Here is a 57671-nt window from a genome sequence, read left to right on the forward strand (position 1 = left end):
ATTCTTTTTTCCTGTCTGTCATAAGTTGCAATATTAAATGTTTTAAACTTATAGACAGAGTTTATTTTACAGTCTCCTATAATTTGAAAAAACTCCTAAAATTTGAGCAAAAACAAAGAAAATCGATGGCAATGGTTGCCATTTTGTTTTTACCATCGAATAACCACAAAACAGACCTCAAAAGAAGCCTTTTCCCGGCACCAATTTTCCTGAACTAAAATGGATCGCCTATAAAAATGATGGCCTTAAAATGCTTTTTTGCACCTCGTTAATCAATAAAATTCTCTAAAAAAGGAGTTGTGCATCAGCTACCTGTGTTACCAAACGTTTTTTCATTTTATCCAAAAATCTTCCAGTGGAAATTCAAAAATTTTGTACTTACCATCATATTTCTCAATTATTGAGATATTATAACTCCAAGCACTATCAAAAGCATTCTCAGATTGTAAACTGAAAATCTCAGATGTATCTTTTTTCTCTATTAATTTAATTAATGGGTCAAAGTCTTGGAGTATAGAAAACTCAGTATTGGAAAGATATTTTGGAGTGACTTTTAATACTGATAATGTATCATTTTTAACTTTAAAATTTTTCAGTTCAAACTTTCTTTCATATCTGAACTCGTTTCCATTTTTATCCCAAATTCTACCATTTGAAAATCCAGTCTCTAAGTCATATCCACTTATTATGAATAAACTGTCAATTACCGTAAAGTCAGTTTTATATTTCTTTTTTATTATTGAAAGAACTTTCTCCAACTCCGAGATTCCAGAATTAATTGTCTCTTTTGCCTCGGAGTCAAGGGATTTTGGATTTTCTTTTTTTATTCTTTCAACCCGATATTTTCGGATGGTATCAAAGATTTCCTGTCCATTAGTACATTGAGCACCAATTGTCAAAATAATGGTAAGTAATATTAAAATCTTCGTTTTCATTCTTCTTTCAAAATGTTTGGTAACGTTAATAATATGAGCAGTAGTGGACTTTTAAGCGGTTTCGTGTCAAGTTGCTAAGTAGCCAAAGCTGCACCTTAGCTAAATAGTCAAATCGACAGATTTGGCGGGGCTGATTAGAACTACTACCGCCCAAATAATCACAGAAACCGCTATTGCTTATATTTATTGTTAGCATTTCGTATTTTTTATTCCTCCAGCTTCATATGTAAAGTTGGATAAGGTTTTCCTGATGAATCTAATTCTGAACGTTCAAATGTTCTAAATCCAAATCTCTCATAAAATCCAACTGCCTGTTTATTGTCTTCATTCACGTCAACTTTTGTAACTTTTTGTTCTTTGATTGAATATTCTAAAAGTACTTTCCCGATACCATTTCCTCTTACAGCAGGATGTATGAATAACATTTCAAGATTACCATCAGCAACTCCACTAAAACCTATTATTTCTTCTTTTTCGTTTCTGACGCATCTTAAGTCAACTGCATCAAGGTATGTGTTTAAAATCAAAGGTTTGAAATATAAAATATCCTCTTCTTTCAAAAAATCATGAGTTGCTCTAACGGAAGCTTCCCAAACATCTACAACTTCCTGATATTCTTCTTTCTTTATTTTGTCAATTTTTATTTTCGTCATTATTTCTTCTCTTTATTTTCAACTTATTATTGGTACAATATGCTTTCTCAAACACATGTCGTTTCCGTCTGTAATTATTTATCTATGCTTACTTAATTCTACTTAATATGAATGCTAACGGTTGGTGCAAGTGGAGTGCGGAGCTTTGAAACGGCAACTTGTCATGTTTGCACGGAGCCAAGCCGGCGTAGCACTAAATTTTGTTTTTTATTACCAATCCGTCAACGACGGATTGGCGGTGGTTGAACAGGGCGAAAACGCAGGAATACCCAGCCAGTCCGCATTACATTTGCACTTTGTTACCGCCTGGTTTTTATTCTTTTCCAATATCTGTGTATTAAATATTTGATTTTTATATTTCGTGACTTTTCAAATCTTTTCTTGACTAAATTCTTCGCTGTATTTTCGATAGTAAATTTTGCAACTCACCCAAATTTGTTCTACTCAGATTTTAAAATTTGTTTTTTCTATTAATTCTTTTTTTATGGACTCCAAATAATTATCCATTTCTAAGGTTTTGAAAATTCCGCCTCGAATTTCAATTACGTTTTATCCCATTTAATTTTTGTTTCAATTAGATTTAGCAAGATTTTTTGTCCAACAATTTGTATGCTATTTTCTCTATAATCTATAATTAATTTTCCTCCATGCAGATTAGTAACTTTTTTTAGTTTTGATTTCTTTTCAAATGTTGAAGAATTATTATCTCTATTAATTTCTTGGTAGCCTTTCTCAACCAGAATACTTTCAACTTTTTCTGATAAATTTTCAAAATTGGTACTGTTTTTAATCGTCATTATTCCTTTTCTGTCAACAAGAGGTTGAATTAAACCTTGAGTTAATGGAACAAAAACAAGTATTATCCAATTTCTACTAAATACTTCTTCAAAAGGAGTTTTTAATAAAATGGTAAATATTAAATATGCTAATCCATTTAACAGAGCGAAAGAAATCAATGTAATTTTAAACATTACAGGAATTGATGCTTTATAATATTTTATTTCAATTGTCATCTTTCATTTTTTTTCATTCAAACTTGGCGGTAACGGTTACCTGTATGTTTTTGTGGCGTCGAGCACCCATCCTCGGTGCCACGAAGAACTGTCGTTTCCGGTTTTATTTTTTAGGGAGGATTTTAATCATCTTTTAGGAAATTGCTTAATATGCATTAATCGATAGTTCTAATATAAAGAAAATATTGAACAATAAGAATAGCTTGAATATGTATTATTCAGGCTATTGTTCATATTACAAGACTTAGAAATTCCTAAAGTATATTGCAAAAAAAATGCTCTGCATTTTGCAGAGCATTTATATCTACCAAAGATAAACTTTGATTTTAAATCTTTAATTCTTAGTCGTGTACAATTTTCATAGCATCTCTTTTTTTCATTACTTCTTCTACAAAATAGAACTATTTAAGTGATAAATGCAAATGTTTTATATATTTTTTGCAAATATTTAATCTTTAAGACCAATAATAGCACTTAATCCAAAACCTGGTTCAACCCAACCGGCACAAATAACATCTACTTTATTATTAGGAGTTTCGTTAATCTTGATAGAAGCATTTGCCGAGAATGAATCTATTTTCTTTACGATTATGCCTTGGTCACATCTAATTCTCATTGTTAACGTATTTATTGGAGATAAGTTTTTGTAAATTAAATTATGCCAATGGTCATTTCCATATTCTATTGCAGACCTTTCGATAATAAAGCTATCCAATTTATTAAATTCTTCAGGAACTTCACATATCCCCATTTTATTTACAGAACTATCTTCACTTATATTTTTATTACAACGGGGGTCATCCTTATTAAGTATTTTGTATTCTCCTTCAATAACTTCTCCATCTGCAGAGTAAAACTTAACTTGTTCAAAAGAATCATCTTCATTTTCAAGACCAGTTTGGAATGGCTCATGCTTACCATGAAATTTATAGGTTCTATATCTAACTTTAGATCGACAAGTGACTACTTTCTTTTCTTCATCAAAAAAACAGAAAATATCTATGTTTAAATCGCTTCGAAAAGGGCGTTTGAACATTTTCAAACCTTTTTCAATAAAGTTCTCAAAATATTTTTCAGTTGGTTTATAAATATTTGCCATTTCAATAGAAGGTCTGAATACTTCTTTTGCTAATTTCTTCTTTTCACTTTCAGCTAATCTTTCTACATATTCAGACGATGACATTTTGTTAATTATTTTTTCATTTATGAACTCAAGAAAATTTTGAGTACCAATCACAATTGAAAAAACACCTGAAATAATTATTGCAGTACCCGATGTAATAAATAACTGGACAAGTAAATTAAAGAAGGTTGTACATTTTATAAAGTTTAGAACAAGAGTATCTTCTTCTATTGGTTGAATATCAATTATTAGCCCAATAATAACTAATAAGATTCCAATAATGAACATGAATACAACTGAAAATTGTTGAACAAGTGAAAGATTTTTTTTCTTTTTTTTATTTTCTATTTTTTCCTCTTTAACTTCTTCTTTTTTATTTCCTTTTTTAAGTCCAAACATGATTAGTTTATTTTGTTGATAAGGTAAAAATAATAAAATTTATTGTTTGTTTATTTCGCCAAAATTTCAATCGGTTTTGCAAAAACCGAAGCGCGTCGGCAAAAAAATAGAACCTACCACTACCTTGTCATTGAAATACCCAATAGCCATAAAATATACAGTTTGTTGGCAACTGGTTTTTATTCTTTAAAGCGCAATAGTGAAAGTTTCTTATTAATTTATATTTCACGATTTGCGCTTTTTAAACTTGTTGCCAACGGTCTCGGCTATGCGTAGTGCGGGATTTTAAGGCACTTTCCTTTCCGTTTAGCAATTAGTTTATTTAATGTAAATACTTTCATATCAGCACTATTGCCCACATTACGTATAGCCATTGTTAGCGGCTGGCTTTCTTTATTTCTTTAGTTATTTTATCCATCTTTTCATTCCAATACTCTTTCATTTCGGCTCTCTGATTGAAATCGGTAAGTTTTTCTTGGTGAAAACTGATTAGCGTTCTGTTTTTACCCTTTCCGATTACCCGAACTTGTACGGTGGACATATTTTCCCATTCTTTCTTTTTCCAATTCATTCGAATGTGCGAATTTGGCTTAAAGACACGTACAAGTCCGTTAATTCCATCTTTGGTTCGGTATTCTTTTTTTAATTCAAGAGATTTTACAAGTTCGCCAAGCCAAATTTTCAGACCAGCATCCGAAAACATAAAGTCCCAAGCTTTTGGTTCTGAAATGGGAAATGTTTTTTGAAGACCAAATTGAAATCCCACATCTTTTGTTTTGCCTACTGGTTTTGCCATTCTGTATCATTTACTGTTCGGGTAAGAAAGCAATTGCATCTATTTCTATTAAAAAATCAGGATTTACAAGTCCTGCGACAAAAAGTACAGTGACTATCGGTTGATTTGAGTTTTGTCCTAAATATTTTTGAGAAACTTTAAATCCCATTCGAGCATCTTGACCCTGCACGATATTAATGTTGAGTTTGACAAGATTGTCAAAAGTAGCTCCGCAAGCCTTTAATGCTATTTCCAAATTTTTCATTACTTGTTCAGTCTGTGTAGCGATATCGTTTTTACCAACAATTTCGTGATTTTGGTCAACTGAGTTTTGTCCACCAATATAAATTGTCTTTCCGTTTCCCTGGGTCATAACGATTTGAGAAAAGGCTGGGCTTTTAAAAAGTCCATCTGGATTTATATGTTGATTTCTACTTTCCATAATTTTATCGCAGTTGTTTTTTTCAGCTTGCTGCTAACGGTTAATTGAATGTATAGTTAGACAATGGATTATTAAAATAAAAGTTAAACCAAATCGAATTTTAGCAGACCGTTCATTTGTTTAAGGTCTAATTATATATTCAAGTTGTTATCATTCGGTTTTTATTCTTCACCATTATGAGAAAATTTATAAAGAATATTAAGTACCTTTTTAAAAATGACTTGGAGAGTAAATTTGACTCATGTGATAACAATTCTATTTCGTTGTCAAGTTTGAATTCTTCCAAAGCGAGATTTCGTCTATACGGTGCCCCTTTGATAGGTCGCGAACAATGATTTTTCTTTGACGTTGTATTTCGTCGTTAAACAACTCTATATCTTCTTTGTCTATGCTGAAATTTATCAATGCATTTATTCTTGCTTCAATAGATAAAAGCATTTCAAGTATTAGGCTTAGATTCTCGGTTTCTTTTTCGTTCATAATTTTAAATTTTAGTCTATGGAATCTAATCGTAAAGAATCAGATAGATTTGATGGTGATTTTGGTGTGTTTTTATTTATAAGGGTTTTGTTTTTGATATCATTGTGTTCTACATTGTTTTTTTTGCTAACATAGTACGAAATACAAAATCCAAGTATTGGTAATATAATAGCAGTTATAATACATTTAAATTTTAGTTTATGGAATCTAATCGTAAAGAATCAATATCAGATAAAGAATCATTTACTGGCACAGAGCTTTTTATAATGTGGTTAATTGCATTTTCTTCTGGTGCATTATCTATGTGGCTTGTTGTTGGATGACTATTGAACAATTATTGCTAATAAAGGGATTACTACTATGCTGATAATTTGGATTATAGGATTTTTTGCAAGCTTATATATGATATTGCTTGGAGCAGGTGTTTTTGACATTGACGAATAATAAATAAATTTAATTATGCTTTCAGAAAAAAAAATAAAAGACATAGTTGAGACAATTATATGCTCAATTGTTGGAATTTTTATAGTGTTTTTGTTCTTATGGCTTACAAAATAGGCTGTTTACACAAGCGCCTATTCCTGCTATAATTACTGCATATATTAATTTTAATATCCAAGACGGAATATTCATCTTATATATTATCTTTTCCATAAAATTACAATCACCAAGTTCATCCCAACCCAATAGTTCAAAATCACAATAATACTTGGGGCTTGGATGGGATGATATAAAATCTTCTTTTTCATCTTTTCTTATTATTTGATATTGCTTTTGATTTTCCATTAAGTTACCTCGCCACACAGGAATAAAATAAGCTCTTATTAGTTTATTATATTTCATTTTGTCTTTATTATTATTTTAACTGAATGATAATTGTGTTTTTTACAACTCTATTCCAATCCTTATTTCTCATTGCCATCCTTTTTAGTTTTGAACTGAATGATAACTACTGTGTATCATCATTGTTGTTATATCGCTTATAGCGTTATTTCTTATTGTTGTTATACACCCAAATAGGTGTGGAAAGAACACATATTATGTTATTAATGCTTTTTCGCTTTATTTTAGGGCCGGTATACAATGCTTGTTTGTTTTTGGTGCCTTAAATGTAAACATCTTATGTTTAAAAAGCAAGGCAAAACAAAAAGGCTGCCCTCCGGATACAGCCTTTTGTTTTTATTGTTTTAAGCAGCAGAATCAATCTTCTTCCACCACTTCGTTGTCGGGTTCTTCGCCCGGCCGCGATACAAGGAACTGAAAGCTATTAGGTGGGGTAAATAAAATACATTTTGGCTACTAGGGAAAAAACAAAAATACCAAAAAACCGTGTAGGCACACGGAGAATCAGGCTTTTAGTTAAAATTGCGGTGTAAGTGGTTGCATATCAGTTAACATTGGCTTAACTCAGCAGCGAATCACAAGTCATTTTTATTCATTTTAAATAAGCCCTGTAATTGGCTGAAAACAGGCACTTTTCGTTATTGGCAAGCCAACTTTTAACCTGTTTTTTGCTAAAAAAGGCATTCCCGTTAACGTTAACGGAGAACTTTTTAAATGTATATTTGCCCACGCAAAAAAAATAAAACGCAATACAACGTAAACGTATTGAAGAAAATAGAAAAGGAAGAAAAGATGAAGAAATTAAATCGAACGAATGCAACTGAAACCGTAAAATATCCAACAAGGATACTTCAGTTTGGAGAAGGAAACTTTTTACGCGCCTTTACCGATTGGATCGTAAATAAAATGAACAAAGAAACCGGGTTTAACTCGGGAATAGATGTGGTACAGCCGCTGGCAAATGGGATGATTGAACTGCTGAACGACCAGGACGGACTTTTTCATGTGTACCTGAAAGGAATTAAAAACGGGAAGCCTGTAACGGAGTTTACGCTGGTTGACTGTATTAACAAAGGCATAAACCCTTACAGCGATTTCGAATCGTATAAAGCGAGTATTTTAAACCCCGATTTGCGTTTTGTGTTTTCGAATACTACTGAAGCCGGTATTAGTTGGGAAGAAAACGATACCCTGGATATGGCTCCGCAGAACTCGTTTCCGGCAAAAGTAGCAGCAATGTTGCACATGCGTTACAAGGCATTTAACGGCGATACCTCAAAAGGATTAATCTTTTTTGCCTGCGAGCTGATTGACCGTAACGGAGAAATGCTGAAAAAACTTGTGCTTCAGCATGCCGAAAAATGGCAGTTGGGCAACGATTTTATCACCTGGGTTAACACAGCCTGCTGTTTCTGCAGTACTTTGGTTGACCGTATTGTGCCGGGCTTCCCGCGCGACGAGATAAAAGAAATTCAAGAGGAACTGGGCTACGAAGATAACCTGGTTGTTGTGGGCGAATATTTCCACCTGTGGGTAATTGAGGCTCCCGAATGGGTACAGGATGAATTTCCTGCAGCACAAGCGGGCCTCGACGTGAAATTTGTAAAAGACATGACCCGTTTTCGTGAACAAAAGGTGCAGGTGCTTAACGGGTGCCACACCGGAAGTTATGCCGTTTCGTACCTGAGCGGTATTGAAACCGTGCGCGACGCCTACGAAAACCTCGAGGTGGGTAATTTTATGAAAGAACTGGTTTACGACGAAGTTTTGCCCGTTTTAGATGGTACCGAAAAAGAACTCAAGAAATTTGCCAATAAAATTCTGGAACGTTTTGCCAACCCCTTTATTCGTCACCAGTGGCAAAGTATTGCGCTCAACGCCATGTCGAAATGGGAAACACGTAACTTACCATCGTTAATCAACTTTAACGAAAAGCATGGTATGTTGCCACAAAAACTGGTATTCTCGCTGGCTGCAATGATTGCGTATTTTAAAGGAGAAGCAAACGGCGAAATATATAATGTGCAAGACGACCAGTGGATTGTTGATTTCTACAAACAAGCTTGGGCCGAATGCGATGGCCGCCCAATTTCAATTTATAACTTGTGTGAAAAAGTACTGGGCCTCGATAAGGTGTGGAAACAAAACCTGAATGAAATTCCGAACCTTACCATTACCGTTAGTCATTACCTGTTTTTAATTACCCAGGTTGGTATGAAAAGAGCAGTAAAAGCTGTACTTAGCGAAGATAACCCGCTGATGCAGATTACCATTGATAAGATGAGCAATTAAACGAATACTTTCTCGCAGATTACGCGGATTTCGCCAGGATTAATTGTTTAAAATCTGTGTAATCTGCGCCATATGCGAGAAATTTATAAAGAACAGAAATGGCAGACTACATAAAAATAAATCCGAACGACAATGTGATAATCGCGCTGAAAGATTTTCGGGCCGGTGAGACGCTGACCGTCGACGGAACGCAGTTAACAATTGCCGGCGATGTGCCAAAAGGACATAAAATAGCACTATCCGCTATTGCTCCCGATGCGGACATAATAAAGTATGGCGCACCCATAGGACATGCCACTACCGCGATTGAAGCCGGCGAACACATACATGTTCAAAACCTGAAAACCAATCTTTCAGGAACTATCAACTATTCGTTCAACCAAAAATTGAACGAGCTGAAAATTGCGCAACGCGAGCTCACGTTTCAGGGGTATAAGCGGGCGAATGGCAAAGTGGGTATTCGTAACGAGTTGTGGATTGTTCCAACAGTGGGATGTGTGAATGGCCAGGCACAACAAATAATTGATTTGTTTAAACAGGAAGTAAACCCCAACGATATTGATGGGGTAGAGGTGTTTAAACACAGCTACGGTTGTTCGCAATTGGGCGACGACCATACCAATACCCAGAAGGCGCTGGCCGACGTAATTAATCATCCGAATTCCGGAGGTGTTTTTGTGCTGGGCTTAGGTTGCGAAAACAACCAGATTGACCAACTTAAAACCTTTATTGGCGATTTCGATGAAAGCCGTGTGCGCTTTTTAGCTGCCCAGGATGTGGAGGATGAAGTGGAAACCGGTCTTGAGATTGTAAAAGAAATTTACGAGGTAATGCACACCGATAAGCGCGAGCCAGTTCCACTCTCGGAACTAAATATAGGCTTAAAATGTGGTGGCTCCGATGGGTTTTCCGGAATAACTGCAAATCCCCTGGTGGGGGCCTTTTCCGATTTTCTGGTGGCGCAGGGCGGAACAACCATACTTACCGAAGTGCCTGAAATGTTTGGTGCCGAAACCCTGTTGATGGAGCGCGCGCAAAATAAAGCGGTATTTGATAAAACGGTAAGCTTAATTAACGATTTTAAAGATTATTACCTGCAACACAAGCTTCCGGTATACGAAAATCCTTCGCCTGGCAATAAAAAAGGAGGTATCTCAACACTCGAGGATAAGTCGCTGGGATGCACTCAAAAAGGAGGCATGGCCACCGTAGTTGATGTGTTAAAATATGCTGAACCCATAAAAACAAAGGGCTTAAACCTGCTTTCGGCTCCCGGCAACGATTTGGTGGCTGCATCGGCCCTGGGATTTAGTGGCTGTCAGATGGTACTGTTTACCACTGGCCGCGGAACACCTTTTGGCAGTTTTGTTCCTACCATGAAAATTTCTACCAATTCGGATTTGTACCACAAAAAGAAAAACTGGATTGACTTTAATGCCGGTACCCTGTTGGAAGGAAAAAGCATGGAGCAACTTCTTGAAGATTTCGTACAGTTTGTAATTGAAATAGCAAGCGGCAAACAACTTAATCACGAAAAAACTGGTTTTAAGGAAATCGCCATTTTTAAAACCGGCGTAACACTATAGTTTTCAAATAGAATGTATTTTTTTAGTAGTTCCCTGCAGCCTTTGGTTGCGGGGATTTTTTTTGGATAGCCCCAAAATCTGTGTTGTTTTGTCCCCTTGTTCTTCAATGCTTAATTGAACCGCCAAAAAACTTTTTTCGCTGAAATGAATGTTGCAAATGCGAAAAAAGTCAACGTTTCCGAAAAAGCAATCTAAAACTCTGAATATCTTAATCTGTAAGGCTTCGGACAGATGTTTCTTTCAGTGTTAAAAAATTTTCAACCTGTTATCAAATACCCATACTAAAATTTCTCATTTCGCATATAAATTTATCTTTGTCTACTGCAAAATATTTTTTTGTAAAACCAAGCTGGGAAACCAAAGAAGAAACAATTTCAATTTAATACTAAACCGTAGCCAGAAGCTACAATAAAATTTTCATCTTATGAGCAACATTTTTTTAATTGTGCCTATAGCCTCGCTGTTGGCTTTGGCATTTGCCTGGATTTTCTTCAAATCGCTGATGAAGAATTCAGAAGGTACTGACCGCATGAAAGAAATTGCACAATACGTTCGCGACGGTGCAATGGCTTATTTAAAGCGTCAGTATAAAGTAGTGGGAATTGTATTTATAGTACTTTTCATCCTGCTTACCATTATGGCGTATTTTGGTGTTCAAAATCCATTTGTTCCTATTGCATTCTTAACCGGTGGTTTCTTCTCCGGACTTTGCGGTTTCCTTGGAATGAAAACTGCAACTTTTGCATCAGCAAGAACTGCACACGGAGCTTCACAATCTTTAAATAAAGGTTTGCAAGTGGCTTTCCGTAGTGGCGCTGTTATGGGATTAATTGTTGTGGGTTTTGCATTGTTAGATATTGCAGCCTGGTATTTGTTTTTAAGCGAAGTAGTATTTACTCCTGCACACCTGGCCAATGGCCTTGAGTTTTTAGGTTTGCATTTTGTACACGGAAGTGCTGATTACGTCGCCAACGGTGTAATTACCGAAGCCGGACAAAAAGTTAAACTGGTAGAGATTACAGTAACGATGTTAACTTTCGGAATGGGTGCGTCAACACAAGCCTTGTTTGCACGTGTTGGTGGTGGTATTTACACCAAAGCAGCCGATGTTGGTGCCGACCTTGTTGGTAAAGTTGAAGCCGGTATTCCTGAAGACGATCCGCGTAACCCTGCTACAATTGCCGACAATGTTGGCGATAACGTAGGTGATGTTGCCGGTATGGGCGCCGACCTTTACGAATCGTATGCCGGTTCTATTTTGGCAACCGCTGCGCTTGGTGCAGCGCTTCCCGCAATTGTGCTGAAAGATACGGGTATCGACCCAATTAAAGCAGTAACTGCTCCAATGATTGTGGCGGCAATAGGTATTTTGCTTTCAATTATTGGTATTTATATGGTTCGTACAAAAGAATCGGCTACTCAGAAAAACTTATTAAATGCCTTGCTTATCGGAACGGGTGGTAGCTCGGTTCTTATTCTTTTGGCACTGGTAGGTTTAGCATTTTTAGGTTGGATTACCTGGGGTGTTTTCTGGGCTGTTGTTATTGGTTTGGCTGCTGGTGTAATTATTGGTCAGGCAACCGAATATTATACTTCTGACGAATACAAGCCAACAAAAGGTATTGCCGAGCAGGCACAACAAGGTCCTGCAACCACCATAATCGATGGTATTGCTGTTGGTATGAATTCAACATGGATTCCGGTTGTAACCATCGTGCTCGGAATTATGGGTTCGTTTTGGGCCGCGGGTGGTGCCGAACACTTTGCCATGGGGGTTTACGGAATTGGTTTTGCTGCTGTAGGTATGCTTTCAACTCTTGGAATTACCCTGGCAACTGATGCTTTTGGTCCGATTGCCGATAACGCAGGTGGTAACGCCGAAATGGCAGAATTAGATCCTGAGGTTCGTGAACGTACTGATGCATTGGATATGTTGGGTAATACAACTGCTGCAACCGGTAAAGGTTTTGCAATTGGTTCGGCCGCACTTACTGCCATGGCACTTATTTCGGCTTATATGGAAGAAGTTCGTTTGTGGTTTGGTAAAATTGCCAAAGCTGGCGAAGGTTTTGTTACCAAAGGAGAATATGTGTTCTATAACGATGTTGCACCTGCAGTGGAAGAAGGAGTAAAAGTAATTAAGATTTCTGCTGCTTCTGTAAAAGATTTCTCTGCAGCTTACGATATTACGCTTTTTAATCCATTGTTCCTGGGTGGTTTATTCCTGGGCTCGATGATGGCCTTCTTGTTTAGTGCAATGACAATGAAAGCTGTTGGCCGTGCTGCCGGTGCAATGGTTGAAGAAGTACGTCGTCAGTTCCGCGAAATAAAAGGAATTTTGGAAGGTACTGCTACTCCTGAATATGCTAAATGTGTGGAGATTTCAACACGTGGCGCGCAGAAAGAAATGTTGGTTCCGTCGTTGGTGGCTATAATTGTGCCAATTATTGTTGGAGCAAGCATGGGAGTTGCCGGTGTAATTGGTTTGTTGGCCGGTGGTTTAACAGCAGGTTTTACATTGGCAGTATTTATGAATAACGCAGGTGGTGCCTGGGATAACGCCAAAAAATTCATCGAAAAAGGAAACTTCGGTGGAAAAGGTAGCGAAGCACACCACGCTGGTGTTGTTGGCGATACTGTTGGCGATCCTTTTAAAGATACTTCAGGTCCTTCGTTAAATATTCTGATTAAATTAATGACAATGGTATCGGTTGTAATGGCCGGTTTAACAGTAACACTGAGTTTGCTGTAAATCCACCCCTCTGTCCCTTATGGGGGATGCAGATAAAATATTCTGAAAAGACCATCTGTCGGAAGGCAGGTGGTTTTTTTATGCCTTGCTTTAAGCTGCGCCCGCTAAATGGCAAAAGGGGTAAGCACTTACTATAATTCCTGTTAATTCTCTATGGCTGATAAACAAAATTTAACTTGCAGGATGAACAAATCGTTTGTAATTTGAGTTACTCTTTTTAAAACGTAGAATACTAATCAAAAAAAAATAACACCATGGCAAATCTTTCAACAACCTACATGGGTATCGAGTTAAAAAATCCACTCATCCTTGGAGCAAGCAACTTAGTAACAAAACCCGATGTAATAAAACAAATTGAGGAGGCAGGAATTGGCGCAATTGTTTATCGTTCGCTTTTTGAAGAGCAAATACAGCTCGAGAACCTGCAAATGGATGAAGAATTAAGTGAGTATGAAAACCGTAATGCGGAAATGACCAACTTGTTTCCCGGTTTGGAACACGCAGGACCTAAAGAACATTTGTACAATGTAGCGAAAATGGTTAAAAGTGTTGATGTACCGGTGTTTGCGAGCTTAAATGCCATTTACGAACCAACCTGGATAGAATATGCCCAGGAGCTGGAAAAAACCGGTGTGGCAGGACTGGAAATCAACCTTTACGCTGTACCCGGTTATTTCGAGGTTACCGGCGAGTCGATAGAACAGAAACAGGTTGAAATTGTAAAAGCAATAAAACAGGTCGTTAAGATTCCGGTAAGTGTAAAAATTAGTTTGTTTTACACCAATCCCTTAAACTTTATTAAAAAAGTTGATGAAGCCGGTGCCGATGGTTATGTGCTGTTTAACCGATTCTTTCAGCCCGAAATTGACATCGAAAAAGAAGAATACTTTTATCCGTGGGAATTAAGCAACCCGAAAGACCACATGGTTGGCCTGCGTTACGCCGGTTTGTTACACGGAAATGTTGACGGTAGCGTTTGTGTTAGCCGTGGTATTTACGATGCCAATGATGTTATAAAAATGATTTTGGCCGGAGCAGATGTGGTGCAAATGGTAAGTACTGTTTACCGTAATTCACCATCGGTAATTTCTGATATCTTGATGGATATTAACCGTTGGATGGATGATAAAGGCTACAAGTCGTTGGATGATTTCAGAGGAAAGCTTTCACGCAAAAACATGAAAGATCCTTTTGCTTATCAACGTGCACAATATGTTGATATTTTAATGAAATCAGAAGATATCTTTAAAAAGTACCCGATGGTATAAGGAGGAGAATTTCTTAAAACATATAAAAAACAGGAACCAGTCGGTTCCTGTTTTTTTATGGTCAAAATTGAAAGAGAATGGCAATCCTGCACCTTTTTATCTTATTATTTATGCATCACCGTGTCTGTTTTTGTGAAAATTTCATGTTCTCTTTTTTATTATTCTTTGCGCAATTAAATTTTTTCAGATAATTGTTAATGGGCTTGATGTCAGCTTGTTGTGTGGTGTTTTTAGTCTGGGGGTGAGTTTTTTGGCTGCCAAAAACAGGTTGTAATAAAAATTTAATTGAAATAAAATTGATTAAAAGACAATAATGTCTTAAATTGTATCGGATTGGATGCACGATCAAACATTTTACAGGTAAAAATTAATAGGTTATACCCTGATGTTTGGATTGTATTGTTTGTAATTAAAACGCTAACAAAATTAAAAATATGAATAGTATTAAGTCCCGAAGATTATTTTTACGTAATGCAGGATTAGTTTCCCTTGGTATTGCAGCGATACCAAATCCCCTGTCTGCTGCGAAAGCCATTGATACGAAAACAGATGAAAATGCAGAGCTACAGGATCTCGGTAATATTCGCCGGCAGCTTCTGGTAAAAGGCAGGGTTTATGATAAAAAAGCGAAACGACCTCTTTCGAATGCTGAAATTGAAGTGTGGCATGACGCAGATAAGTGGAGTGTCCGGCCATTTCACAAAAAAGTAATTACTGATGAGAATGGTTATTACCAATTTGTATCAAAGCGGCCCGATAAACTAAACGGCCAGTCGCCGAGAATCAATTTTAAACTTTCCAATTCGGTTGATAATTATAATACCGAGTTGCTTGTTAATGATTTTGGCGCTTTTATTACCGACAAACACTGGGTGATGAACCGTGCTATTGGCGATGAGTTGTTTCCACAGTTTAAAAACCTCCCAACACACACAGAACTTACTTTTAACTTATCGATATAATATTTATACACTAAAAGATTAAAGTTATGGAACCCTTTATTGGACAAATTATGATGTTTGGTGGCAATTTTGCGCCCCGTGGATGGGCTTTATGTGATGGACAGTTATTATCAATTGCGCAGAATACAGCCCTGTTCTCGATACTTGGAACTATGTATGGCGGCGATGGTCGTACCACTTTTGGCTTACCCGACCTTCGTGGAAGAGTTGCTATACATCCGGGAACAGGACCGGGATTATCTACTTATCGTCAGGGACAAAAAGGAGGAGTAGAGAATGTTACCCTCTCAGTTAATCAAATTCCTTCACACAGTCATGGTGGTACCGGTACCATTCAGGCAGCATCAGGGCAGCCCGATGAAACAAGCCCGATTGGAACAGTGCCGGCACCATTAACCAATGGAACAGAAGGTTATGCTGAAACGGCCAGCGGTGCGATGAAAGCCGACGGCGTTACATTGAATATACAAAATACAGGAGGTAGTCAGTCGCATACCAATGTGCAGCCTTATAACTGTGTGAATTTTATTATTGCATTGCAGGGGATATTTCCTTCACGAAGCTAAAACAAAAAATTATGGAACCATTTTTAGGACAAATTATAATGTTTGCCGGCAATTTTGCCCCAAGAGGGTGGGCAATGTGCGAAGGTCAGTTATTACCCATTAATAGTAATCAGGCTTTGTTTTCTATTTTAGGAACAACCTATGGCGGCGATGGGCGTACCACCTTTGCTTTACCCGATCTCAGAGGAAGAGTAGCAATGCATCCCGGTTCCGGACCGGGATTATCGACGTATCGCTTGGGGCAAAAAGGAGGTGTTGAAGATGTTACACTTAATATAAATCAAATTCCGTCGCACACCCACAGTGGCACCGGAACGGTTCAGGCAGCTTCAGGCCAGCCTGATGAAACAAGTCCGATTGGCACGGTTCCGGCTCCCTTAACAAACGGAACCGAAGGTTATGCAGAAACGGCAAGTGGTTCAATGAAAACTGATGGCGTTACATTGAATATTCAAAATACCGGAGGAAACCTGGCGCATAACAATATTCAGCCCTTTAATTGTGTAAACTTTATCATCGCATTACAGGGTATATTCCCTTCTCGTAGCTAATGATTTCTTTTACTTTTTCTTGAATGTCCACAATTTATAATTTAAAACGCTTTACATGAATATACGTTTACTTTTCATGGTGGTCGGGATGTTTGCGTTGTTGTCATCGTCGGCTCAAACTATTCTGTTAACCGAAGATTTTGAGACTGATGGAGAAGGCAGCAGATACACTTCTTCCACGTTCTCAAATTGCACAAATAACGACTACTTTTTACGCACAAATTTAAATCCATATGTTTGTTTAACTGCCGGATTCGGAAATGCACTTACAAATGTGCAAGGCAGTTATTTTTGGGTTTCAGAAGATATTGAATCTGTTGATAACCCCAATGGCTCCTTTGCCACTTTAACCTTAAATCCGGTTAACGTATCGGGGTACACCAATATAAGTGTTTCTGCATTTTTAGCCGAAGGAAGAGCAGATGGTATGCGTTGGGAAATCGATGATAAAGTTGAAATTCAGGTCAGCTGGGATGGCGGAAGCTACCAAACCATAGGTCGTTTTGTTGGCGACAATGCATTTGGTGGTTATTTAAGAGAGGATACTAATTTAGACGGTTTGGCTAATGGAGGTGCTTCTACGGTAGGGTTGGCCTTTACCAACTTTTCGTACAGTGTGCCCGGTGGTGGAACAAATCTTTCGGTTCGGATATACCTCAATGCTCACGATGGTACTGAGGAGTTGGCCTTCGATCAGATTGTTGTTCGTGGCGATGTTGGAACACCGGCAAATTATGCTCCGGTGCTTGCCAGTATCGAATCTTCTGCAATTGTCTTCACTGAAGGCGATTCTCCAGTTACGGTAAGCAGTGCCATAACGGTGTCAGACCTTGATGATACCAGTCTTGATAGTGCCTTTGTTGAAATATGTACTGGTTTTAACCCGGCAGAAGATGTTCTGACTTTCAGTGCTGTTGGTGGAATCGGTGGCTCATTCGATCCGCTTTCGGGTGTGTTAAAACTTAGCGGAAATTCTTCATTGGCAAATTACCAAACAGTATTACGTAGTGTTCAGTATCAAAATATCAATACTACCAACCCCTCAAATTCTTACCGCGAAATATGTTTTTCCGTTCATGATGGAACTGATGAAAGTAATGTTCAAAAACGCGGAATTACGATAATGGATGTAATTACAGAACTTGTTTGTCTGCCATTTGAAGAGAGTTTTGAACAGGATGGGGAAGGAATTACTTATGTATCAAATACCTTTGATGATTCTCCAAATCCAGATTTCTTCTTGAGAACGAATACTCAGCCAGGCGATCATGCCGAAAGCGTATCTGGTATTGATGGCAGCTATTTTTGGGCCAGCGAAGATGTAATCGGTACAGCTACGGGCAATAACCCGGGAGTTATTGAATTTGCGCCTTTAAATATTGCTGGAAATTCAAACTATACCTTTAATATTTTAATGGGTACCAGTAATCATAACGGATTGCGCTGGGAACAAACCGATAACATAATTTTGCAATATAATATTGATGGTGCCGGGTGGAATACTTTTGGATTATTTCAGGGCGATGATCCTTTTGGAGGTGACTTAAGGCTTGACCTCGACAACGATACCGATACAGTTGGTGGTGGCGGCCCTTATGGAGATATTGTTCCCAATGGTTCTGTTGATGATTTTGAATTTACCTTCTCGGGTACCGGAAGTGAAATGAAGATTCGAATTGTTGTTGAACAGGACGGAGGATCAGAAGAGTTGGTTTTAGATAACATTAGAATTAGTGGCGATGTTTCGTCAGCGTTAAGTTGCAGCGATACCACTGTTTTTCTTGATAATGCCGGTGATGTTTCAATTACTCCGGAATACCTGACTGATGTAAGCACTGCAAATTGTGGTGTTGATTCTGTTCTACTCGATATTTATGATTTTACATGTGGGGAATTAGGAGACAACACGGTTACAGTTACTGTATATCATTCCGATACAACAACCTCAACCTGTAGTTCAGTAGTTACCGTTGTCGATACTGTTGCCCCGCAGGCCATTTGCCAGGATGTCGCAGTTTTCCTCGATAGTTTTGGTCTGGCAACAATTGATTCGCTTACACTTAACGGAGGATCATCTGATAATTGTTCAATCGCTATGTTTAGTGTTGATAGCACTACTTTTGATTGCAGCGAAATAGGAACTAACACGGTTGTACTAACGGTTGAGGATGGAAGCGGAAATTTGGCACTTTGTTCTGCCACAGTTACTGTTTATGATACTATTGCTCCGGTTGCCATAACAGCGGATACCACTGTTTATCTTGATGTATCAGGATTGGCTTCTGTTGATTCCTCGTTCATAAATAATGGCTCATCAGATGTGTGCGGAGTAGCTACCATTGCGATTGATAAAAGTAGTTTCGATTGTAATGAGGTTGGACCGAATTCGATTACCATGACCGTTACTGATGTTAATGGAAATTCATCAGTGGCAATGGCTGTTGTTACCGTCAAAGACACAATCGCTCCGAATGTAATTGCACATGATACTACCCTTTATCTCGATTTGAATGGATTGGCAGTATTTGCCGCCGCAGAAGTTGATGCCGGCTCAACAGATAATTGTAGCATTGATTCGATGTATCTTTCACAAGACACTTTTGATTGTAGCGATATTGGGATGATTGCTCCACCGGTAGCTCTTATGGAAAAAAGTGCTACTCTGGCTCCGCCAATGGGAGTGACTGTGGAATTAACCGTGGTTGATAAAAACGGGAATAGCAATAGCGATTGGTTTAATGTGAGTGTTGTAGATACCGTTTCTCCAAAAGCAATGTGTCACGATACGCTAATTTATCTCGATGAATGGGGAGTGGCAAGTCTCTCGTCAGCAATGATTGATGATGGCTCGTACGATAACTGTAGTGCTGTGATGTTAGGCGTTGACAGTAGTAATTTTGATTGTAGCGAAATTGGTGCCAATGCCGTAACCTTAACAGTTCTCGACATATATGGAAATACAGCGATGTGTAGTGCGACAGTAACAGTAGTTGATACTTTTGCACCAGTTGCCTCGTGTGCTGATACAACTGTTTATCTTGATGGCGACGGTATGGTTTCAATTGAACCGGGTTTTATTGATGATGGCTCGAGCGATGCCTGTGGAATTGATTCCCTTGCACTCGATATTACTTCATTTACCTGCGATAATATAGGGGTGAATCTGGTGGAGCTGTCAGTTTTCGATCCAAGTGGAAACAGAAGTACCTGTTCGGCTAATGTTACCGTGGTAGATACCATACCGCCAACAGTAATTTGTAAAAATTTAGCAATTAACCTGGGAGAATCATCGAGTATTGAAATCCAACCGGAAGATTTGGATAATGGCTCAAGCGATGCCTGTGGCATAGCGTCATACGCGCTAAGTAAAACTGTTTTTACGGGTGTTGATGTTGGAGTAAACCTGGTAGAACTCACCGTAACCGATATTCATGGAAACTCAGCAGTTTGCACCTCAACAGTTACGGTTCAGGATACTATTGCCCCGGAGCTGTGGTGCCAGAATGTAGGGGTAACACTTGATGAACAAGGCGAAACCCGCATTTATGCTGCATTTGTTCTCGACAGTGTTTACGATGCCGGAGGTATTGCCTCGTATACTGTTGATATAGATAAAATGGATTGTAGCCATGTAGGCAAAAACATTGTTACCCTAAGCGTAAAAGACTATGGAGGCAATGTAACCACCTGTACAGCCCAGGTAACCATAAACGATTTATTTGCGCCATTTGTAGCTTGCCGCGATTTTGCAGTTGCCTTAAATGCCGAAGGTTTTGCCGAGGTACCGGCCGACAGTATTGATGCCGGATCAAGCGATGCCTGTGGTATTGCCGGCATGGAGTTGTCGCAAACAGTATTTACCGCTTCCGATTTAGGCGAAAACACCGTAACCCTTTATGTAAGCGATGTAAATGGCAATACCGATAGCTGCCAGGCGGTAGTAAGGGTAACAGATAACATCGCACCTGTTGTTAATTGTAACCCGCTGGAAGTGTGGGTAAGCGATGAAAACGACTACGAACTAAGCCCGGCAGACCTTGCCGAACTGGCTGCCGGCAGCCTCGATAATGCCACGGAATTCGATAGCCTGACTATCGGGGTAAGTCCATCGGTATTTAGCTGCAGCCAGGCCGGCGATTCAGTAACAGTTGAAGTAATGGTTACCGATGAATCGGGCAATGAAAGCAGCTGTGAAACCAAAGTATATGTGAGTTATTTACTTGCTGCGGAACTGGAAGATATTGAGGTAACTCTTGATTCGGGGCAGTGCGAAACAAGGGTTGATTACCCTGAGTTTTTCGCAAACGGCTGTGCCACATTTACACTTGTTGACGGCTTGGGGGCCGATGGCCTTTTCCCTGTAGGAAGTACCGTTGAAAGCTGGGAAGTAGTTGCTGGCACCCAGGTAGATACTGTAACATTTGCCGTAATTGTAGAAGCTCCGAACCAGGTTCCAACACTTGATGCCACAGCTGATACCACCGTTGCCGAAGACCAGGTACCGGAGCTATTGCTGACAGGAATAAGTGCGGGCAACGATTGCCAGGCACAGGCGCTGACAGTAACAGCAAGCAGCATTGCCGATGGCTTACTGGAAACCATAGCTGTAGACTATGAAGCCGGAAGTACAACTGCGGTACTTACCCTCTCGTTTATTGCCAACCAGAGTGGCGAGGCCGAGGTAGTGGTAACAGTGGAGGATGAAATGGGAGCAAGCATTACCGATACATTTGTGGTAACTGTAAGCCCTGAAAATGATGCCCCGGAGCTGGTGAAAATGATTGAAGACCAGCAGCTCCAGGCCGAAGATGAGCTAATAGTTACATTGAGCAAAGTATTAGGCGAAGTATTTGCCGATGCCGATGGCGATGAGCTTAGCTGGACATTTATGCTTGCGGGCGACAGTATTCCTGCGTGGATGACGACAGAAGAAACAGCCACCGAATATGTTCTTGATTTTACACCGATGCGTTCAGATACCGGTTGTTATACAATAGTAGTGCAGGTGAGCGACCCAGCCGGAGCAACAGCGCAGGATAGTTTTGAGCTTTGTGTAACAAGCATTCCGGTTGCAGTTGTTGATTTCGGCGAAAGTGTATTTGATGTAGTCATGTATCCGAACCCATCCAAAGGGATGATACGTGTTGAGCTGGAGACAAGCTCGGGATCAGCAACAGAGGTATCGGTTAGTAATGTTGCCGGAGCAGAAGTTTTCCGCAGGTCATACCTTTCGGGCGATGCAATTCAGCTTGATTTATCAGGCCATGTGAGCGGCATGTACCTGGTACGTGTAGCACAGGATGGAAATCAGGTTATCCGAAAACTGATACTCGACAAACAGTAAAGGTTCGAACTAACACCTATAAAAAAAACAGGAACCAGTCGGTTCCTGTTTTTTGTTTTATAAAGATTGTTAATTTTGAGAACTATTCTTCGAATAGAAACCTTGAGATTTCTAATCCGGTAAAATATGTTAAAGTCAAAACTCAATCTCCATTTATATAGTTTGTTGTTGGTAATTACTCCGTTTCTGTTGCTTCAAAACTACTTACAGGATGCAATAGGGGAATTGTCACGACTAACCATAAGTATTTTCAACTTTGAAATTAAAATAATGCTGGTACTGGTAGCAGTGGTTAGTATTGTGCTCATTTATTTGGTAATAAAAAATTTATCGCCAGGCAGAGTATTTGGTGTATTGTTTGTCGGACTTCTGTTATTTGTTGGCTACAATACAAGCGATTTCTACTTTAATCATCACTTTTACGATATTCAACACAACTGGCATTATTTTGCTTATGCCATTTTCTCGTTGTTGGCATGGAAATACTATTTTCAACAAACACATAGTGCCGAAAAAACTATTTTGCGAACTTTCTTGTTAGCCCTGATTTTGTCGCTATGCGATGAAGTTATACAGGTTTTTATCTCAAGCAGGGTATTTGATTTGTCTGATGTTGCTAAAGATTTATGGGGATGTATGATTGGTCAATTTGTCATTCATTTTATTCTTTTTGATATGAAATACCTTACATTTAAAAAATTCTGGCAAAGAGGGATTAAAAACTGGATCAGGAATGGTTTGTTTTTACTAACTCTTGAATTATTTTTTGCCTGGATTTTCTTAAATGTATCTTCCATATTATCAAATGCTATATATGTGTTACCTGTAATTCTGATTACTTTTGTTGTATTCTTTGCAGTTGCGTTTGTATTTCAATTAGTGGGTAATTTAAGGTATCGCAAACTTACTTTAGGCGTAATTGGTTGCGGGTTTTTAATCGTATTTTTTACTTTTTTGTTTTCAGAACCAGATTTAGCAAGTAAGCATAAAAACCTTGTTGTTTATAAAAATATTCCCATTTTATATTTTGATGTAATGATTTTTCCAGATGGAATGGTAAGACCTGTTGACAAAAAGGTAGCTTTTAATAGCCGAGACAAACAAAAGATTAATTCAATAGGAGCAGATATTGTTATTTTAGGTACCGGTTCAAAAGGTAAGGGCGGAAAAGGTTATCAAGACCAGGTTCCTGTTGAAATGTGTTATAACCACGAGAAAAACAAAGTTTATCAATTGATTAAGTTGCCAAATGAAGAAGCCTGTGTTTTATTTAATCGTTTAAAGCAGGAAAATAAAGAGGTATTAATGATAATGCATAACTCATGAAAGAGGATAGAGTAATATCAGCAATTATTATTGGCTTGTACATAATTTTAGCTCTTTTTGCTGTAGCCAGTACTTTTAATCCGGGATGGTTGCAAAAAATATCGGAACTCGGCAAAAATACTGAGGCATTGACCTTTATTGATAATGCAAACCGGGAAATGTACAGTGGCAACTGGAAGGGGGCCGCAATGCAATACCAGCAAGCCTTAGTAATTGATGTCGATAATCGGGAAGCCTACGGGAATTTGGGTATTGCATTAACTCGTTTGGGGCAGTTTTCGAAAGCAAAACAATGTTTTGAAAATGTAAAAAGGTTAAATCAGGGACTTGATTCGATGGCACATTTCAATTACTTTGAAAGTATTGGGAACCTCGAAAAATCGATAGGCGATTACAATTTGCGGCAAAACAAAGAATATCATAAAAATTACCGGAAAGCACTTTCAGCTTACAAAAAAGCAATTGTATTGATGCCGCATGAACCCATTTTGTATTACAAGTATGCATACCTGTTAATGAAAGAGCAAAATGATAGTTTGGCTATTAAGTATTTTAATGAAGGAATCTCAATAAATCTAAATAAAGATACTTATTACTACAGTGCTTTACTGACGGAATATTTACCTGCAATTGTTTCTGGAGACACTGAAATTATTGAAAATATTGAACAGCTCTACCAGGAAAGAATAGCATGGGAACGGTTTGATACGGAATCCTTAAAAACTTTTCAAAAGGCTGATATTCGCTTAGGGAACGCATACTTTAATCTGGGAGTACTCTACAAAAGAAATGGTTTGAAACAACTGGCAGCTAAACATTTCGAATATGCTGTTAAGATAAATCCACAATTGTCGAATAATATAAACCGGATGAAATAGGAATTTATCTGAAATTATAACTACCCTTTTAATGATTGGTTGGTGCTATTATTTGTTTTATTGTGGAGTAATGGTAACGGGCGTTTAGTCGAAATCATTTTACCAAATGATTATAAAAAATTATTGCTAATACTATTTTGTTAATTATTATGAAGTAGTTATTGTGCATCTGTTCATTATGGATTAGAGAATTATAAGCAATTTTAACCTCTCTTATCAGTATATCAAATGATTTTGGCCTTATTATATTTTGTATAATAGAGGCGAAATTCGGGGATGCTTCTATGTCCTTATCTTTCTATTATGTTAGTATATGTACAAACCACAAAATTCAAAAAATGAAAAAAAATTTACTTTTTTTTATGCTGCTAATTTGTAGCATAAGTGTGCTGAGGGCACAAGAAAACTTTACAAATCCTATTGATATTGGAGTGTTGACAGGAAATTATGATTGTGGACAGGTTCCTTTTTCAGATACACGCTACACTCCGTCTTATGCTGATGATATCAATAATCCTAATCCTGATGTATTTTATAAATTTCAAGTATCGAGCAGGGCTACTGTAGAAATGGATATGTGTGATGCCAACTTTGATACTTATATATATTTGTATAATTCTTCTCAAACAAGAATTGCAGCTAATGACGATAGTGGTATCTGCGGGTCAACGGCAAGCTATTTAAGTCAAACCGTTGATGCAGGTACCTATTATATTATTTGCGAAGGATATAGTTCAAGGTCTGGCACTTATACGCTTGACGTTTATATTTCAAACGCAGCGCCTGTGCCTGATGTTGATCCACTTCCTACAATAAGCGGAGAATGCTCGGCAACTGTTACAGGTCCACCACCCACTGCAACCGATGAATGTGATGGTACTATTACTGGTACAACCACAAGTCCGTTAACCTATAATTCACCCGGAACTTATACCGTAGTCTGGCAATATTCAGATGGTGTTGATGTAACCACCCAAAACCAAACAGTTATTGTAACTGATAATACTGACCCGGTTCCGGATTTGGAAACATTGCCTGATGTGTTGGGAGAGTGTTCTGCTACAGTGTCAACAGTGCCAACCGCCACCGATAATTGTTCCGGAACCCTTAATGGTACAACTTCAGATCCTCTTACCTATAATACCCAGGGAACACATGTTGTAACGTGGAACTTTAATGATGGGAATGGTAACGTAGTAAATCAAAACCAGAACGTGATTATTGATGATATAACTGACCCCCTGGCCGTGGCAAAAGATATAACTGTTTATCTTGATGCTACAGGAAGCGTATCCATTGATTCGTCAGATATCAATAATGGGTCTTCCGATAACTGCGCCATTGCTGCCATTTCTCTTGATAAAGAAAATTTTAGTTGTAGCGATGTGGGCGATAACACTGTTGCGGTTACCGTTACAGATATTGGAGGAAACTCTGCAGAAGACACGGCAACAGTAACAGTGGAAGATAATATTTTGCCTACCGTACTTGCCAATAATAAACTTGTATTTCTTGATACTAATGGGTTGGCAACTTTGAGTGCAGCCGCAGTTGATGCTGGCTCGTATGATAATTGTGGTATAGACACCATGTATCTTTCGCAAGATACATTTTATTGCGATGATGTTGGTGGAATGCCGCCGGTGGCTGTAGGCGAAAAAAGTGGGCAGATTGATGTGCCTCCCGCGGGAGTACCTGTACAATTAACAGTTGTTGATGAACATGGGAATAGTAACAGCGATTGGTTCTATGTTAGTGTGCTGGATACCGTATCGCCGACAGCGTTGTGCCATGATACAACAATTTATCTTGATGAAATGGGAGTGGCAAGCCTTACGCCTGAGATGATTGATGGTGGTTCTTTTGACAATTGCGATATTGCGCTACTTGGTATTGACAGTAGTAGCTTTGATTGTAGTGATATAGGAGCTAATCTGGTAACATTAACCGTTGAGGACGTGAATGGAAACAGGTCATCATGTGTTGCCAGTATAACTGTTGCAGATACTATTTCTCCCAACTTAGAATGTTCAGATATAGTTGTTGAATCAGATGCAGATGCTTGTGGCACAATTGTTTATTACAATAAAATTATTTTTTCGGCAGATTTTACGAATGGGCAGGTTGCTACAAGCTGTGAAGATTGGCAGGCTTTTAGGGCAAGTTTATTGGCCGATTATACCTACGAAAAATTAACAATCATGGGATCTTTTGATGCCGAAGGAGTTTCTGTAACGGATAGTGAAAAGGTACAGCAAATTGCTAATGCACTCCGCGCTGGAACTGATGTTACTGTTAACGACGCAGAACGAGTGTGGAGAGTTGGATCCTGTGGTTCAGGGATTGAACTCAGTGCTGCGGGAAGTATTTGCTCATGTCCTTCTGATGAATATATTGTTCGGCCATGCATTGGAAATAGTAACTGGGGAGGAGCAGGAACAGCAACTTGTAACGGCCCAACGCAGACTATTAGTGTAGAGTTTGAAATTACCCAAAGTATATCAGATGAAGATAACTGTGATGTTGAAAGTGTAGTTTATTTGCCGGAAGACGGTTCTTTTTTGCCGGTGGGAGAAACCACAGTAATAAAAACAATAACTGATCAATCGGGAAATTCCTCACAATGCGAATTTACCGTTACCGTAGAAGACCGCACAGCCCCAACTGTTTTGGCTAATGATACACTGTTGTTTCTCGATGCGGATGGATTGGTAGCTTTAAGTGCAGCCGGAGCTGATGACGGTTCGTTTGATAACTGCAATATCGATACGATGTACCTCTCTCGGGATACATTTGACTGTGATGATGTTGGTGAAATGCCACCGGCAGTGGTGGAAGAAAAGAGTGGGCAGATAGATGCACCTCTTATGGGAGTTCCCGTGGAATTAACCGTTGTTGATGAACATGGAAATAGCAGCAGCGACTGGTTTTATGTAAGTGTGTTGGATACTGTATCTCCAAACGCCCTTTGTCATGATACTACAATTTATCTTGACGATGAGGGTATGGCAAGTCTTACTCCGGTCATGATTGATAATGGTTCTAACGACAATTGTGGCATTGCCATGCTTAGTATCGACAGTAGTAGCTTTGATTGCAGTGAAATAGGAACAAACCTGGTCACGCTAACTGTGGAAGATGTTAACGGAAATTATTCTTCATGTATGGCAACCGTGACTGTTGCCGATAGTTTAAAACCAATTGCTGTAGTTAATAATCCAACAATTTATTTAGATGCAAATGGAGAGGCGACACTAACCGCATCTGAAGTTGATGCCGGATCTGCGGATAATTGTGGCATTGACACGATGTATTTATCACGTGATACTTTTTACTGTGATGATATCGGAAGTGGAGTTCAACAGGAGGTAAGTTTAAAAAGTGCAGAATTTTTTCCTCCTACTACAGGTAGCGTTCCGGTAACTTTTACTGTAGTTGATGTCAACGGCAACAGTTCTTCCAATATCTCATGGGTAAATGTTCAGGACACAATTACTCCTTTTGCTATTTGTAAAGACACTGTATTGTTTCTGGGAGAAGATGGAGTTGCTTCTTTAGACTCTTCAGATTTGGATAATGGCTCAAGCGATGCCTGTGGCATAGCGTCATACGCGCTAAGTAAAAGTGTTTTTACGGGTGTTGATGTTGGAGTAAACCTGGTAGAACTCACCGTAACCGATATTCATGGAAACTCAGCAGTTTGCACCTCAACAGTTACGGTTCAGGATACTATTGCCCCGGAGCTGTGGTGCCAGAATGTAGGGGTAACACTTGATGAACAAGGCGAAACCCGCATTTATGCTGCATTTGTTCTCGACAGTGTTTACGATGCCGGAGGTATTGCCTCGTATACTGTTGATATAGATAAAATGGATTGTAGCCATGTAGGCAAAAACATTGTTACCCTAAGCGTAAAAGACTATGGAGGCAATGTAACCACCTGTACAGCCCAGGTAACCATAAACGATTTATTTGCGCCATTTGTAGCTTGCCGCGATTTTGCAGTTGCCTTAAATGCCGAAGGTTTTGCCGAGGTACCGGCCGACAGTATTGATGCCGGATCAAGCGATGCCTGTGGTATTGCCGGCATGGAGTTGTCGCAAACAGTATTTACCGCTTCCGATTTAGGCGAAAACACCGTAACCCTTTATGTAAGCGATGTAAATGGCAATACCGATAGCTGCCAGGCGGTAGTAAGGGTAACAGATAACATCGCACCTGTTGTTAATTGTAACCCGCTGGAAGTGTGGGTAAGCGATGAAAACGACTACGAACTAAGCCCGGCAGACCTTGCCGAACTGGCTGCCGGCAGCCTCGATAATGCCACGGAATTCGATAGCCTGACTATCGGGGTAAGTCCATCGGTATTTAGCTGCAGCCAGGCCGGCGATTCAGTAACAGTTGAAGTAATGGTTACCGATGAATCGGGCAATGAAAGCAGCTGTGAAACCAAAGTATATGTGAGTTATTTACTTGCTGCGGAACTGGAAGATATTGAGGTAACTCTTGATTCGGGGCAGTGCGAAACAAGGGTTGATTACCCTGAGTTTTTCGCAAACGGCTGTGCCACATTTACACTTGTTGACGGCTTGGGGGCCGATGGCCTTTTCCCTGTAGGAAGTACCGTTGAAAGCTGGGAAGTAGTTGCTGGCACCCAGGTAGATACTGTAACATTTGCCGTAATTGTAGAAGCTCCGAACCAGGTTCCAACACTTGATGCCACAGCTGATACCACCGTTGCCGAAGACCAGGTACCGGAGCTATTGCTGACAGGAATAAGTGCGGGCAACGATTGCCAGGCACAGGCGCTGACAGTAACAGCAAGCAGCATTGCCGATGGCTTACTGGAAACCATAGCTGTAGACTATGAAGCCGGAAGTACAACTGCGGTACTTACCCTCTCGTTTATTGCCAACCAGAGTGGCGAGGCCGAGGTAGTGGTAACAGTGGAGGATGAAATGGGAGCAAGCATTACCGATACATTTGTGGTAACTGTAAGCCCTGAAAATGATGCCCCGGAGCTGGTGAAAATGATTGAAGACCAGCAGCTCCAGGCCGAAGATGAGCTAATAGTTACATTGAGCAAAGTATTAGGCGAAGTATTTGCCGATGCCGATGGCGATGAGCTTAGCTGGACATTTATGCTTGCGGGCGACAGTATTCCTGCGTGGATGACGACAGAAGAAACAGCCACCGAATATGTTCTTGATTTTACACCGATGCGTTCAGATACCGGTTGTTATACAATAGTAGTGCAGGTGAGCGACCCAGCCGGAGCAACAGCGCAGGATAGTTTTGAGCTTTGTGTAACAAGCATTCCGGTTGCAGTTGTTGATTTCGGCGAAAGTGTATTTGATGTAGTCATGTATCCGAACCCATCCAAAGGGATGATACGTGTTGAGCTGGAGACAAGCTCGGGATCAGCAACAGAGGTATCGGTTAGTAATGTTGCCGGAGCAGAAGTTTTCCGCAGGTCATACCTTTCGGGCGATGCAATTCAGCTTGATTTATCAGGCCATGTGAGCGGCATGTACCTGGTACGTGTAGCACAGGATGGAAATCAGGTTATCCGAAAACTGATACTCGACAAACAGTAAAGGTTCGAACTAACACCTATAAAAAAACAGGAACCAATCGGTTCCTGTTTTTTTTATAATCATTTTTTGTTACTCCCTTTTTAAGGTTTAGCTTCCGCTAAAATCAACGGCATCAAACAATATTGATGGGGTGCGAACTGAAGAGTCTGTTTTTACATCTGAACCCAATTCTTTTATATTCATTAGCAGCGTTTTCATATTACCAGTAATGTTCATTTCTGATACAGGCTTAACAACTTGGCCTTTTTCAATTAAAAATCCATCAATACCGTATGAGAAATCGCCGGTTGATCCATTGCAGTTTCCACCGTTAAAACCGGTCACAAATATTCCTTTGTCGATTGAGGCAATAAGGCCCTCAAGGTCTTTTGTGCCAGGTTCAAAAACAATATTCGTAGTACTTCCGCCTGTTGGTTCAGTTTCCAACTTTTTAGCGTAATAGGTGTCAATGTAATAGGTTTTCAGCACTCCTTTATCGAAAATGCTGCGTTTTTTTGTCGCCAGGCCCTCACCATCAAATAAACGCGAACCACGGCCTCCAACAATAAACGGGTCATCGGTTATGCTAAGCTTGTCCGAAGCAACTTTTTCATTTAACTTGTCGATTAAAAATGAATTTTTTTGCTGAATAGAAGCACCGTTAATTGCTTCTAATACCGGACCTAAAAGGCGGCCTACAACACGATTTTCCACCAGCATTGGCATGGTGCCCGATTTTATTTTTTCGGCTCCAATTTTTTCAATAGCTCTTTTTAGGGCAGTAGTTCCGGTTCCGTCCTTTTTCAAATCATTAAACTTAATGGCACTTTCGCCCCAGCTAAATTCGGGGCGGGCATCACCACCTTTTACCGAAACTTCTGTACGTATGGCGAAATACGAATTTGCAGTGTCGCCCTCAAAACCATTGCTGGTAACCATAACACGCTCGCTTAAACCATCGTAGTAGCTCGATGAGACAGAGATTAAGCGCTCATCTTTTCCTAAAACTTCTTGCTCTGCGGCAAAAGCCAAATCTATTTTCGTTTTCGGATCGATGTTGTTAAAGTTGGCATCCAATGCGCCCAAATCTTTACCGCCACCTTTGTAATACAATTCCGGTTCAGGCAAAGTACGGAAAGGGTCTTCTGATAAATAGCGCGTACCATCAATTGCTTCCTCGATAAAACGGGCTAAATCTTCTTTTTTCATTCGGCTGGTAGAGTGGGCCGAGTATTTTCCGTCTACAAATAAACGAATGGAGAGACCACTCTGGATGGCTTGTTCCAATTTATCGATTTTTTCTTCGCGAACCTCAACGCTGCTGCCCGTGCTGTTTGATATACTTACGCTTACTTGCTGAGCACCATTTTCTAATGCATGGTTCATAGCCCATTTGGCCAATGTATATTTTTCTTCTTTTGTCATTGTTTTAAAATTTAAACATTAAACTTTTGGGTTTTAGGCATTGGTTCCACCAACAGTCATTTTCTTAACTAAAACGGTTGGAAGCCCAAGAGTTACCGGAACAGATTGTCCGTCTTTTCCACAGGTCCAGGTACCGCTGTCGTTTTTGTAATCGTTGGCAGCCATGGTAATATCGGCCAGTGCCTGCGGTCCGTTTCCTACAATGTTAATGTCTTTTATCGGGGTGGTGAGTTTTCCGTTTTCGATAATGTAGCCCGATTTTACAAAGAAGGTAAAGTCTCCGGCTCCAATTTTCACTTCTCCATTGCTAAAATTGTCTACATAAACACCATAGTCAACGGCTGCAAAAATCTCTTCAGTGGTATGCGGACCGTTTTCCATGTAGGTTGAACGCATGCGTGGCAATGGCATGTGGCGGAACGATTCGCGACGTCCGTTACCGGTTGGCTCAACACCGTAATGTTTGGCGCTAATACGGTCGTGAATGTATGAATTTAGCATTCCGTCTTTTACGAGGTAAGTTTTTTGAACATCGTTTCCTTCGTCGTCGATATTTATGGCACCGCGGTCGTTTGGCAATGTTCCATCGTCGATGATATTAATAAATGGTTCGGCTACTTTTTTGTTTAGCTTGTCGCTAAATATCGAAGTCCCTTTTCGGTTAAAGTCGGCCTCAAAAGTATGCCCAATTGCTTCGTGTAGCAGAATTCCTGAACCTCCGGCACCCAAAACCACCGGCATTTCGCCAGCTTTTGGTTTGCCTGCTTTAAAAAGTAGGTTGGTTCTGTCAACGGCTTCGTTGGCTAATTCATCAACCAGTTCTTCGCTCAACCATTCAAAACCTCGTCGTACCGATCGGGCGGCATAGGCATTCTCAATCTGCTGGCCGTCTTGCATAATACAAACGGCGTAAAAACTCACCATTGGCCTGTAGTCGTATGTTAACCGGCCTTCCGAGTTGTAGAACAAAACATAGCTGGTTTCGTCGCGCATGCCTGCGTTAACCTTTATAACTTTATCATCTAGTGCAAAAATTTTGTCGTTAATTTTTTGTACAAAAGGTACTTTGTCTTTTACCGAAACATCTTCCCATTTTTGTGAGATTTTGTAAAAGTTAGCAGGAATTTTTTCGTTAAAGCTTTTTGCATCGAAGCTGGCACTGCTATTGGCAATGTTTGCCGCAAGTTTTGCTGCGTTAATCATTTCGTCGAGTGCTAAATTCTCTGAATAGGCAAATCCCGTTTGGTCGCCGTTGAGCACGCGAATACCTACCCCAAAATCGATGTTCGAATAGGCACTGTTAACTTTTCCGTCCTGTAAACCCAGGCTGTTGAATTTTTTATGTTCAAAAAATAAATCGGCATAGTCGCCACCTTTGCTCATGGCAGTTGCAATAACTTTTTGCAACATTTCGGTAGTTACTTCAAAATGGTCTAAATAACTTTTCACGTCTGCTGAAATTTGTACGTTTTGGCATGATTGCGCTAAAGGGGGTAAAATCATACTCCCCGCTGCAAACATACCACTTGTTTTAATAAAATTACGTCTGTCAACTTTCATAGTGCATGTATTTGTTTTTAATTTTCATTTGTTTCTAAGCATACATTTGAAACCAATTAGTAAACAGTGTAAATATAGAATTACACCAATCTCAAACAATCTTTATAAGCAGCAGGTTTTGTTATGGTGTAATCATAAATTACGCACTTTTGTTTTTGTGGTGCAGGGTGTGGTATTTTTGGGGGTGTTTGTGTTAAAAACACCTATTGGGCAGTAATTTGTGGGTGTTTTGTTGGGTCTGCCGGAATAAATGTATGGCTTAATTTTTAGGGGGTGCCATCCTGGTTGGGGTGTCTGACAAAAATCTATATTCAATGTAAATTTTGTATTAATTTATTACAATTTGTTAGAAAAAAGCTTTTTCAAGTTTCATTTAAACATATTTTTGTAGTCGACAGTTAGAAAAAATCTACATTTAAATAAAATTTATTACATCATGAAATCAAAATTGGAATACATTTGGTTAGATGGTTCTGTACCAACTCAACAACTAAGAGCAAAAACTCGTATAGCTGAAAACTTCAGCGGGAAATTGGAAGACTGTCCAGTTTGGTCATTCGATGGTTCTTCAACGAATCAGGCTGGTGGCGAATCTTCAGACCTTCTTTTAAATCCTGTTTTTATTTGTCCAGACCCAGACCGCAAAAATGCGTACCTGGTAATGACAGAAGTGTTGAATCCGGATGGAACTCCACACGATACAAACGGCCGTGCCCATATCGAGGAAGAAGATGAAGACTTCTGGTTTGGTTACGAGCAAGAGTATTTCTTGTACGATCCAAAAACTCGTTTGCCATTAGGTTTCCCTGCAGGTGGTTTTCCTGAGCCTCAAGGACCTTACTATTGTGGTGTAGGTGGTTCTAAAGTATTTGGTCGCGAATTGGTTGAAGAGCATTTCGACCTTTGTTTAGAAGCTGGTTTGAATGTTGAAGGTATCAATGCAGAGGTAGCTGCCGGACAGTGGGAGTACCAGATTTTTGCCAAAGGTGTTCACAATGCCGGAGACCAAATTTGGGTATCACGTTATTTATTGGAGCGTACTGCTGAGAAATATGGTATCGATATCGAATGGCATCCAAAACCACTTGGAAAAGACCTTGACTGGAACGGTTCGGGTATGCACGCTAATTTCTCAAACGGAATTATGCGTTCTTGTGGCGACGAAAAAGTATTTACTGCAATTTGCGAAGAGTTTGGTAAATTCATTCCTGAGCACATTGAAGTATACGGTGCCGGTAACGACCAACGTTTAACAGGTCTTCACGAAACGCAATCAATCGACGAATATAGCTATGGTGTTTCTGACCGTGGTGCTTCTATCCGTATTCCTGTAGGAACTGTTGAAGATGGTTGGAAAGGTCGTTTGGAAGACCGTCGTCCTGCTTCAAATGCCGACCCATACAAAGTTGGTGCACGTATTGTTAAAACTGTTCGTGGCGTTAAGCTATAAACAACGATTATAAATTTATTATCTAAATAAAAAGCTGTTGGTCTGTATTGACTGACAGCTTTTTTTTGTTCAAATTTGCCAAAAATTTACCTGGCCGTGTTCAAAAAGAAAATAGAAATAAATCATCACTTGTTCTACGAAACTTCGCATTCGCCGTCGCTGGTTGATATTGTTGGCCCCGAGCAACTTGGCGATGTAGTTGACTTTTGTTTTATTGAAAATCCTTACTATCCGGATGAGGACTTATTGAAAAAATTGCAAGAGAAACTTCCGGTTGTTATAAAATCGTATCCATCAAGCAACCCCATTCTTGCGCAAAAAGACTTGTCGGCGGTGGTACATGTAAAGCCCGAGTTTTTGATACTTGGCAATGGCGCAACCGAACTGATTACAATTATTCAAGGCCTGCTGGTTGAAGATATGGGCATACCAGTTCCCACCTTTAGCGAGTACATTGAAAAGTTGCAGAATATGGAAAAGGTAAAGCTTTTTCAATTGCCTGCAGATAAGCAGTATCGGCTTGATTTGGCAGCTTATGCCGATTGGCTGGAGGCCGAAAAATTATCATCGGCTTTAATTATAAATCCGGGAAATCCAACCGGGCAGTTCATTTCGCGCGAGGATCTTATCGCCTTTCTCGAGCGAATGAAAAAGTTAAAACTGGTGTTGCTTGACGAATCGTTTATTGATTTTGCCGGTGAGGAAATTCCAAGTCTGATGCCTTTTGTGGAGGAATTTAAGAACCTGGTAATCGTGCGAAGCATGAGCAAGCATTGTGGTGTTCCCGGTTTGCGATTGGGGTATTGCTGTACGGCTAATAGTCATTATTTGAGTAAAATACGGGCGGCGCTGCCGGTTTGGAATATTAATACGCTTGCCGAATATTTTCTAACCCAGTTAAAAGAAACTGATACCGTTTACCACCAGGCGCGAAAAAGAGTGATAGCTGATGTTCGGGAATTGTATGACAATTTGAGTAAGCTTGAGGGCTACGAGGTTTATCCGTCGCAAAGTAATTTTATACTCATAAAAATAAAGCATAACCTTACGGCCTACGAGTTGCAAATGAGGTTGCTGCAGGAGTTTGGAGTGTACGTGCGCGACTGTTCAAATAAAGTTGGCTTAGACAACAAACACATTCGTGTGGCTTCAAAAGGTCGCGATAAAGATCAGTTGTTGGTTTACGCTCTAAGAGAGTTAGCCAACGCTATTCCCTAATTCGAAATTCCCTGATTTTTAAAGATCAATAACTGCGGAATCGCAAACATAGGTTGGGATAATTCCGGAGCTTCCTATTTTTATTTTGGCATTATCGGCTAAAGTGTTTCCCGAAAGTACAAGAGCCGTGTCGAGTCCAAATTTATTTCCGCCAATAATGTCGGTAAAAAGCGTGTCGCCAACCATCAAAATCTCCTTGCGTTGTATATCCGGAATGTCTTTTAAAGCCCGCTCGTAGGCCAGTAAAAACATTTGAGCATCTGGTTTGCCAAATCGAATAAATTTCTTTCCTAAAATTTTTTCAACCAAATCGGCTAACCCTCCAACAGCTACCGCAATGTCGTTTTTGTTTACCGGGTAATTTTTGTCGGTATTGGCCACAATAACGGTCATGTTTTTTTTTCGCAACAGGTTAATGGTTTTATTAATGTCGGTATTCCAGTCGAAACCCTCGTCATCAAGAAAAGCAAACGATTCTACATGTTCCAGGTTGTCAAGGTCGATTTCGCCAATAGGAACTGTTTTTAAACCGGCCGTTTCAATGTAGTGGGCAGAGTCTTTTGTTCCCAGGTAGGCAACAGCATTGCCGTTAATGAGTTTGGTTTTAAAAAACTCCATGGCCAGCATGCCCGACGACAAAATTTTATCAGTAGTAATTGATGGTAAGCCATGTTTGATGTACCATCCTGATAGTTCTTCCGGACTGCGCGATGAATCGTTGGTTAAAACATAATAAGGGATTTGTTTTTTTTCGAGGTAAACAAAGGTATTGGCAATGTCAGGAATAAGTCCTTTATGGTTTTTAAGTACGCCAAAGGCATCAAAAAAAACTGCTCGGTAGTTTTTTACTACACTTCTAAAACTTCTTGTTCTCATTTTTCAGTATCAGAGTTTTAATGTTTTTAAAATTTTCTCTACCCTGTAGTTGGCGTCCAGGGCGGGGAAATAAACGTCGTAGGCTTCCTTAATTAGTTTATTCGAATAGTATCTTCGGAAAAAATAAGGGCCGTCTTTTATTACATAATTCAAAATAAAAAAGCGGTAAACTTCTTTAATCAAATGCACTTCGGGTAGTGTTAACGGAAAAATTCTGTGGTACTCCTTCAGGAAGAGCATAAAGCGGTCTTCCATTAAAGTATCAACCAGGTAGCTAAATACGGTTCGGTCGCCAACATCAGAAACAACACGACTAAAAAAATAAAAATCCATCACCCGCGACGACATGCGAAACCAGTCGTAATCCCAGCGCGAGTAAAATTTTCCGTCGCCTGTAATTGAAAAGTTACCGATGTTCCAGTCAACCAGCACCGGAATGGTTTCAATTTCGGTGTTGTAATTTACCCGGTCGGCATTTTCTAAAAAATTATCGGCATGGCGCAAAATCATATCTTTATGATCCAGTTGCATTTTTATTTCGCTTTTGTGGATCGAGCGTTTGAGTTTCTGAATATCGGTAATTACATTTTTTGAGGACGGTGGTAGCTGGTTAGAAACATTGGTGCAGGCTTTATGAAAACGAGCGAGTTCGCGACCCAGCTTTTTTATGTGTTTTTCATCCAGCCGGCGCGGCAGTTTATTTCGGATTTGAATAGGATTGTAAAAAACCACCCATGCACTGCGTTGGCGTTCGTGGTAGCGATAAATAAAAAGTTCGTTACGTTTTACCAGCGATTGGGCCAAAAACATTTGATAAGGATATTCGAGGTTGTTGGCCAGGTTGTTAATGATAATGTGATCTTCGCGAAAATCCTCGAAATTTCCGTATTCCGAGAGTTTTGCAAATACGGGCTCTCGTTTGTAAAACGAAATTTTATAAACGTGGTTTGTTGAAACTTTTGCACTCACGTCAAAAACGCCTTTAATTTCGTGTCTTTCGCCATCAAATTCTTTCCAGGCCAGTTTAATTATTTGTGCGTAGTCTAATTTTTGCATCATCTTCAGTTCGTATTCAAAAGGTTTTACTACCGTCTTTCAAGGTTCGGTAATTATATAATTTCAAAGTATCTGTTTAGTTCCCACTGCAGGTCTTTGTTGGCTGCCTGCTTATATTCCCATTGGCGCGTTTTGGTAAAATGTTTTACAAAAGCTTCGCCAAAAAGCTCTTTGGCAATAGCCGAATTGGCCATTTTTGTTGTGGCCTCTTCAAGGGTTTCGGGTATGGTACCATTGCTTAGGTGGAGGTAGCCATTGCCCCTTACCGGGTGGCTGGTTAACGGCAATTGGTGTTTTATTCCGTACAGCCCGGCAGCCAGCGAGCCTCCCAAAGCCAAATAGGCATTGGTGTCGGCGCCAGGCACTCTGAACTCCAGTCGTGTTGATTTTTCATCTCCGGTAATAGCCCGCACCGCACAGGTGCGGTTGTCTACTCCCCAGGTTAGTGTGCGCGGAGCCCAGTCGCCTCCGCATAAGCGTTTGTAACTGTTGGGGTTAGGGGCAAACAGGGGCAGTATTTCAGGTAAACATTTTAATAGCCCGGCAATGTATTGTTGTGCGGTTGTGCTCAGATATTCAGGAGTGTCGGCATCAAAAAATAAATTTGTGTTTTGCTCTAAATCCCATAGGCTTTGGTGAATGTGGCCTCCGCATCCCGGAAGTTTCGGGTTCCATTTTGCCATAAAACTGGCCATAAAATTGTGTTGATAGGCAATTTCTTTAACAGCCGATTTAAAAAGTAAAGCCTTGTCGGCGGCAGCCAAAACCTCGTCATAAATAACTGTTGCTTCCATTACACCTGGTCCTGTTTCGGTGTGCATACCTTCAAGCTGAATGTTAAACCGGTGGAGCAATTCAAATAAATCGTTAAAATAGGACTGGTTAAGCGAGGTGCGTAAAATCGAATAACCAAACATTCCGGGGGTTATCGGTTTTAGATCGCTGAAATTGGTTGCGGCAATTTCGCTGGGTGTTCCCATAAAATTAAACCATTCAAATTCTTGCGAGAAAATAGGTTTAAAACCCATTTCCCGGCTCTGTGCTGCAACACGTTTTAATAAACTGCGCGAACAGGCTGATTCTGCATATTTTCGGTCATTACTAAAATCACCCAGAACAAAAGGCGTGTTGTTCTCCCATGGAATTTCCCGATAAGTTTCGTTGGCAACAGTTGCTTTGGCATCGGGGTAACCAGTATGCCAGCCGGTAATCTCGCTGTTTTCGTAACAGGCATCGGCACAATCCCAGCCAAATATTACATCGCAAAAACCCAGACCATTCTCTAGGGCATTGCAAAATTTATCTTTATGAATGTATTTGCCTCGCAGAATTCCATCAATATCTGCAACGGCGAACTTTATTTTTGTCGAATCCTGGTTCTTTATTTTAATCAGTAGCTCTTCTGTATTCATTATTAGCGCTAAATTTTATTTAAAATAAACGATGTTTCAGAAAATAACAAATACATCCACAGCAACTTTCTTTTAAATCGGTTGAAAAAAACGATGTTTGTTTGGCAGAAAAGTAAAATTTTGGCAATACCACCCTGGTGTTGCCCAGGTTGAAGGAAATAATTTATTAAAAAATGCAGTTTGGGTATGATAAATATCAGGATTGACTTGATAAATTGTTAATTTTGAGGTCAGACAAAAAACAGACTTAAATAAATTAATCATGGCACAATTTAGATTTAAAGCACTTGAGGAAGTGCTTAACCGCCGGCCGGATGAAGTAGTAAGAGAAGAGAATCTGGTTTCGGATTATTTTGGTATGCTGGTTTTCGATCAGTCCAAAATGAAAAAATATTTATCGAGAGAAGCATATAAGGCAGTAACCGATGCGGTAGAGCGCGGCACAACTGTTGATCGGAAAATGGCTGATCAGGTGGCACAGGGAATGAAAGCCTGGGCTATTGAAAACGGCGCAACACACTACACGCACTGGTTTCATCCATTAACCGATGGTACCGCAGAAAAACATGATGCGTTTATTGTGCACGGTGCCGATGGTGGCGTTATCGAATCGTTTTCGGGCACGCTTCTGGCACAACAAGAACCCGATGCTTCATCGTTCCCCAGTGGCGGAATTCGCCAAACTTTTGAAGCACGGGGGTACACCGCCTGGGATCCCACATCGCCTGCTTTTATTAGCGAAACAACCTTAACTATCCCAACTATTTTTATTTCGTACACCGGCGAAGCGCTTGATTACAAAACCCCATTGTTGCGTGCTATAAATGCTATTGATAAAGCCGCAACCGATGTATGCCAGTATTTTGATAAAAATGTTACCCGTGTTCAAGCCAATTTGGGTTGGGAACAAGAATATTTTTTAATTGACGAAGCCCTGTTTATGGCTCGACCTGACCTGGTGTTAACCGGAAGAACTCTGATGGGGCATTCTTCATCAAAAGACCAACAGTTGGATGATCATTATTTTTCATCAATACCAACCCGTGTAAATAAGTTTATGCAGGATGTTGAGAATGAAGCTTACAAACTTGGAATCCCGGTAAAAACACGTCATAACGAGGTGGCTCCCAATCAGTTTGAGCTGGCCCCAATTTACGAAGAGGCCAACCTGGCTAACGATCATAACCAGCTGTGCATGGATATTATGCAAAAAATTGCACGCCGGCATAAATTCCGTATTCTGTTCCACGAAAAACCTTTTGCCGGAATTAATGGCTCCGGAAAACATAACAACTGGTCGCTGTCAACCGATACCGGAGTTAACTTGTACTCTCCCGGTAAAAATCCAAAATCAAATTTACAGTTTTTAACCTACGTAATTAATACCTTAAAAGCTGTTTACGATAACCAGGATTTATTGCGTGCAAGCATTTTAACGGCCTCTAACCAGCATCGCCTGGGAGCCAACGAAGCACCGCCATCCATTATCTCAGTATTTTTAGGATCAGAAGTTTCTGCAATGCTCGACCTGATGGAAGAAGCAGTGGTTGACCGAAAAATGACACCGGATGAAAAAACTGCATTGAAACTGAATATTGGCCGTATTCCAGAAATTATTCTGGACAATACCGACCGTAACCGTACATCGCCGTTTGCCTTTACCGGAAACCGCTTCGAGTTTCGTGCAGTAGGGTCAATGGCTAACAATGCCTCTGCATTAATTGTGTTAAACACTGCCATGGCCGACCAGTTGAAAAAATTTAAAGCCAATGTTGATGCTTTAATTGACAAAGGAATTAAAAAGGATGAAGCCATATTCCAGGTGCTGAAAACACTTATTATTGCCACCAAATCAATCCGCTTTAACGGAGATGGGTATAGCGACGACTGGGTGAAGGAAGCCGAAAAACGCGGTTTAACCAACATCAACAATGTTCCCGATAGTTTGGCTGCGTACCTGCGTCCAGAGAATAAAACGTTGTTTGAACGAAACGGAATTTTTAACGAAGCAGAAATAGACGGACGCGTTGAGGTTGAGTACGAAAAGTTCATCATGAAAGTACAGATTGAATCACGCGTTTTGGCCGATATTGCCATAAATCATATCGTGCCAACGGCGGTTCAGTATCAAACCATGCTGCTCGAAAATGTGAAGAACCTGAAAGAGGTATTTCCGGCTGAAGAGTTTAATTCGCTGGCAGGTGGCCGTTTAGAGCTGATTAAAGAAGTTGGCGGGCATATTTCGGCAATTAAAACATTGCGTAAAGAGATGATTGCTGCGCGTGCCAAAGCCAATAAGGTAGAAGATGTTATTGAACGTTCGAAAGAATACGACAAGGAGGTGCGCCCATTCCTCGATGAGATAAGAGGCCACATTGACAGGCTCGAACTTATTGTGGACAACGAAAAATGGCCCTTGCCAAAATATCGCGAACTTTTATTTGTTCGCTAAGCAAAATATGCAGTTATTTAAAAAAGACTTTTCGTTGCGGAAAGTCTTTTTTTATTTGCATACTTAAGCAACTTATATTACGTTAGTTAAAAGACGTATTAATTAATTAAGCATAGTAGGTAAAAAAATTTTACTTTTACTCCCCGAAATTGAATGGGTATGAAGCAGGTTAAACTAGCTGTTTTTTTTATTGTAATTATTATTTTAAGCGGATGCGGATCGGCTAAACACGGTCGCGATGCTCTGTTATCGCAAGATATTGGCGAATACTATAAAGCCATTGAAAAATACCGTAAAGCACGGAAGAAAGAAAAGAGCCGGCAAAAACGAATTGAGTACGCGTATAATTTGGCCGAGTGCTACCGAACAATTGGAATGTACGATTATGCAGCACAGAATTATAAATTCGCTTTACGTTTGGGGTATGACGATAATGAAGCTTTGCTGCACTACGCTGAAATGTTGCGTATTACCCAAAAGTACGAAGAAGCCTACGAAACTTATCGTACTTATCTCGATTCTGTTCCGGGCGACCAACGGGCTCTTGATGGTGTTGAAGCCATGCGTAAAACACAGGAGTGGGTAGCTAATCCAACACGTCATATTATTAATCCGATAAAAGAAATTAACTCGCGCGAAAGCGATTTTGCCCCGGTATTTGTTGGAGGCCGCGATAACGAAATATTTTTTACTTCGTCGCGAAAAGCTGCAACCGGAAAAAAAGAAAGCATGATAACCGGGCAAAAATATACGGATATTTTTAGGGCAACCTTTGGTGTGCAGCGGCAAAAGTGGGAACAGCCCAAATTGCTCGATGAAAATTTGATTATAAATACCGGCGATGAGGAAGGTGCCGTTAGCCTTAACTCAACCGGAGAAGAAATGATATTTACCCGTTGCCGTTACGATAAATCGCAGGCTATGGGTACCGAGCTGTACTCTACCTCTCAGTCGAGAGGATCGTGGTCGGGGCCCATAAAACTCGAAATTGTTGGCGATAGTACTGTTGCTGCTCACCCCGCACTAAGCCCCGATGGAAGCGAAATTTATTTCGTATCGGATATGCCCGGCGGGCAGGGAGGAAAAGACATTTGGAAAGCTACTGTTGAAGGTGGTAACTACGGAAAACCGGTAAATTTAGGTCCGGTTATAAATACATCGCGCGACGAAATGTTTCCTTTTGTTCGCGATAATGGTGAATTGTATTTTGCCTCAAACGGACATATTGGCCAGGGAGGACTCGATCTTTTTCATGCCCATAAAAATGAAGACGGTATTTGGGTAGTTGAAAACATGGGATCGCCAATGAACTCGCCGGCTGATGATTTTGGGATTGCTTTTGTAAGTGGCGAAAATAAAGGAATGTTTACTTCAAACAGAAAAGGATCGCGTGGTGATGATATTTATTCGTTTGTAGTTCCTCCGAAAGTTTATGAGATTGAAATAGAGGTGTTTGATAAAGAAACAGCCTCGCGGTTGGATGGTGCAACCATGCGGGTTATTGGTACCGACGGAACAAACTTAAAAGTGCGGGCAAAAGGCGGAAGGTTTAAAATGAAACTAAAACCTGAAACTGAGTATGTTTTTGCGGCATTTAAAGATAGCTACTTGCGGGATAAAGCTGCCGTTAATACCATTGGCCTTGATGATAGTAAAGATTTTCGTTTTAGCATGTATCTTACACCAACCGATGCGCCAATTAAAGTTGACAATATTAACTACGAGTTTGGAAGCTGGGAACTTCTGGAGAGCTCGAAAACGGCTTTGGATACCCTGGTGGAAATACTGGTTTTTAACCCAACAATTACCATTGAGTTAATGGCGCATACCGACCATGTTGGAAGCGACCAGTTTAACTTCGATTTGTCGCAAAAACGTGCGCAAAGTGTTGTTGATTATCTTATTGAAAAAGGCATAAATCCTGACCGTTTAGTAGCAAAAGGTTATGGCGAAACATGGCCCAAAGCAGTAACCCGAAAGCTGGCCCGACAGTACGATTTCTTAAAGCGGGGCGATGAGCTGACTGAAGAATTTATTTTGCAGTTGCCGGAAGCCCAGCAGGAAATTGCCCGGGGCATAAACCGCCGAACTGAATTCAGAGTATTGTCGACCGATTTTATTGAAAAATTTGATGCTGAACCCGAAGGCTAAATTAGTTGCCTGCAGGGGTGTACGGAATGTGGAAATAAAAAACAGACCCTTCGCCAGGAGTGGAAGAAAAACCAATATCTCCCTGCATTAAATCAATATTTCCTTTGCAAATAGCAAGCCCGAGGCCTACACCGTCGGAAACATGAAGATTGTGGTGGTTTGCATTGTTAAAGCGGGTAAATATAAATTCCCGTGCTTTTTCAGAAATACCAATTCCGGTGTCTTCAACAAAAAACTTCAGTAAATTTTTCTCTTGTTTATAACTTAAACGAATGGTGCCCGAAGTTGTAAATTTATTGGCATTATTCAATAGGTTCATTAAAACTTGCCTAAGTTTTCCTTCGTCGCAAACAATAGAGTCGTTTTTGTCGGTAAGTCCCTTGTTTATAATTAGTTTGATGTCTTTTTTTAGAAGCGGACTTAAGGCAGAGCCAATTTCGTCGATTAATTCATTAAGGTGTACATTGGTGTTGTACACACTCATATTTCCGGTTTCCAACATTGATATATCGAGCAATTCGTTTACGATATATAGTAATTGGTTGGAGCTGTTGCGTATAATTGCCAAAAAGTGCCGGGTTTGTTTTTCGTCAAGTGTGTTGGTATTTAAAATGTCGGAGAAGCCAACAATGCTGTTCATTGGCGTTCTTATTTCATGCGAAATATTTTGAAGAAAGGCCGTCTTGAGTTCATTGCTTTTTTTTGCCTCTGCCTCTGCTTTTCGTAAACGTTTCAGGTGTCTTTTTAAAAGAAGAAAAAGCAGTAGGGAAGTGGTTGCAACGTAAAACCAACCTTTATAAGTTTGAAATTTTGTTAGTAGTTCGTTGTCGCTGGTTATTGTTAAAAGGAATTTGTCGGAGAATAAAATCCAAGCCCCTCCAATAAGCAGGTACAGAAGAGTGATACGATATTCAAACTTTATTTTTTGCATTGTTGCCCACAAACATAAATAAATTCCTAAAATTATAAGAAGTTTTACTGCCTTACCCGGCGGTCATGATTTCTTTTTGATGTTGTAGGCCACCAGCACCTCTCCATGGCGAACAAGCAGCATTCCGTTGTAAATGGCAGGCCTCGACCAGAATGGGCCATTGCCGTGGTTGATTTTAAACGAGCTCACGAGCTTAAACGATTTCGGATTTGCTTCTACCAGGGCCATGTTTCCGCGTTTTTCGTCGCAAAGGTATAACATCCCGTCGGCAGCTATTATCGGGCCTTTGTTGTAAAAGTCGGCAATCCATGTAATTTCCCCGGTAGCCCAATTCATACAAAGCCATTTGCCACTTTGCCGGCCCGTAAAATTCGAACCATATAAATAGCCATCTAAAAGCACTACGCCATGATTTTGGTTGTCAAAAGTCTGGTCTTCGTATTTTACGGAGACTGATTTTCCGTCAGGTGCAATTTTAAGCATGGTTGATTTTACATCCCAGCCGCTGGTAATCCACAAACAGCTGTCGCTGTAGGTGGGAACATTGGTTAATATAGTTGTGTTATCGCCATTTTTACTCAAATAATTGTGTTGAAAGCTCCACATTATTTCGCCGGTTTCAGCTTTTAGGCTCAACAGGTGTGTTTGGCTGGAGGCAATAATGTACTTGTTGCCACAATGGTTTATAAGTGTGGGCGACATATTTGAGCGTTTTGAATCCATCGATTCCGATTTCCAGATTAGTTTTCCGTTATTCTTATCAAGGGCAATCACCATGGTTGTTTTACCTCCAATAGAGGCTATTACCTTATCGTCAACTAATAGTGGCGATTCTGAAACGCCAAACATATCCCATTCGCTTTGGTATTGCTGGTGCAGGTCAACCTTCCAAATAATTTCACCATTTTCAGCATTCATGCATACCATCTCATCTAAACCCGAAATCAGGTATAATCGATTTGCTTCTAAAGTTGGTGTGCAACGAGCTTCGGGAAAAGAGTTGATCCAGGCTCTTCCGTAGGGTTTTTGCCACAAAACATTCCCGCTGGTATCAAGGCAGGTAATATTTTCCAGTGTGTCGATATTCCCCGTAGTGTAAATTCTGTTCTCAGTAGCAATGGTTGATGCATAGCTTTTACCCAAATTGCCGGCCACCCATAATACTTCAGGGCCATCTTCAGGCCAAACTTTCAGCAATTCCTGTTCGGGAAATAGTCCATCGCGATTGGGGCCCCGAAATTGAATAACCTGGGCATTAACCACAATAAATTGTGAAAACAGAAAAAACAGGATAAGGAGGGAAGTTGTTTTTGCAAGTTGGTTCATCGGAATTTCAATTATGTTTCACTTTCCATAACTTCTTGTAAGCGTTTTATTTGTGCCGGATTTCCGAGTACAAAAAGCTGGTCGTTTCTGGATAAAATCATTTGAGGATCGGGGTTGAAAACATAGCGTGCTCCGCTAATTTTTATTCCTATAATATTGGCCCCGGTATATTCCCGTACTTTAAGGTCGGCTATTGATTTGCCAACAAAGCGTTGTGCCAGTTTTTTACAAGATACCTCCTCAAGCGAAACATCGCGTGATTTCTGAAGCAGAATGTATTCGATAAACTCAACAACATCGGGTTGATGTACCAGTTTGGCCATGCGTTGTCCGCCAATACGTTCGGGCATAATCACATTTGTAGCGCCGGCACGTTTCAGTTTCATCTGGCTTTCGAGTTCCGAGGCCCTGCTTATTACCGTAAGGCCCGGATTCATGCTACGCGCTGTTAATACAACAAAAACGTTATCGGCATCGTTGGGAGTGGTTGCAATTAATGCTTTTGCCCGATGTATTCCGGCTTGTTCCAGAGTTTCTTCGTGGGTAGCATCGCCCTTTATATATAATAATTCCGGGTTGGAACGAACCCGCGAAATTACATTGTCGCGTTTGTCAAGAATTACAAATTCCACTTCGTTTTCAGCCAGTTCCATGGCTGCCTGCTCGCCATTTCGGCCATAGCCCACAATTATTACGTGGTCTTTTAGTTTTGCAATTTTTTTATCCACCCTGTACGTTTTTATATAGTTAGCCAATTCGCCGTCGAAAATAAAGCGGGCCATGTTTGAACCAACATAAGCCAAACTTCCCAAACTCATAATTATTAAAATAATCGTAAAAATCATCCCGTTTTCAGAGGGATCGTGACCAACGTGCTTAAAGCCAACGGTTGAGATGGTAATAACCGTCATGTAAAGGCTTTCAAGCAGTGTAAGGTCTTCAATGTAATAGTAACCGGCGGTTCCGAAGGTAAGTATTGAAATTAACAAGCCTACTCCAACTTTAATGGTGCGGCTCGAAACTTCCTGAAACTTATTAAACTGCTGGCTGCTTGTACTCATGTTAGTTGTCCTGATTTTTTATTGATGAAACTAATTTCACCCCTATGTGGCAATTTAAACATTTTTTTGGTTCGCAGTAACAGTTTTTTAATTGAAGTAGCGCCTGCGATTCAAAAGCCGAACGTGCCTGTATACCCAGCTTTGTCCATTTTGAAATAATTGAATTATGTTCGGACGGAAGCTGTTCTAAAAAGTTAAGCGCACGGTTTTTTAGTTCGTTTTTGTTTTGCTTCTCGCCATAAACAAAAAGAATAGGAATTACTACGTTTATTATTAGGATGTTGGCTGCTGTTTCGCCAAGTTCTTTCGGAGAATTGCTTTTGGCTGCCTTGTTAAAATTGTAATGCGAATTCCAGTATTCGGCAGCTTTAACCTGAAATAGTTTTTTCAGCTCCTCAATGGTTTGTGTTTCCAGTATACGCGAAAAAAGGCCTTGCCACTGGTAGATGAGCGAAGCCAATTGCGAAATTCTGATGGTTGGAAAATTAGCCGGACGCAGACGCAGAAACTTCCACAAATGACTTTCAATACCTTTTAATTGGTATTTTTTGTACAAAAACGAATACTCGTCGCGCAACTGTATAAAGTAATCGTCGCCTAAAAGTTGTTGGTTTAATAGTCCGGAGTTTCCAAAAAGCAGGGCTTCAAGCTGAAACCGGCTGTTTTTATGTTTTAACAGCAGTTGAATAGGCAGTGACTTTGCCAGGAGTTCAAATGGCGCGGCATTAACTTTAAAACCAAGCGTTCGGGCCAATACCTCAAAAAATGTGGTTTCCCAGTTGTTTTTGTTTTGCTGTAATTTGCTTTCTATGGCAAGTGTTTTATCCTCAAGTCGTTCAATCATTAAACGGTTAAACCCCAGTTGTAGAATAATCGGATCGATTCGATGAAAGTGATGTTCGCAAGCTATCCACGTGTCGGATTGAAGAAGTTGCTGGTAGTTGTGTTTAAGCAGTTCTGGGTATTGGATAATAAATGTGGGAATGGGGTTGCCGTTGCTTCGTGTGGTTGCGGTGTCGGCTGTTTCAACAACATGTAAAATTACGTTGTCGTACGCTTTGTTGGTGTGGTGTGCATGCTTATGCCAATCGGAAGCTTTTTTATGAATTTCAATATTTCCGGCCCAGATGGTTTTGTTTAGCTTAATTTTCGCATTAAAAAAATCGGGGCCTGCATTGGTGTTTGTTCTTCCCGGATCGATTATTTCAAGATGTTGTCCATCAGTAGTTTGAAGTTGCTTATTCAAATAAAGCTTGTTTTTCCAAATGTATTGAAGGAATTCTTCAGGCATACTTTGTGGGGTATTCATAAAAAACAGATTTGAATTTTTTTAAAGATAACTAAAATCCGTAATATAAAGTTTGCCTCTTTATTCGAAAGAAAAAATCTTTCAGCCCAACAGTTACTGCATTTTCTGAAAAATATCCCAAAGCACAATTCCGGCACTTACCGAAATATTAAAAGAATGTTTGGTGCCATACTGCGGAATTTCAATGGTTCCGTTGCACAGGTTTACAACACTTTGTTTTACTCCTTTCACCTCGTTCCCAAAAACGAGTGCAATTTTTTCTGCTTTACAAGGCTTAAAATCGGGTAACATTATACTGTTTTCTACCTGCTCAATGGCGAACACTTTAAAACCATCAGCCTGAAGTTTTTTTACCACATCTTCGGTGTGTTCAGTATATTCCCAATCAACCGATTTTTCGGCATCAAGTGCTGTTTTTCGAATTTCGTTATTCGGGGGTGTTGCTGTTATTCCACACAGGTAAATTTTTTGAATCAGCAAAGCATCAGAAGTACGAAAAACAGAGCCAATATTGTTGCAGCTTCTGATATTGTCGAGCACTACAACAAGAGGAGTTTTTTCTTTTTGTTTATATTCGTCAACTGTTAAGCGGCCAAGTTCAATGTTTCTGAGTTTTCTCATAAATCCAGTATTTTTTTTACCAGTTAACTTTAGCTCGTTTGAAAGGTTGCGACATACAGCGAGCTCCGCCACCACCGCGGGCAAGCTCAGATCCGGCAATGGTTACTACACATTTTTTATAATCGTTAACTTCCACTTTGCCATCAATTACATCGGTGGCAGTTAATACGTTGTAGCCGTTTTTCTCCAGCTCCTCAATGGTGTGGATATTCCGTTGGTAGCCCATAATTTTTCCCGGTGCAAAGGCAAAAAAGTTAGCCCCGCTATGCCACTGCTCACGTTCCTGAATCCAGGCGTCGCTACTGCCGCCGCAATAAATGGGTTTTAAATCCATTCCCAATTTTTTTAGTGCTTTTGGCAGGTTGGGCATTTCTTCAATTTTACTTACCTCTCCGTTTTCTATTTCAATATGTATGGTTTTAAAACGGCTCATCCCAAAAATAACGGGCGGGTATACCATGCATTCATCGGTGTTCAGAAAAGTAAAAACCATATCAAGGTGTATAAAAGATTCTGGAGTTTCAGGAAGTTCCTGAACAATAATATGGTGTTTCTCTTTTTTTTGTTTTTTAATATTTTCGATAATAAAATCAATTCCCTGAGTGCTGGTGCGAACACCGGTGCCAATCACAAAAATATCGTCGCGGGCAATTTGTACATCTCCTCCTTCAACCATCGATTTTCGGTTCACCATTATTCCGTCCTTTGGTTTTCCTGGATTCAGAATGGTGGTTTCAATTAAAGGGTGGTATTTATAAATGGCTTCCATGATAATTGATTCGCGCTCGCGCACCGGATTTGCCATTTTTCCAACCAAAATATTGTCATTCATTGCCATGGCCGAGTCGCGGGTAAAAAACAAGTTGTGCAAGGGCCGCAATAAAAAACGTTCGTTGCTCAGGTAGTTGGTAAGGTTGTTTTTTTCAAGAATAACACCTTCAATTAATAAACTTGCCAACTCTTTTGCGGGGGCATCAAACATTTGCTGGCAGCTATCAATGTGCTCAGTCATGCAAATCTCTTTCAGTAATTTGTTTTTTATTTCGCCAATGGCCAAAATATCCGTCAGTAAATCTTTTACCTGGTATACCTCCGATACTTTTTTTAATACCCCTTGAAACTGCGCATACTCCTTTGCTGCTATGGATAGGTTTAATATGTCGCTGTACAGTGCCCGCTCGGCATTTGCCGGTGTCATATTTTCAACTTCCGAGCCGGGGGTATGTATAATAACGCCCTCTAACTGCCCGATTTCAGAATGAACCGATGTCTTCATAACCACGTATAATAGATGATTTTTTCGGGGTCAAAGATATAAACTTTGACTGGTCTGTAATTGATTAACGAATAATTCGTTCTACTTTTATGTTGTTAAAAATATTTTAGTGAAAAGGCTATACTTTATATTGATATTATTACTTGTTGCAAAGGTTGCCAGCGCTCAGGAACCCGACACCCCTTCTGTTAATATGGGCTATGTGCAGAATGGCGATACTTTAATTTTTAAGAACATTAAGGAAGTAGTTGTATTTCCGAACCGGGAGTTTAAAAGCAAGCGGGATTATCGACGGTATACGCGCTATGTACGAAAGGTGAAAAAAGTGTATCCGCTGGCATTAAAAGCCCGGGTGTTGTTGGAAGAGTACGAGCCGCAATATTATGCACTGGAAACCAAAAAGGAGCAACGCCAGCTAATGAAACAACTGGAAAAAGAATTGCTGGACGAACATAAACAAGAACTCAAAAAATGGTCGATATCTGATGGCCGTATTTTGTTAAAACTCATTAACCGCGAAACGGAACGAACTCCATACAGCCTGATAAAAGATTTTAGAGGAGGCTTTAGTGCCACTTTTTGGCAAGGTATTGCCCGTTTATTCAGAAACAACCTAAAGGCCGGATACGACCCCGACGAAGAGGATAAAGTACTGGAAGAAATTGTTACATTAATAGAACTTGGCTATTTGTAAAATGCGCAATTATATACGGACTTTTGTAGCCATTAAGATAGAACCCAATGCCCATGTGCTTGATTTGATGCAAGGATTAAAGCAAGTGTTTGTAAAAGACCGGATAAACTGGGTTAATCCGGCTGGTTTACATTTAACTTTACGTTTTATCGGAAATACAAATCGGGAACAACTTTACAAACTGGTGGATCGTTTAGGGACGGCAGTTCCGTTACACAATGCTTTTAACATGAAGGTAGTTGGTACGGAGTGCTTTAAGCGAAAAAATAAACCCGGTGTTGTATTTGCAAAAATTGAGGCATCCCATACTTTGCAGCTATTACAACAAGCCATAGAAAAGGAGATTGTAGCCTGTGGATTTTATGAAGAGCAAAAACTGTTCCGTCCGCATATAACGCTGGGGCGCGTAAAATCTGTACGTAATAACACGCAGTTTTGTTCAATTATAGAAAAAATGCCTGATAAAATTTACCAGGAAATTGAGGTAAAAGAACTTGTTCTTTTTCAAAGTATTTTAAAACCAACAGGGCCTGAATACCGACCTGTGCAAATGTTTTCATTGTTATGATAGCAACAACACCAAAGCCACCTTATTACGCTGTAATTTTTACCACAATTCGTAAGCTTGCCGATGATGAGTACAAGCAAATGGCCAAACAGATGCTGGAGCTGGCGCAAAAACAAACGGGGTATTTGGGCGAAGAATCGGTTGCCGGTGAAATGGGTATCACCGTATCGTACTGGGGTAGTTTAACGGCTATTGAAAATTGGAAAAATAATGTGCTGCATAAAAATGCACAAAACCTCGGGAAAGAAAAATGGTATGAGAAATATGCGCTCAGGGTTGCCCGCGTGGAACGCGATGCCTTTTGGGCTTAGCTCTTATTTACCGTTGCCTTTTACACTTACCATAATGGTGTAAATTAAAATCTTAAAATCAATGTATAACGATATGTTTTTCAGGTACATCATGTCGTAAGTTAAGCGTTCCAGCATTTCGTCAACGTTTGATGCGTATCCGTATTTTACCTGCCCCCACGAGGTAATTCCCGGACGAAGTTTATGCAAATGGGTGTAATGCGGTGCCCTTTTTATAATTTGATTAATGTAGAATTCTCTTTCGGGGCGTGGCCCTACCAACGACATGGAGCCCATTATTACATTAAAAAACTGGGGGATTTCGTCGAGATGTGTTTTTCTGAGAAAACGGCCAATGGGAGTTATTCTTGCATCGTTTTCCGATGAAAGTGCCGGCGAATCTTTTTCGGCATCCACTACCATGCTTCGTAGTTTGTAAATATTAAACGGTTTTCCGTAGCGCCCAATACGTTCCTGTTTATAAAGAACTGGGCCTTTCGAGCTGGTTTTAATAATAACGGCCAGAATAATAAAAACCGGAAAAAACAAAATCAGGGCAAGAAGCGAAAACACAACATCAATGAGACGTTTCATATTTTCTTGCCAGCCGGGCATTAATCCGTTGCTTATTTTTATTAACGGACTGCCAAAAATGGTATTGGTTTTGGTCATACTACTTAGCAAATCATACAAATCGGGTATACCCCAAATGGTAATTTGCCTGTTTTCAATAATGGTAAGTATCTGGCTCAGTTTGTCGTGTTCTTTGGTTTCAAGAGCCAATATTACTTCCTCAATATTTTCTTTGTCAAGTATGTCGATAATGTCGTTTACCTGCCCCAGCATAGGAAGCTGATTGCTTAATACCGAATCGCTTTGTTTATCAAGCTCAATAAAGCCAACAAATTTGTTGCCGGCAGGCCTTACCTGGTTCGACATTTCATTGTATACTTTCAGGGCTTTTTCGTTGCTCCCTATTATTAGTGTATTAAACCCAATTTTTCGTTTATGTATTTTATGAATGGTTTGTGTGGTTAATATTAAGCGAAAAAAGTAGGTTAACGAAAAGTGCAGGGCAAAAAGTGTAGCAACCGAGTGGTAATAATTTTTGTACGATCCAATCCAGTCGTCGAGCAAAAAGGCGAAAAATATGATTATTACTCCAACAACCGAGGTAGAAAAAGTTTGACCAAGCTCGAGTAGGCGCGAACGCCGGTAAATATTATTATAAAAGCCAACAATATAATAAAAGGTAATCCAGAAAAGCGGAATAATAATAAGGCCTAAAAAAAACTGGGTAGTAAATTCAAACGGAACATCCCATCCGTTAAAGTGTTGAGGCTCAATAATTTCTTTCCGATAAATAAAAAAAGCTGCCCAGGCCAAAGCTGCAGCAAAAAAATCGAAAAATAAATATTTGGCTGTTTGCCACGATTTATTCATGAACAAGCGATTAAGTCAGGTCGTTTACGCAATCATTATTCAAACGGCCTTGTGTGCAAATTATTGCGGCAAAAGTAACTTTTTATCACTATTAATGAACGGAAAACTGCGCGATCTTTTTACTGATTTTTTGGGCAACATGCATGGCAATCAGGTAATCTTCCAGCGTCGACATTTTTTTTGTTTTCCCTTCAATGGTCTGGATAAAAACATCCAGTTCATTTATCGTGCAATCATCTTTAAAATCGATGGGTTGATTGTCTGACAAAAATTTCTGTTTGGAAAAATTAAATGTTGCAAATTGGTTGTCGGAGTAAATGCGAAGTTTAAAGTTTTTCAACGATTCCAGTTTCCCAAAGTTGAGGTTCACTACCGATGCATCGCCAAACTCAAGACGAACGTTAGTAAACTTAGAGTTATTAAACCCCGGGAAAGTAACTGCACCTATTTTTTTTGGCGACACTCCGGTAATACCCAAAAGCATTAAAAGCATGGGGTACAACGAATTTTTTTCGGTAACAGCTGATTCGAAATTTGAATAGTCGATAAAAGCCGGTGTTTTAATATTTTTATTTACCCATTGAATGGCAGCCGTAAAGAAATATGGATTGGTAACTTGTACAACCGATCTCGATTCGTTAATCAGTTTGTTCAATTCTACACATTCATCAATACTCAGGTCGGGGTATTCGGCGCAAAAAATATGTTTTGATTTTTTTACAATGTCGCGCATAAACTTGAATGGCATTGGTGTTGAGTTATCCATAACAATCACATCAGCACGTTCAATTAGCTCAACCCGGTTGAATTCCGGTATCGAATAATGGAAGCCCGTGAGCTCAGCACTTGAGCCTACGGATGCTTTCCCAATAATATTTATTAAGGCATTCTTTTTTATCTCAACGGCAAACGGTTCAAGAATTTCGGTATTTCCTATTAACCCAACATTTAACATTTTGCGCTATTTAAATGGTTTCTATGCAAATATAAAATTCAGCAGAACAACTTTTCGGGCGGGAGGTGTTAATTTATCAACGTTAAATGTTAATATTCATTAGGTGTGGCTACTGCTATTGGTAAGCGAATTCGATTAATTTTGTGCATATAGTTAAGTAAAAATGATAAACGACTCATCAAGGCATAAAGGCTTGCGCAAACGTTTGGTTGACGGACTGAAAGTTAAAGGAATAAGAAACGAAGCTGTTTTGGCAGCTATCGGGAATGTTCCGCGTCATTTATTTATGGATAGTGGATTTATCAATTTTGCCTATAAAGACCAGGCATTTCCTATTGGTGCAGGACAAACAATTTCGCAACCTTACACGGTTGGTTTTCAAACCCAGTTACTGGATGTTAAACCCGGTGAAAAAGTTTTAGAGGTAGGAACAGGATCGGGCTACCAGGCAGCGGTTTTGGTTGAAATGGGCGCTAAAGTTTTTACGATTGAACGACAAAAAGAACTCTATAATAAAACACATAAATTTTTGCCATCAATAGGGTACAAGGCCGCATGCTTTTTTGGAGATGGCTATAAAGGACTTCCTAACTTTGCACCGTTTGATAAAATTCTTGTCACTGCAGGAGCTCCGCTTGTTCCCGCAGACTTAAAAATGCAGCTAAGAATTGGAGGGAGACTGGTAGTGCCGGTAGGCAACGATAAGCACCAGGAAATGTGCGAAATTATTCGTATTGACGAAAATGATTTTACAATGAAAAAACATGGAGGCTTTGTTTTTGTTCCTTTATTAAAAGGTACCGTAAATTATTAGTAAATGATAAAAGTTGAGAAATTTGTTGTTAATCCACTGGGCGAAAACACCTTTGTATTAAGCGATGCGAGCGGCGAGTGTGTAATTATCGATCCCGGATTTTTTTATGGAGAAGAGCAGGAAGAGCTGAAACACTACTTGGAAAGTAATGGATTGAATCCGCTTAAAATAATGAATACCCACTGCCATTTCGATCATATTATGGGAGTGGAGTTTGTTCGCAAGTACTACCAAATTCCGTTTTGCGCACACCCCGATGACAGTTTTTGGGTGGACCGGGCAGTTGACCAGGGCAAAATGTTTGGTTTTGAAATGAAAAGCGTAAGCCCGATTGATGAATTTATACAAGAGGGCGAAACAATTAAATTTGGACAATCGGAACTTGAAGTAATTCATGTGCCGGGGCATGCGCCGGGGCACGTCGTATTTTACAGTAAGGAAGATAAGCTGCTAATTGCAGGCGATGTGCTTTTCTACGGAAGTATTGGCCGAACCGATTTACCTGGCGGAAATCACGAGGTGCTGATAAGCAACATTAAGCAGAAACTGTTTAAATTGCCGGATGAAACAACGGTTTATTGTGGACATGGCCGCGAAACAACGCTGGGCTTCGAACAAACAAACAATCCGTTTTTAACCTGAATGTAAACATTTTAAAATGGTTTAAAATCATTTTTTTAAAAGCTTTCAGTTTTTATACTTGCACAAAAATTCACTATAAAATAATTTCAATAAATGTCTCAGGATAGATTTGTTTCTCGTCATATCGGACCACGAAGTTCTGAAATTGCAGAAATGCTTGAATCAGTAGGTGTTGCATCTGTGGATGAACTGCTTGAACAAACGGTGCCTTCAAACATCAGGTTAAAACAACCCTTGAAGTTAAACGAAGGCTTATCGGAACGAAAATATTTTCGCCGGATTCTCGACCTGGCCTCCAAAAACAAGGTATTTAATACTTACATCGGAATGGGGTATTACGACACCATTACTCCGGCTGTAATTTTGCGTAATGTTTTGGAGAATCCCGTGTGGTACACTTCATACACACCCTACCAGGCCGAAATCTCGCAGGGACGCCTTGAAGCTTTGTTGAATTTTCAGACCATGGTATGCGGTTTAACAGGTATGGATATTGCCAACGCTTCCTTACTTGATGAGGCTACAGCAGCGGCAGAAGCAATGGTAATGATGGCCAACCTGCGCTCGCGAAAAATGGTAAAAGCAGGGGTGAACACCGTTTTGGTTGACGACAAAATGTGGCCACAAACACATGATGTGTTAAAGACACGTGCTTTGCCGCTCGGGTTCGAACTTAAAATTCTGCCGAAAGATGAATTTGTTTTCGACGACAATGTTTTTGGCCTACTGGTTCAATACCCAAATTCCGATGGCGAAGTTGTAGATTATGCAGCCCTGGTGGAGCAGGCACACGAAAAAGATATAAAAGTGGCGGTAGCTGCAGATTTGCTTTCACTGGCCATTCTAACACCTCCAGGAGAATGGGGTGCTGATATTGTTTTTGGCAGTTCACAGCGTTTTGGTGTGCCAATGGGTTATGGTGGCCCGCACGCCGCATTTTTTACTGCTAAAGAAGCCTACAAACGTAATATGCCCGGACGTATAATTGGTATTACCAAAGACTTACACGGCAATCGTGCTTTACGTATGGCACTTCAAACACGCGAGCAACACATTAAACGCGAAAAAGCAACATCAAATATTTGTACTGCCCAGGCCTTGCTTGCTATTATGGCAGGCTTTTTTGGCGTGTATCACGGGCCGGAAGGATTAGTAGCCATTGCTGAACGAATTCATAATATTGCTGCCTTTCTTGCAATTGAGATTGAAAAGCTGGGGTACACTCAAATCAATAAAAATTACTTCGATACCATTCGTTTTGCCTTGCCAAAGCATGTTATGCGCGAGGATATTGAATGGTTGTCGCATGAATTGGAAATGAATTTCCGGTATTTCGAAAACGGCGATGTTGGCATTAGTATTGACGAAACAACCAACCCCCAGGATATCGGCTGGATTATTGAAGTGTTTGCCAAAGCTGCCAACAAAAAATGGCAGGTGGCTGAAGAATATCCCGAAGGTTTTTCTGTAGATACTGAATTTAAGCGGACAAGCGAATTTATGACCGAGGAGGTATTCAATAAATACCGCTCCGAAACAGAGATGTTACGCTACATTAAACGCCTGGCAAAAAAAGATATTTCGCTTACTCAGTCGATGATTTCGTTGGGGTCGTGCACCATGAAATTGAATGCTGCAACAGAAATGTTACCGTTGAGTTGGATTGAATTTAATGGTCTGCATCCTTTTATTCCCAAAAACCAGGCTCGCGGTTACCATGAAATGATGGAAGAGTTACGACGCGATTTGTCCGAAATAACCGGTATGGAAGATGTGAGTTTGCAACCCAACAGTGGTGCTGCAGGCGAATATGCAGGCTTAATGGTTATTCAGGAATTCCACAAAAGCCGGGGCGACGATCAGCGAAATGTGGTATTAATTCCTGCATCGGCACACGGAACAAACCCGGCAAGTGCGGTAATGGCGGGCATGCAGGTAGTGGTTGTTAAATGCGATGACATGGGTAATGTGGATATGGAGGACTTGCGTGCCAAGGCTGTTGAGCATAAAGAAAACCTGTCGTCGTTTATGGTTACTTATCCATCAACACACGGTGTTTTTGAAGCTTCAATTATTGAAATGTGCGAAGTAATTCATGAAAACGGCGGACAGGTATACATGGACGGTGCAAATATGAATGCACAGGTTGGGCTTACCAATCCACGCATGATTGGTGCCGATGTGTGTCACTTAAACTTGCATAAAACATTTGCGATACCACACGGAGGGGGAGGCCCGGGCGTAGGGCCAATTGGCGTTGCCAGTCACCTGGTTGAGTTTTTGCCTTCGCACCCGATTATGAATAATGGACACGTGGGAATCACTGCAGTGTCGGCTGCTCCGTGGGGAAGCGCATCGGTATTGCCAATTACCTATG

At 40.0% G+C, this 57671-nt stretch carries 43 protein-coding genes (1 of these 43 running past the window's edge); 22 read left to right on the forward strand and 21 right to left on the reverse strand.

Annotated elements, in window-relative coordinates; all coding sequences use genetic code 11:
- Nucleotides 1–332: 332 nt before the first annotated feature.
- From QZ574_RS10530 to QZ574_RS10560, 7 genes are all read right to left on the reverse strand, one after another.
- On the reverse strand, nt 333–935 hold the full coding sequence (locus QZ574_RS10530) for a hypothetical protein (RefSeq protein ID WP_297089443.1): 603 nt from the start codon (nt 933–935) through the stop codon (nt 333–335).
- Between the two features lie 206 nt (nt 936–1141).
- Nucleotides 1142–1588, reverse strand: a complete 447-nt coding sequence (locus tag QZ574_RS10535) for a GNAT family N-acetyltransferase (protein ID WP_297089444.1) — start codon at nt 1586–1588, stop codon at nt 1142–1144.
- 542 nt (nt 1589–2130) lie between these two features.
- Entirely contained in the window at nt 2131–2601 is a 471-nt protein-coding gene (locus QZ574_RS10540) for a hypothetical protein (protein WP_297089445.1), read from the reverse strand.
- Nucleotides 2602–3049: 448 nt separating this feature from the next.
- Nucleotides 3050–4123, reverse strand: a complete 1074-nt coding sequence (locus QZ574_RS10545; RefSeq protein ID WP_297089446.1) for a hypothetical protein — start codon at nt 4121–4123, stop codon at nt 3050–3052.
- Between the two features lie 376 nt (nt 4124–4499).
- Nucleotides 4500–4919, reverse strand: coding sequence for an SRPBCC domain-containing protein (locus tag QZ574_RS10550; RefSeq protein ID WP_297089447.1), 420 nt, complete (start codon nt 4917–4919; stop codon nt 4500–4502).
- A gap of 10 nt (nt 4920–4929) precedes the next feature.
- A complete protein-coding gene (locus QZ574_RS10555; protein ID WP_297089448.1) occupies nt 4930–5340 on the reverse strand; it encodes a RidA family protein in 411 nt (136 codons plus the stop codon).
- Between the two features lie 255 nt (nt 5341–5595).
- On the reverse strand, nt 5596–5820 hold the full coding sequence (locus tag QZ574_RS10560; protein ID WP_297089449.1) for a hypothetical protein: 225 nt from the start codon (nt 5818–5820) through the stop codon (nt 5596–5598).
- Between the two features lie 200 nt (nt 5821–6020).
- Here QZ574_RS10560 and QZ574_RS10565 point away from each other — a divergent pair, with 200 nt between their 5' ends.
- Nucleotides 6021–6143, forward strand: a complete 123-nt coding sequence (locus QZ574_RS10565; RefSeq protein ID WP_297089450.1) for a hypothetical protein — start codon at nt 6021–6023, stop codon at nt 6141–6143.
- Nucleotides 6144–6360: 217 nt separating this feature from the next.
- On the opposite strand, the gene QZ574_RS10570 is transcribed toward QZ574_RS10565, so the two are convergent.
- Entirely contained in the window at nt 6361–6663 is a 303-nt protein-coding gene (locus tag QZ574_RS10570; RefSeq protein ID WP_297089451.1) for a hypothetical protein, read from the reverse strand.
- A 792-nt stretch (nt 6664–7455) separates the two neighbouring features.
- Here QZ574_RS10570 and QZ574_RS10575 point away from each other — a divergent pair.
- From QZ574_RS10575 to QZ574_RS10625, 11 genes are all read left to right on the forward strand, one after another.
- On the forward strand, nt 7456–8955 hold the full coding sequence (locus tag QZ574_RS10575) for a tagaturonate reductase (RefSeq protein ID WP_297089452.1): 1500 nt from the start codon (nt 7456–7458) through the stop codon (nt 8953–8955).
- A gap of 98 nt (nt 8956–9053) precedes the next feature.
- Nucleotides 9054–10541 (forward strand): altronate dehydratase family protein, encoded by a 1488-nt coding sequence (locus QZ574_RS10580; RefSeq protein ID WP_297089453.1) that lies wholly within the window; start codon nt 9054–9056, stop codon nt 10539–10541.
- A gap of 424 nt (nt 10542–10965) precedes the next feature.
- Nucleotides 10966–13293 carry a sodium-translocating pyrophosphatase gene (locus QZ574_RS10585; RefSeq protein ID WP_297089454.1) on the forward strand — a complete coding sequence of 776 codons (2328 nt, stop codon included), beginning with the start codon at nt 10966–10968 and terminating at the stop codon, nt 13291–13293.
- A gap of 254 nt (nt 13294–13547) precedes the next feature.
- Complete coding sequence (locus QZ574_RS10590; RefSeq protein ID WP_297089455.1) at nt 13548–14561, forward strand: dihydroorotate dehydrogenase-like protein; 1014 nt, start codon at nt 13548–13550, stop codon at nt 14559–14561.
- Between the two features lie 434 nt (nt 14562–14995).
- Nucleotides 14996–15523, forward strand: a complete 528-nt coding sequence (locus QZ574_RS10595; RefSeq protein ID WP_297089456.1) for a hypothetical protein — start codon at nt 14996–14998, stop codon at nt 15521–15523.
- 26 nt (nt 15524–15549) lie between these two features.
- Nucleotides 15550–16089, forward strand: coding sequence for a tail fiber protein (locus tag QZ574_RS10600; RefSeq protein WP_297089457.1), 540 nt, complete (start codon nt 15550–15552; stop codon nt 16087–16089).
- A gap of 11 nt (nt 16090–16100) precedes the next feature.
- The gene (locus QZ574_RS10605) at nt 16101–16640 is read left to right on the forward strand and encodes a tail fiber protein (protein WP_297089458.1); all 540 of its coding nucleotides are present in this window, start codon (nt 16101–16103) and stop codon (nt 16638–16640) included.
- Between the two features lie 55 nt (nt 16641–16695).
- Nucleotides 16696–21984: a T9SS type A sorting domain-containing protein gene (locus QZ574_RS10610; RefSeq protein ID WP_297089459.1), complete on the forward strand. Its 5289-nt coding sequence runs from the start codon at nt 16696–16698 to the stop codon at nt 21982–21984.
- Nucleotides 21985–22254: 270 nt separating this feature from the next.
- The gene (locus QZ574_RS10615) at nt 22255–23310 is read left to right on the forward strand and encodes a VanZ family protein (RefSeq protein WP_297089564.1); all 1056 of its coding nucleotides are present in this window, start codon (nt 22255–22257) and stop codon (nt 23308–23310) included.
- Nucleotides 23307–24188 carry a tetratricopeptide repeat protein gene (locus QZ574_RS10620; protein ID WP_297089460.1) on the forward strand — a complete coding sequence of 294 codons (882 nt, stop codon included), beginning with the start codon at nt 23307–23309 and terminating at the stop codon, nt 24186–24188. The genes QZ574_RS10615 and QZ574_RS10620 overlap by 4 nt, the downstream gene beginning before the upstream one ends.
- Before the next feature lie 338 nt (nt 24189–24526).
- Nucleotides 24527–29785 (forward strand): HYR domain-containing protein, encoded by a 5259-nt coding sequence (locus QZ574_RS10625; protein WP_297089461.1) that lies wholly within the window; start codon nt 24527–24529, stop codon nt 29783–29785.
- Between the two features lie 87 nt (nt 29786–29872).
- Here the strand turns inward: QZ574_RS10625 and QZ574_RS10630 are convergent, their stop codons facing one another.
- Both QZ574_RS10630 and QZ574_RS10635 read right to left on the reverse strand, forming a co-directional pair.
- Nucleotides 29873–31189 (reverse strand): TldD/PmbA family protein, encoded by a 1317-nt coding sequence (locus QZ574_RS10630; RefSeq protein ID WP_297089462.1) that lies wholly within the window; start codon nt 31187–31189, stop codon nt 29873–29875.
- A 33-nt stretch (nt 31190–31222) separates the two neighbouring features.
- On the reverse strand, nt 31223–32749 hold the full coding sequence (locus QZ574_RS10635) for a TldD/PmbA family protein (protein WP_297089463.1): 1527 nt from the start codon (nt 32747–32749) through the stop codon (nt 31223–31225).
- Between the two features lie 436 nt (nt 32750–33185).
- Here QZ574_RS10635 and QZ574_RS10640 point away from each other — a divergent pair, with 436 nt between their 5' ends.
- On the forward strand, nt 33186–34199 hold the full coding sequence (locus QZ574_RS10640; protein ID WP_297089464.1) for a glutamine synthetase beta-grasp domain-containing protein: 1014 nt from the start codon (nt 33186–33188) through the stop codon (nt 34197–34199).
- 75 nt (nt 34200–34274) lie between these two features.
- Nucleotides 34275–35417, forward strand: coding sequence for a histidinol-phosphate transaminase (locus QZ574_RS10645; RefSeq protein ID WP_297089465.1), 1143 nt, complete (start codon nt 34275–34277; stop codon nt 35415–35417).
- Between the two features lie 18 nt (nt 35418–35435).
- On the opposite strand, the gene QZ574_RS10650 is transcribed toward QZ574_RS10645, so the two are convergent.
- The 3 genes from QZ574_RS10650 to QZ574_RS10660 are packed head-to-tail and all read right to left on the reverse strand — an operon-like array spanning nt 35436 to nt 38761.
- Nucleotides 35436–36293, reverse strand: coding sequence for an HAD-IIA family hydrolase (locus QZ574_RS10650; RefSeq protein WP_297089466.1), 858 nt, complete (start codon nt 36291–36293; stop codon nt 35436–35438).
- A 9-nt stretch (nt 36294–36302) separates the two neighbouring features.
- Nucleotides 36303–37352 carry a hypothetical protein gene (locus QZ574_RS10655; RefSeq protein ID WP_297089467.1) on the reverse strand — a complete coding sequence of 350 codons (1050 nt, stop codon included), beginning with the start codon at nt 37350–37352 and terminating at the stop codon, nt 36303–36305.
- Between the two features lie 50 nt (nt 37353–37402).
- Entirely contained in the window at nt 37403–38761 is a 1359-nt protein-coding gene (locus QZ574_RS10660; RefSeq protein ID WP_297089468.1) for a hypothetical protein, read from the reverse strand.
- Between the two features lie 262 nt (nt 38762–39023).
- On the opposite strand from QZ574_RS10660, the gene QZ574_RS10665 reads away from it, so the two are divergent.
- Together QZ574_RS10665 and QZ574_RS10670 are read left to right on the forward strand one after the other, a co-directional pair.
- Entirely contained in the window at nt 39024–41213 is a 2190-nt protein-coding gene (locus QZ574_RS10665) for a glutamine synthetase III (protein WP_297089469.1), read from the forward strand.
- Between the two features lie 159 nt (nt 41214–41372).
- Nucleotides 41373–43364, forward strand: a complete 1992-nt coding sequence (locus QZ574_RS10670) for an OmpA family protein (protein WP_297089470.1) — start codon at nt 41373–41375, stop codon at nt 43362–43364.
- A 1-nt stretch (nt 43365) separates the two neighbouring features.
- On the opposite strand, the gene QZ574_RS10675 is transcribed toward QZ574_RS10670, so the two are convergent.
- From QZ574_RS10675 to QZ574_RS10700, 6 genes are all read right to left on the reverse strand, one after another.
- Nucleotides 43366–44295, reverse strand: coding sequence for an ATP-binding protein (locus QZ574_RS10675; protein ID WP_297089471.1), 930 nt, complete (start codon nt 44293–44295; stop codon nt 43366–43368).
- A 63-nt stretch (nt 44296–44358) separates the two neighbouring features.
- Nucleotides 44359–45621, reverse strand: coding sequence for a PQQ-binding-like beta-propeller repeat protein (locus QZ574_RS10680; RefSeq protein WP_297089472.1), 1263 nt, complete (start codon nt 45619–45621; stop codon nt 44359–44361).
- Between the two features lie 11 nt (nt 45622–45632).
- A complete protein-coding gene (locus QZ574_RS10685; protein WP_297089473.1) occupies nt 45633–46682 on the reverse strand; it encodes a potassium channel protein in 1050 nt (349 codons plus the stop codon).
- Nucleotide 46683: 1 nt separating this feature from the next.
- Entirely contained in the window at nt 46684–47991 is a 1308-nt protein-coding gene (locus tag QZ574_RS10690; RefSeq protein ID WP_297089474.1) for a DUF2851 family protein, read from the reverse strand.
- A gap of 93 nt (nt 47992–48084) precedes the next feature.
- Entirely contained in the window at nt 48085–48612 is a 528-nt protein-coding gene (locus QZ574_RS10695) for an RNA methyltransferase (protein ID WP_297089475.1), read from the reverse strand.
- A 16-nt stretch (nt 48613–48628) separates the two neighbouring features.
- Complete coding sequence (locus QZ574_RS10700; RefSeq protein ID WP_297089476.1) at nt 48629–49888, reverse strand: arginine deiminase family protein; 1260 nt, start codon at nt 49886–49888, stop codon at nt 48629–48631.
- Between the two features lie 109 nt (nt 49889–49997).
- Between QZ574_RS10700 and QZ574_RS10705 the strand changes: the two genes are divergently transcribed.
- Genes QZ574_RS10705 through QZ574_RS10715 form a run of 3 tightly spaced genes read left to right on the forward strand, consistent with a single transcriptional unit; the run spans nt 49998 to nt 51461 of the window.
- Entirely contained in the window at nt 49998–50582 is a 585-nt protein-coding gene (locus QZ574_RS10705) for a DUF4294 domain-containing protein (protein ID WP_297089477.1), read from the forward strand.
- Nucleotide 50583: 1 nt separating this feature from the next.
- Complete coding sequence (gene thpR, locus QZ574_RS10710) at nt 50584–51150, forward strand: RNA 2',3'-cyclic phosphodiesterase (RefSeq protein ID WP_297089478.1); 567 nt, start codon at nt 50584–50586, stop codon at nt 51148–51150.
- Nucleotides 51147–51461, forward strand: coding sequence for an antibiotic biosynthesis monooxygenase (locus QZ574_RS10715; protein WP_297089479.1), 315 nt, complete (start codon nt 51147–51149; stop codon nt 51459–51461). Before thpR ends, QZ574_RS10715 begins: the two co-directional genes overlap by 4 nt.
- Before the next feature lie 3 nt (nt 51462–51464).
- Here QZ574_RS10715 and QZ574_RS10720 read toward each other — a convergent pair whose 3' ends face one another.
- Nucleotides 51465–52883, reverse strand: a complete 1419-nt coding sequence (locus QZ574_RS10720; RefSeq protein ID WP_297089480.1) for a sugar transferase — start codon at nt 52881–52883, stop codon at nt 51465–51467.
- 91 nt (nt 52884–52974) lie between these two features.
- Nucleotides 52975–53838: a hypothetical protein gene (locus QZ574_RS10725; protein WP_297089481.1), complete on the reverse strand. Its 864-nt coding sequence runs from the start codon at nt 53836–53838 to the stop codon at nt 52975–52977.
- Between the two features lie 163 nt (nt 53839–54001).
- Between QZ574_RS10725 and QZ574_RS10730 the strand changes: the two genes are divergently transcribed.
- From QZ574_RS10730 to gcvP, 3 genes are all read left to right on the forward strand, one after another.
- Entirely contained in the window at nt 54002–54652 is a 651-nt protein-coding gene (locus tag QZ574_RS10730) for a protein-L-isoaspartate(D-aspartate) O-methyltransferase (protein WP_297089482.1), read from the forward strand.
- 3 nt (nt 54653–54655) lie between these two features.
- The gene (locus QZ574_RS10735) at nt 54656–55294 is read left to right on the forward strand and encodes an MBL fold metallo-hydrolase (protein WP_297089483.1); all 639 of its coding nucleotides are present in this window, start codon (nt 54656–54658) and stop codon (nt 55292–55294) included.
- 93 nt (nt 55295–55387) lie between these two features.
- Nucleotides 55388–57671, forward strand: partial view of an aminomethyl-transferring glycine dehydrogenase gene (gcvP, locus tag QZ574_RS10740; protein ID WP_297089484.1) — the 5' portion only. It continues 596 nt past the right edge of the window; the window shows 2284 of its 2880 coding nt (coding positions 1–2284); the start codon lies at nt 55388–55390; its stop codon lies off the right edge, out of view.

Origin of the sequence: uncultured Draconibacterium sp. (genome assembly GCF_913063105.1) — a bacterium.
GTDB lineage: Bacteria > Bacteroidota > Bacteroidia > Bacteroidales > Prolixibacteraceae > Draconibacterium.

What these genes read in the sequence shown, in the direction of transcription:
- QZ574_RS10530 (WP_297089443.1), bottom strand. Translation starts at nt 935, where the DNA reads ATGAAAACGAAGATTTTAATATTACTTACCATTATTTTGACAATTGGT.
- QZ574_RS10540 (WP_297089445.1), bottom strand. Translation starts at nt 2,601, where the DNA reads ATGACAATTGAAATAAAATATTATAAAGCATCAATTCCTGTAATGTTT.
- QZ574_RS10575 (WP_297089452.1), top strand. Translation starts at nt 7,456, where the DNA reads ATGAAGAAATTAAATCGAACGAATGCAACTGAAACCGTAAAATATCCA.
- QZ574_RS10730 (WP_297089482.1), top strand. Translation starts at nt 54,002, where the DNA reads ATGATAAACGACTCATCAAGGCATAAAGGCTTGCGCAAACGTTTGGTT.
- QZ574_RS10715 (WP_297089479.1), top strand. Translation starts at nt 51,147, where the DNA reads ATGATAGCAACAACACCAAAGCCACCTTATTACGCTGTAATTTTTACC.
- QZ574_RS10605 (WP_297089458.1), top strand. Translation starts at nt 16,101, where the DNA reads ATGGAACCATTTTTAGGACAAATTATAATGTTTGCCGGCAATTTTGCC.
- QZ574_RS10565 (WP_297089450.1), top strand. Translation starts at nt 6,021, where the DNA reads ATGGAATCTAATCGTAAAGAATCAATATCAGATAAAGAATCATTTACT.
- QZ574_RS10690 (WP_297089474.1), bottom strand. Translation starts at nt 47,991, where the DNA reads ATGAATACCCCACAAAGTATGCCTGAAGAATTCCTTCAATACATTTGG.
- QZ574_RS10695 (WP_297089475.1), bottom strand. Translation starts at nt 48,612, where the DNA reads ATGAGAAAACTCAGAAACATTGAACTTGGCCGCTTAACAGTTGACGAA.
- QZ574_RS10585 (WP_297089454.1), top strand. Translation starts at nt 10,966, where the DNA reads ATGAGCAACATTTTTTTAATTGTGCCTATAGCCTCGCTGTTGGCTTTG.
- QZ574_RS10570 (WP_297089451.1), bottom strand. Translation starts at nt 6,663, where the DNA reads ATGAAATATAATAAACTAATAAGAGCTTATTTTATTCCTGTGTGGCGA.
- QZ574_RS10685 (WP_297089473.1), bottom strand. Translation starts at nt 46,682, where the DNA reads ATGAGTACAAGCAGCCAGCAGTTTAATAAGTTTCAGGAAGTTTCGAGC.
- QZ574_RS10665 (WP_297089469.1), top strand. Translation starts at nt 39,024, where the DNA reads ATGGCACAATTTAGATTTAAAGCACTTGAGGAAGTGCTTAACCGCCGG.
- QZ574_RS10590 (WP_297089455.1), top strand. Translation starts at nt 13,548, where the DNA reads ATGGCAAATCTTTCAACAACCTACATGGGTATCGAGTTAAAAAATCCA.
- QZ574_RS10670 (WP_297089470.1), top strand. Translation starts at nt 41,373, where the DNA reads ATGAAGCAGGTTAAACTAGCTGTTTTTTTTATTGTAATTATTATTTTA.
- QZ574_RS10555 (WP_297089448.1), bottom strand. Translation starts at nt 5,340, where the DNA reads ATGGAAAGTAGAAATCAACATATAAATCCAGATGGACTTTTTAAAAGC.
- QZ574_RS10620 (WP_297089460.1), top strand. Translation starts at nt 23,307, where the DNA reads ATGAAAGAGGATAGAGTAATATCAGCAATTATTATTGGCTTGTACATA.
- QZ574_RS10595 (WP_297089456.1), top strand. Translation starts at nt 14,996, where the DNA reads ATGAATAGTATTAAGTCCCGAAGATTATTTTTACGTAATGCAGGATTA.
- QZ574_RS10535 (WP_297089444.1), bottom strand. Translation starts at nt 1,588, where the DNA reads ATGACGAAAATAAAAATTGACAAAATAAAGAAAGAAGAATATCAGGAA.
- QZ574_RS10625 (WP_297089461.1), top strand. Translation starts at nt 24,527, where the DNA reads ATGAAAAAAAATTTACTTTTTTTTATGCTGCTAATTTGTAGCATAAGT.
- QZ574_RS10700 (WP_297089476.1), bottom strand. Translation starts at nt 49,888, where the DNA reads ATGAAGACATCGGTTCATTCTGAAATCGGGCAGTTAGAGGGCGTTATT.
- QZ574_RS10550 (WP_297089447.1), bottom strand. Translation starts at nt 4,919, where the DNA reads ATGGCAAAACCAGTAGGCAAAACAAAAGATGTGGGATTTCAATTTGGT.
- QZ574_RS10635 (WP_297089463.1), bottom strand. Translation starts at nt 32,749, where the DNA reads ATGAAAGTTGACAGACGTAATTTTATTAAAACAAGTGGTATGTTTGCA.
- QZ574_RS10720 (WP_297089480.1), bottom strand. Translation starts at nt 52,883, where the DNA reads ATGAATAAATCGTGGCAAACAGCCAAATATTTATTTTTCGATTTTTTT.
- QZ574_RS10615 (WP_297089564.1), top strand. Translation starts at nt 22,255, where the DNA reads ATGCTGGTACTGGTAGCAGTGGTTAGTATTGTGCTCATTTATTTGGTA.
- QZ574_RS10545 (WP_297089446.1), bottom strand. Translation starts at nt 4,123, where the DNA reads ATGTTTGGACTTAAAAAAGGAAATAAAAAAGAAGAAGTTAAAGAGGAA.
- QZ574_RS10600 (WP_297089457.1), top strand. Translation starts at nt 15,550, where the DNA reads ATGGAACCCTTTATTGGACAAATTATGATGTTTGGTGGCAATTTTGCG.
- QZ574_RS10680 (WP_297089472.1), bottom strand. Translation starts at nt 45,621, where the DNA reads ATGAACCAACTTGCAAAAACAACTTCCCTCCTTATCCTGTTTTTTCTG.
- QZ574_RS10735 (WP_297089483.1), top strand. Translation starts at nt 54,656, where the DNA reads ATGATAAAAGTTGAGAAATTTGTTGTTAATCCACTGGGCGAAAACACC.
- QZ574_RS10580 (WP_297089453.1), top strand. Translation starts at nt 9,054, where the DNA reads ATGGCAGACTACATAAAAATAAATCCGAACGACAATGTGATAATCGCG.
- QZ574_RS10640 (WP_297089464.1), top strand. Translation starts at nt 33,186, where the DNA reads ATGAAATCAAAATTGGAATACATTTGGTTAGATGGTTCTGTACCAACT.
- QZ574_RS10650 (WP_297089466.1), bottom strand. Translation starts at nt 36,293, where the DNA reads ATGAGAACAAGAAGTTTTAGAAGTGTAGTAAAAAACTACCGAGCAGTT.
- QZ574_RS10610 (WP_297089459.1), top strand. Translation starts at nt 16,696, where the DNA reads ATGAATATACGTTTACTTTTCATGGTGGTCGGGATGTTTGCGTTGTTG.
- QZ574_RS10725 (WP_297089481.1), bottom strand. Translation starts at nt 53,838, where the DNA reads ATGTTAAATGTTGGGTTAATAGGAAATACCGAAATTCTTGAACCGTTT.
- QZ574_RS10655 (WP_297089467.1), bottom strand. Translation starts at nt 37,352, where the DNA reads ATGATGCAAAAATTAGACTACGCACAAATAATTAAACTGGCCTGGAAA.
- thpR (WP_297089478.1), top strand. Translation starts at nt 50,584, where the DNA reads ATGCGCAATTATATACGGACTTTTGTAGCCATTAAGATAGAACCCAAT.
- QZ574_RS10560 (WP_297089449.1), bottom strand. Translation starts at nt 5,820, where the DNA reads ATGAACGAAAAAGAAACCGAGAATCTAAGCCTAATACTTGAAATGCTT.
- QZ574_RS10660 (WP_297089468.1), bottom strand. Translation starts at nt 38,761, where the DNA reads ATGAATACAGAAGAGCTACTGATTAAAATAAAGAACCAGGATTCGACA.
- QZ574_RS10630 (WP_297089462.1), bottom strand. Translation starts at nt 31,189, where the DNA reads ATGACAAAAGAAGAAAAATATACATTGGCCAAATGGGCTATGAACCAT.
- QZ574_RS10675 (WP_297089471.1), bottom strand. Translation starts at nt 44,295, where the DNA reads ATGCAAAAAATAAAGTTTGAATATCGTATCACTCTTCTGTACCTGCTT.